The sequence below is a fragment of the Neobacillus niacini genome (assembly GCF_019749295.1).
In the GTDB taxonomy this organism is placed as follows: Bacteria; Bacillota; Bacilli; order Bacillales; family Cytobacillaceae; genus Neobacillus; species Neobacillus niacini_D.
Genome location: NZ_JACWFG010000029.1, coordinates 1 through 43977, shown reverse-complemented (window position 1 = coordinate 43977; position 43977 = coordinate 1). Strand labels below are relative to the sequence as shown.

The following is a 43977-nucleotide window of genomic DNA, read 5'->3' as shown; positions in this document are numbered from 1 at the left end:
GTCACACCCGTTCCCATACCGAACACGGAAGTTAAGCTTCTCAGCGCCGATGGTAGTTGGGACTTTGTCCCTGTGAGAGTAGGACGTTGCCAGGCTGTTGTATTATTCCGCAGTAGCTCAGTGGTAGAGCTATCGGCTGTTAACCGATCGGTCGTAGGTTCGAGTCCTACCTGCGGAGCCATTTCTATTTTAAAATTAGCTATGCTTCCATAGCTCAGTAGGTAGAGCACTTCCATGGTAAGGAAGAGGTCAGCGGTTCGAGCCCGCTTGGAAGCTTTCCTATATATAATTATGGCCCCTTGGTCAAGCGGTTAAGACACCGCCCTTTCACGGCGGTAACACGGGTTCGAATCCCGTAGGGGTCACCAAAGTTTTTTCGCCTTAGCGAAAAAAAATTTCCATCACGATGCGGAAAATAATCATCCATTCGCATTAGCGAAAATAACTTTCCATTAAACGGAGGATTAGCTCAGCTGGGAGAGCATCTGCCTTACAAGCAGAGGGTCGGCGGTTCGATCCCGTCATCCTCCACCATAGTTTTTTCACGATAGTGAAAATAACTTTCAATTTTTTACAAATTTAAAAAACAATTATTCCTGCCGGGGTAGCTCAATTGGTAGAGCAACTGACTTGTAATCAGTAGGTTGGGGGTTCAAGTCCTCTCGCCGGCACCATGCTTCTTATCTCCTGAATTAACATCAGCGGAAGCATACTTAAAATACCTGAAGGGATTTTAAGCGGATTTAATAACTGGAGGGGTAGCGAAGTGGCTAAACGCGGCGGACTGTAAATCCGCTCCCTCCGGGTTCGGCGGTTCGAATCCGTCCCCCTCCACCAGTTATATTTTATGAAATATTGGACAAACTAGTTAATGTCCTAAACATTGGGCTATAGCCAAGCGGTAAGGCATCGCACTTTGACTGCGACATGCGTTGGTTCAAATCCAGCTAGCCCAGCCAAGAGCCATTAGCTCAGTTGGTAGAGCATCTGACTTTTAATCAGAGGGTCGAAGGTTCGAGTCCTTCATGGCTCATCATTCAACAAACTGACCCTAAGGGAATTTTTCTCTTCGGGTCTTTATCTATACTAGTCTATAGGGGGCCTTAGCTCAGCTGGGAGAGCGCCTGCTTTGCACGCAGGAGGTCAGCGGTTCGATCCCGCTAGGCTCCACCAATTGAATTTCACAATAGTGAAATTAACTAAGATATTTTGTCTCACAAAATAACCATCACACTACATAGTAAACTTCGCCTTAAATCATTAAGATTTAAGGCTTTTTTATTATTCATTGTTGATTTTCGTACAGGGTTGAGAATCATAGGCGGATAATTTCCGGTTATTGTTTATAGAGGAACCATAAGAAGCAATATAAGCGGAGATATTCCGCTTAACAGCTTTAAATAAGACAAATTACAAGGATTTGAATACAATAAGCGGAAAAACTCCGTCTGTTTTCAAGGAAGTATAGGTATTTCCCAAATTAAACGGAAATTCTCCGCTTATTTTCCTAACACAGTGAAATCAACAATCAGTTTTAACAGAGCCTTTATTTTCGAAAAATTGCGTATATATATACATAACTTTGTCGAGTTGAGTCATTGGTTTGAAAACGGTTAAAATAGGAGGTAACGAAGGGGTAGGAGGTAGAATATGAGAAAACTATCTATTATTGGGATGCCAATGGATTTAGGTCAAATGCGGCGTGGAGTCGATATGGGGCCAAGTGCAATTCGGTATGCGGGGATAAATGAAAGACTTAAGCCACTTTTTGATGAAATCCACGACATGGGTGACATTCCAATTGGAAGACCTGAAGTGGTGATCGATAAAGAATCAAATTTACGAAATTTAGCTTTGGTTGCTGAAAAAAGTACACTGCTTGCTGAAAAAGTTGATGAAGTCATCCAATCAGGCTCATTTCCGTTAGTATTAGGCGGAGACCATAGTATTGCCATTGGAACACTTGCTGGTGTTTCTAAACATTATTCGAACTTAGGTGTTATTTGGTACGACGCGCATGGTGATTTAAATACGGCAGAAACGTCCCCTTCTGGAAATATACATGGTATGCCTTTGGCTGCAAGTTTAGGTATAGGTCATCATTCCCTAACTGATATCGGAGGATATGCCCCAAAAATCAAGCCGGAAAATGTTGTTATTATAGGCGCAAGGGCACTTGATGAAGGTGAAAAGATATTAATTAAGGAAAAAGGTATTAAAGTCTATACTATGCACGAGATAGATCGGCTGGGAATGGCAAAAGTAATGGAAGAGACAATCGCTTATTTAAAGGACAGAACGGACGGCGTGCACCTATCACTTGATTTAGATGGATTAGATCCAATTGATGCTCCAGGTGTTGGTACACCTGTTATGGGCGGAATTAGTTATCGTGAGAGTCATTTGGCAATGGAAATGCTTGAAGAAGCCAGGATTATTACTTCAGCAGAATTTGTTGAAGTCAATCCTATCTTAGATGAAAAAAACAAAACAGCACGAGCAGCGGTTGAACTAATGGGTTCCTTATTTGGTGAAAAATTATTATAATGGGTTGGCAGCAGCTTTCTTAGAAGGCTGCTGTTACTATTTCCACGAATTTTCCTGCTCCTTAAAGTGAATAAGCCTTCTTTTATCCAAAATAAGTTAATTTTTGTTAATATAAAAGATATGTATGAAGATTTTATTTATATTGAAACTTTTTTGCTATTGATTCGTAAGATTGTATAGTCGCATTGGAGCTGAGAAAAATAAATGGATGCCCTAATAAAAAAGAGAATTAAACAAGTTATAAAAGGCGATCAGGATGCATTTGCTGATATTGTTGAAATCTACAGCAATAGTATTTATCAGCTTGGGTACCGAATGCTAGGAAATCGTCATGAGGCAGAGGATATTGCACAGGAAGCCTTTATTCGTGCATATGTTAATATCAAATCATTTAATCAGGATTTAAAATTTTCAACTTGGTTATTTAGGATTGCAACAAATTTATGCATTGATAGAATTAGAAAAAAGAAGCCCGATTATTATCTTGATGCAGAGGTTTCTGGAACAGATGGACTTACTATGTATTCGCAGCTCTCTTCGAATGCCCCTTTGCCAGAGACGGAGTTGGAAAGTCTCGAACTTCAAGAATCTGTTCAAAAGGAAATTTTAAAGCTTCCTGAAAAATATAGGTCTGTTATTGTTCTAAAATATATTGAAGAGTTGTCACTAAATGAAATAAGTGAAATCCTTGATTTGCCGTTAGGAACAGTCAAAACTCGTATCCATCGCGGGCGCGAGGCATTGCGACAACAATTACGTTATGTGTGATAAGAGGTGAAACACGTTGAAGTGTAATGATGAAATCGTTGACTTAATGCATGAATATTTAGATGAAGAAATTGATCCCAAAAACGAGATGATTCTAAGAGAACACCTCAAAGGCTGCAAGGAATGTGAGACACTATTTAATGAATATAAGAAGACAATTGCTGTTGTAAAAGGAACATCTAGAATGCAAGCACCGCCGGATTTTACAGCTAAAGTGATGGCCAGTCTGCCCAAGGAAAAGAAGAAGGTGGGCATGCAAAGATGGCTGCGAAATCACCCGTTAATTGCTGCGGCATCCTTATTTCTGGTGTTAATGACGGGGAGTGTATTTTCAACCTGGAACCAAGAACGTGAATTTTCTGTTTCTAAACAGGATAATTTAGTCGTGCAAAACGATACTGTCATTGTCCCAGAAGGAGAAGTGGTTAAGGGAGATGTTATCGTTCGAAATGGAAAGTTAAAAATTGAAGGTGAAGTACAAGGGAATGTAACGGTTATAAACGGTGAACAGTATTTAGCTTCTGCTGGTCATGTAACAGGTCAAATCGAAGAGGTTAATGCAGTATTTGATTGGATTTGGTATCATATGAAAAAGACAGCTTTTGATGTAATTGATATCTTTAATGAAAGTGAGAAGTAATGGAAAGAAGTCACTCTTAGTGAGTGATTTTTCTTTTTTAATGATAAGTATTTAAATGACAAATAATAGGTACAAGTTATATTTATGTTATAATATATTGGTTATAAGTTAGACAAATTTACGGAGGAAAAACAATGCCGTTTTTTGAAGATTTTACAATATGGAAATACTTAGCTAGTATTGTTGATATTCTCCTTGTATCATGGGTCATTTATAAGCTATTAAACCTAATTAAAGGAACCAAGGCTGTACAATTACTAAAAGGAATTGTAGTGATTCTCCTAATAAGAGTTGTAAGTGAGTTTTTTGGTTTAAATACGCTTAGCTGGTTAACTCAGCAAGCCATTGATTGGGGATTTCTAGCTGTGATCATTATCTTTCAGCCCGAGCTTCGGAGAGCCCTGGAGCAGCTGGGGAGGGGACGCTTCTTTTCAAGAAGCAATGGACCGGATGATGAGGAACAAGAGAAAATGGTGGATGCCATTATAAAGGCTACGGACTATATGGCTAAACGTCGGATTGGTGCCTTGATTTCCATTGAAAGGGAAACTGGGATGAGTGATTACATTGAAACAGGTATTCCACTTGACGCAAAGATATCTTCCGAATTACTCATAAATATTTTTATTCCAAATACACCGCTCCATGATGGGGCTGTTATTATCCAAAAAAATAACATAGCAGCAGCAGCTTGTTATCTTCCCTTATCCGAAAGTCCATTTATCTCAAAGGAACTGGGTACAAGACACCGAGCCGCTTTAGGAATAAGTGAGGTAACCGACAGCATTACCGTTGTTGTTTCAGAAGAAACCGGAAATATCTCTCTAACAAAAAATGGAGAGCTGCATCGAAATTTAACATTAGATGGATTTAAAGAGTTAATCTCTCATGACTTAATCGTTACCAGCACGAAAGTAAAACCGGCTTCTTCAGCTCGTTGGAACTGGAGGGGAAAGAATAATGGATAAACTGATGGATAATCCCTGGTTTATTAAAATACTAGCCATACTACTGGCTATCCTTCTTTATTCTGTCGTCCCGAATTCCGGGGGCAAGACAAACGAAATTAATGTACCAGGGGAAAATACTACAGAAACGATAGCAGATATTCCAGTAAAGGCCTATTATGATACAGAAAACCTTGTAGTCTCAGGGATACCGGATATGGTTGAAGTAACCCTTGAAGGCCCAATGCCCCATGTTCAGTCGGCAAAGGCATTAAAAAACTTTGAGGTATTTGTAGATATAACCAATGCTGAAATTGGAAATCAAAAGGTTACGTTTGAAGTAAGTGGATTATCCGATAAGTTAAAAGCAACTATTAAACCAGGTTCTATTACCGTAGCTGTTCAAGAAAAAGTAACAACTGAGTTTACGGTGGAGGCTGAATTTGATAATGATCTAATTAAAGAGGGCTATTCAGCGGGACAACCTGCCGTTAAGCCAAATAAGGTGAAAATCACAGGGGCAAAAGATGTGGTCGATCGGATTACATATGTAAAAGCTGCGCTTGAAGGCGGAGATCTCCTTGATAGTACTGTAACCAAAGAGGCGCATGTACAGGTCCTTGATAAAGAATTAAATAAACTTGATGTAGTGGTAGAGCCTGAAACCGTTGAGGTTACTATTCCAATCAGAAGCAACACGAAAACAGTTCCAATTAATATCATTGAAAAAGGTGCCCCTCCAGAAGGACTGACGATTCAATCCATTGAATTAAATGTTGAGGAAGCTGTAATTTCCGGAGATGAGGATACTTTAAAAGAAACAGACAATGTTCGTGTTGAAGTTGACGTTAGTAAAATTACTGAAAATACAACCCTTTCATTACCGGTGATTATCTCTAACGGAATAACAAAAGTTACCCCTGAACTGGTAGAGGTTAAGGTGGTTGTAACAAAGACTGAGAAAACCGTATCTGGGATACCAATTACTATAAAGGGGCTGCCCGAGGAATTTGAGGCAGTTATCAATGATCCTGCTAATTCATTAGTAAACTTATTAGTTTTTGGGTCAGGATCTGCAATAACTGAGCTGGGTCCAGATGATTTCAATATATTCGTTGATCTAACTGGACTTCCAGAGGGTGACCATGATGTTACGATACAAGTGGATGGTCCTCCTAATGTTAATTGGAGACCTGATAAATCATCTGCAAAAATTACAATAACGGAAGAAAATGCATAATACACAGCAGTATACATGATAAGGAGCGATTTTGATAATGGGAAAATATTTTGGTACCGATGGCGTCCGCGGCGTTGCAAATAGTGAATTAACACCTGAATTAGCTTTTAAATTAGGACGTTTCGGGGGTTTTGTATTAACGAAGGATAAAGATAGACCCAAAGTGCTAATCGGTCGTGATACACGGGTTTCAGGCCATATGTTAGAAGGTGCACTTGTAGCTGGGTTACTTTCAATTGGTGCAGAGGTAATGCGTCTAGGCGTGATCTCAACTCCTGGAGTATCTTATTTAACAAAGGCATTAGGAGCGGAAGCAGGTGTAATGATTTCTGCTTCACACAATCCGGTTGCTGATAATGGAATTAAGTTCTTTGGTCCTGATGGATTTAAGTTATCTGATGAACAGGAACTTGAGATTGAAGAATTAATCGATATGGCAGAGGATCAATTACCACGACCGGTTGGAGCCAATTTAGGCCAAGTCATGGATTATTTTGAAGGCGGTCAAAAGTATCTTCAATACTTGAAAAATACTGTAGATGAGGAATTTTCAGGTATACATATTGCCTTAGATTGTGCTCATGGAGCTACATCTTCTCTTGCCACACACCTTTTTGCGGATTTAGATGCAGACATTTCTGTTATGGGTGCTTCACCTAATGGCATCAATATTAACGCTGGAGTGGGTTCTACACATCCGGAAGCCTTAGCAGCAATGGTTAAGGATAAGGGTGCAGACGTAGGACTATCTTTTGACGGTGATGGGGATCGATTAATTGCAATTGATGAAAAAGGTAATATCGTCGATGGTGACCAAATTATGTTTATTTGCGGAAAGTACATGAAGGAACAGGGTCGTCTAAAACACAGTACGATTGTATCAACCGTAATGAGTAATCTTGGTTTTTATAAAGGCCTAGAAGGCTATGGAATTCAAAGTGTACCAACAGCAGTGGGAGACCGTTATGTTGTGGAAGAAATGAAGAAAAACGGGTTCAATCTCGGCGGTGAGCAATCTGGACACATTATTTTCTTAGACTATAATACAACCGGAGACGGATTATTAACTGGATTACAATTAGTAAATATTATGAAAGCAACTCAGAAAAAATTATCTGAATTAGCAGCAGATATGAAAAAGTTTCCTCAGAAGCTCGTAAATGTTCGAGTAACAGACAAGCATCATGTGACAGATAATGAGAAGGTAAAAGCTATTATCGAGCAGGTAGAAGCAGAAATGAATGGAAATGGCCGTATTCTCGTTCGTCCATCTGGAACAGAACCACTTGTACGGGTAATGGCAGAAGCCCCTACAGAAGAATTATGCGAAACGTATGTAGAACGTATAGTAAGTGTAGTGAAGGCTGAAATGGAATTAAAAGAATAGGTTAAAGTGTATTCTATATGCATAGGGAACTCTAATGAGACCCTATGCATATTTTATTATATAAAAGGCAGGATTTACTAATTCTTCCTTTTATTATTTAGTTGACGAATATCAATTCATCAGATATGATTATTTTGCTTTGTTTCTTTTAAAGCAACGTAAATTTTGGAAGGAGGATAGTGAAAAGGAAGTTATTCTCAAAAGCGCCTGAACTAACCATGCTGGTTAGTTGACGAGGAGGAGGTTTATCGAATGTTCGGCGGATACCTCCCGGTTGAACGCACAACCGATTGTTTCTTCTTTAAAACATCGAGGCAACTTGGTGCACAAAGAGAAGGAAATGCGCATACTAAACATAGCAACAAAAAAGAAGAAGGTATATACAGATACCTTCGAAAAAACAGAGATAAGGGGGCAAGGTGAGCCTCCAAAGCATTCTTGCCCCCTATATCAGGGAGGAAAAGAAATATGTGTGGAATTGTTGGTTATATTGGAAGTAATGATACGAAAGAAATTTTATTAAAAGGCTTAGAAAAGCTTGAATATAGAGGTTATGATTCAGCAGGTATTGCTGTAATGAACGAAAATGGAGTCCATGTTTTTAAGGAAAAAGGACGTATTGCTGACTTACGCGGAATCGTAGATGTGGACGTAATGGCTAATATCGGAATTGGCCATACACGCTGGGCTACTCATGGAGTACCGAGCAGAACAAATTCCCATCCACACCAAAGTGCATCAGGACGTTTTACTATTGTTCATAATGGTGTTATTGAGAACTATGATCTTTTAAAGCGGGACTATTTATCAGATGTAACGTTTGTAAGTGAAACAGACACAGAAGTGATTGTTCAACTGATTGAGAAGTTTGTACAAGAAGGCTTAGAGGTTTTAGAAGCTTTCCGTAAGACACTTTCACTTTTACATGGTTCCTATGCTCTTGCTTTATTAGATGAACAAAACAGTGAGACTATTTTTGTTGCAAAAAACAAAAGTCCATTATTGGTAGGTCTAGGTGCTGATTTCAATGTTGTTGCGAGCGATGCGATGGCAATGCTTCAAGTAACAGATGAATACGTAGAGCTTATGGACAAAGAAATCGTCATTGTGGCAAAGAACGAAGTAAGTATTCAAAATCTTGATGGAGAAACGATTACTCGTACTTCCTACATTGCCGAATTGGATGCAAGCGACATTGAAAAAGGCACATATCCTCATTATATGTTAAAAGAGATTGATGAGCAGCCAGCTGTTATGCGTAAAATCATACAAGCATACCAAAATGAACAAGGTCAATTAACAATCGACTCTGAAATCATTTCTGCGATGAACAACGCTGATCGAATCTATATTATTGCTGCTGGAACTTCTTATCATGCAGGTCTTGTAGGAAAGCAGTTCATTGAAAAAATGGCAAAGATTCCAGTCGAAGTTCATATTTCTAGTGAGTTTGGTTATAATATGCCTCTTCTGTCTGAGAAACCATTGTTCGTCTTTATATCACAGAGTGGTGAGACAGCGGATAGTCGTGCGGTTCTTGTTAATATAAAGGAAATGGGTTATCAAGCATTAACGATTACAAATGTTCCTGGTTCAACTCTTTCCCGTGAAGCAGATCATACTTTATTGCTTCATGCTGGTCCTGAGATTGCTGTTGCATCTACAAAGGCATATACAGCACAATTAGCTGTTTTGGTGATCTTAGCGGAGGTAACTGCAAAGAGCCGAAATCTTGATCCAGGATTTGATCTTATCCATGAACTTGGTCTAGTTGCTAATGCGATGGAAGTTCTTTGTGACTCAAAAGAGCTAATTGAGCATATTTCAAGAGAGTTTTTATCTGTAACTCGTAATGCTTTCTTCATCGGCCGTGGAATTGATTACTATGTTGGGCTAGAAGGCGCATTAAAGTTAAAAGAAATTTCCTATATTCAAGCAGAAGGCTTTGCTGGTGGAGAGTTAAAGCACGGTACGATTGCTTTAATTGAAGAAGGTACACCGGTTATTGCGCTTGCAACTCAAGAAAATGTAAACTTAAGCATTCGCGGGAACGTAAAGGAAGTTGTTGCCCGCGGAGCAAACCCTTGTATTATTTCAATGAAGGGTCTAAACATGGACGAAGACAGCTTCGTTATCCCAGAAGTACATGATTTATTAACACCACTTATCTCTGTAGTACCTTTACAAATTCTTTCCTACTACGCTGCACTGCACCGTGACTGTGACGTCGACAAACCGCGTAACCTTGCAAAATCAGTTACAGTTGAGTAAGGCGAGAAGAATAAAAAGCATTCAGGCTCAATCCAAGTTTAGGATTGAGTCTTTTTTTGTTTGAACAAAAATGGAGAAATGAGGAAAAAAAGTATTACGCCTTCTAAAGAACTATGTGAAAAAACAAGAAAAAGGACTAAAGTTGGATACAAAAAAGTGCAATAGACAGAATCTTCTGTAAGGTGTTAGTCTATGCAGGACTGTTTGGATCCTATACAACATTTTTGATAGCTAACTATGTAATCGCTATCAATAGTCATGGTGAAAGGGGGATATGAACAAGGAGCTTAATTTCTAAAATTGAAAAAGGATTCATAAAGTCTTTTCCCAAGGGAGATCTTCACCATGAAAACCACCATTCCTAGGCCAATACAACTGAAGGAGTGTTAATAAAAGTTGAGAAAAAGCAAAAAAACTAGAAGGTATTTATCTGTCCTTACTGCATCCATCCTCTTATTTACTTGTCTGCCATCGGCATTTGGTGAAGAGGTAAGCAATCCAAGTTATGAATCTTTATATTTTAGTGATTTTGGTGATACAGAAGAGGTAGTCCCTGAAAATTGGGGATTCAATACTTCTGGTGGTGCAACGGTATCAATTAATAAAGCAGATATTGGCGGGAACATAACTCCTAAGCTGGACTTCAGTGTTATTGACAAATCAGGCGGCCGTGTTGCAGCAAAAGAGTTTGGCTCACCTGTAAAAGGGGCACAAGTGCTATTTGAATTTGATTGGTACCCTGGTGACGTGAATGATAAGGGAGAAAGACCTCAGGAAAACGCAGGAGATTTAAGGTTCTATGACAGCACAGGGAACACTGTCTTCACATTGAACAATACGAATAATGCTCCATTATCCTATTATGCAGGCAATCAGGCTCCACTTGCTACAAGCATTGAAAATCCTGAAGCTTGGTATCATGTAAAGGTCAATTTCGATCTTCTTAACAACGAAGTAAAGCTAAGTCTTACAAATCAAGAGAATACAACGACTGAATATACATCTTCCTTAGAAGGTGTAGCTTTCGACGGCTCTTTCGAGGCTGTTAAGCTAGTTGGTGTACGTACATCTGGAAATAACCTCACATGGAGTACATACCTTGATAACTTTGGTGTCTACAATGTACCGGTTTCTGATAACACTCTAATAAGGCTAGATAAACAGCCATACCATAGAGTGTATGTGGGTGAAACAAAAGAGAACGTGGATTCAATTGGTTTACCAGAAACAGTAAAAGCAACACTAGCAGATGGAAGTAAAGTAGATGTACCTGTCAGTAAGTGGACGGAAGCAGGGGAAAAGTGGAACCCTAATAAGGCAGGTGTATACGAATTTACGGGGACTCTTGCTGAAACTGAAGATGTGAACAACGAATTTAACAGAGATGTAACCATCTATGTCTACAATCGTCTCGCCCCTGTTGATAAGCCTCAGCAAGCAGAATGGCTTGACCGGGGAGTAGTCGCACTTAAATCAGAGGATGGCATATTCATCAGCTGGCGATTGCTTGCAGATGAATATGATAAAGATGTAACCTTCAATCTATATCGAAATGGTGAAAAATTAAATACGGAGCCATTAAATGTAACAAACTTTGTTGATACAGCGGGTGTTCCTGAAGATAAATACACTGTAGAAACACTTGTTAAAGGTGCTTCAACTGAAAAGAATGAAGAAAAGGCTGCAGCAGCAGATTATCTTTCCATTCCATTGCAAAAACCTGAGGGTGGAACAACTGCAACTGGAGATTACACATACAGTGCCAATGATGCAAGTGTAGGAGACTTAGACGGTGACGGTGAGTACGAAGTTATTATACTTTGGCGTCCCTCTAACGCAATGACGGCCTTAGAGGATGTTATAACAGGTCCAACCATATTCGACGCATATAAATTAGATGGGACACTATTATGGCGTATGAATATGGGGATGAACCTAACATCTGGTCCGCAATATCATCAATTTGTTGTCGGGGATATGGATGGAAACGGAAAATCTGATTTCCTTATTAAAACTGCAGATGCTACAACCGTATATGGAGCAACAAATGGCGTTTACGATAGCAGCAAGGTAATTAGTGTCATCGGTAACGAAGAAGATAATGGGAAATGGATCAATGAAGGAGGTCATGTTGTCGGCGGACCTGAATATATCTCTGTTTTCAATGGTGAAACAGGAGAAGTAATTGATACGATTGACTTTGCGTTTCCAGTTGAAAAGGTACCAGGAGATCAAGGTGCTTCATGGGGAGATAATTTTTATAACCGTTCTGATCGATTCCTATCCGGACTAGCTTATTTAGACGGCACTACCCCAAGTGCCATTTATGGCAGAGGATACTATGAAAGAACTGCTTTTGCAGCCTATAGTTTGGTAGATGGGAAGCTTCAAGAAGTATGGACGTTTGATTCAGATGAAGCAGGCAGAGGGAAGAGCTTAGGGAATCATAATCTTGCTGTTGGTGACCTCGACAATGATGGTTTCGACGAAATAGTGGCGGGTTCGTTGACTCTTGATCATGATGGTACAATTCTCTATGCAATGGATGGAAATATGGGACGGGTGAAAGGGTCACATGGAGATGCACTTCATGTAGGCGCATTTGATCCAAATCGAGAAGGCTTGCATATTTTTGGAGTACATGAAGAGCCAGAAGTTGCGTCATTAGAGTACCATGATGGGGCCACAGGAGAAACCATCCAAGCGTACTATGCCTACAAGGATACAGGGCGCGGTGTAGCTGCCAACATTACCTCAAGCCCAGGTTATGAGTTCTGGGGAACCGGCGGAAATACTGTGGAAACAGGCGGCGGCGTCTACAATGTCCAAGGCCATGTTGAAGCTGCTAGTTCTAGAGATTTAGGTCTGCCTGTTAACTTTGTTACCTATTGGGATGGAGACTTGCTTCACGAATTACTAGATGGTACATCGATTACAAAGTATGACGAAAGAACAAATGAGGCAAAGGTAATAAGGAATTTCGAAGGTGTTGTTAGTAATAATGGAACAAAAGCCAATCCAACCTTACAGGCAGATATTCTTGGTGACTGGCGTGAAGAAGTTATCTACCCTACACCTGACAGTTCAGAATTAAGAATCTTTAGCACAACCATTCCTACAGAGTATAGATTATATACGTTGATGCATGATCCGGTATATAGAACGGGTATTGCATGGCAAAATACCACCTACAATCAGCCGCCGCATGTCGGTTTCTACCTGGGTGAAGATATCAGAGAAACTGTGCTGGCGGGGAAATTAGATCCAGAAAATATCGCTTATCCAGTTAGTCTTGGTTCTATTAGACATTCTTTAAACCTTGGATGGAGCGGTCCAGTACCATCTGTGTTAACGAATAAACTAGATCAGGTACAGCATCATTTAAATCTTGATAGAACCAATCAGGCAGCAAAGCATTTAGAGGACTTTATAAAGCACCTGAATAAATATAAACAGGCGGAAGATTCATTGAAAAATAAATTAATTTCCGATGCACATAAGTTACTAGTGAATTTGAAAGAAAAAGCCTAATTAAAGTAAATAATTACGGAAAGGCAGAATGCTTTTTAGCATCTGCCTTTTTTTATATGAAGAAATTGGATAAAAATACTGTTGACGGAATATTTGAGTATGTTAAAATCAATTTTATATATTTAGAAAATAACAAATATTCTTATCGGAAAGGTGGGTTTTAGTTGGTTACAGCGTTAATGATTTGGTTAGGTACTATGATTTTTTCTTTTGTATTAGGTACATATCTTTGCTTTAAAATTGAAAAATCAGGTGTTAAGCGTTGGGGAGCAACGGGGCGAATTTTCAAATATAAATAAAGGGAAAAAGAGGGAAAAACAGCATGATGTACATAGTGGTACTAGGTTTTTATTTATTATTTATTGTTTGGTCAAGTGTAAAGAGTCTCAAGAATGCGGAATCCATCTCTGATTTTACTACGGGTGGACATAGAATGGGATTACTATTAGGAATTGGTACAACCACTGCTACTTGGGTAAGTGTAGCATCTGTTTTAGGTGTACCCGGCTATTTATATAGCTCGGGGGTAGCGGCAATCATTGGCTGGGTTGCAGGATGGTGTTTAGGTGGAGCGTTAATTCCGCTGGTTGCCTATAAAATAAGACGGCCGGAAACGCCTGTGAGAACATTCCCTGAGTTTATCCATCTTAGGTACGAGCCATTTAAGAAGAACAGCCCTTTACGGATGATCGTTGGAATATTGATGACAATCGGCTACTTTCTTTTAGTTCATATTCAGGTAGTAGGGTTCGGAATTGTCTTTGAAACAATTACAGGAATCGATTATAAAATTGCAATCTTTGCCTTTCTTGTATTTTTACTCTTTACTAGTATTGGCGGATTTTGGTCAGTTGCCGCAACAGATACACTAAATACGGTCCTTATTGTCATTGGGGTTGTGCTTGGAAGCGGAGCCGTTTTAGCAGCAACCGGCGGATTGCAGAATATCGTAGATACACTTTCTACCACCACTGCACCTACAATTGCTGGCGGGCCGCCGCTTGAAAAGGGAATCCTTCTTACTCCATTAGGAACCTTCAGTCTTAGTGCATTAATATCTATTTTTATATCTAATTCATTAGGGTCACCTGCTTCACCGCACTGGGTTACTAGAATGCTGGCACCCAAAAATATTAAGGTTGCTATCTTGCAGATAATGGGTACGATTGGTGTTTTATTATTCATCATGGGCCCACTAATTATCCTCGGGCTTGGTGCAAAAGCTTTATTACCGAGTTTACCAGCAGGAAAAACGACAGATTACATTGTTCCGTTGATTATTCAGGATTATGCACCGCCGCTAGTCGGGGCTATGACCTTAGTTGCCCTTTGTGCAGCCGCAGTTTCGACTGCAAACTCTATGCTGCTGACAGCAGGGACTACGCTGTATTATGATGTGTTTTTAGGAATTTTTCCAAAAAAAGTCAGTGATAAGGATTTTAATAAAACACTTAGATTAATTATTTTTGTGATGGGATTCTTAGCCGTTGTTAGTGCTATTAAGCCGCCATGGTTTCTAGCGATGGGCTTTGTCTACGTTTACGGAGGATTCGGGGCAGCCTTTTTCTTAGCCGTTTTCTTAGGGCTTTATTGGAAGAGAATGAACGCGGCAGGAGCCTATGCGGGAATACTTATTGGTTCTATCGGATATGTTGTTTCAAAAGCGTTAGGAGCCTCTAACCCATTTTTAATCGCAGCAGGCATTTCTTTAATAGGGGTTATTCTAGCTGTCTATATGTCGAAAAAGCCGCCAATTGAAGCATATGAACCATATTTTGAAGAGAAAGTCAGCAAATCTACTGATAGAGTATTAACAAATGTAATTAATCGCTCTGAAGGAGCATAGTCAATGAATAGGACTAATATCAGCCAAGCCGCTGGTATCAGTCCTTTTTTTATAGTTGAAGACCCAAATTGATGTGATATTATACCTGTAAAAACAATTCAAAAAATTCTTGACATTCCTCAGGCTCAGATGGTACTATTTTCCTCTGTGACGAAGAAGGAGGGAACATAGTTGATAAAAGTAGAAGGCATTACAAAATCCTTTAAAGTGGCGAAGCGATCTACTGGATTACTGCAGGCAGCCAAAGCACTTGTTCACCGAGAGCATACGATAGTCGAAGCTCTAAAAGAGATTTCATTCACGATTGAACCTGGTGAAATAGTTGGTTACATTGGCCCGAATGGTGCGGGAAAGTCGACGACGATTAAGATTATGAGCGGCATCTTAGTCCCTGATGGGGGAACGTGCAATATCTTGGGCTACACTCCTTGGAAAAACCGGGTCGAGTATGTAAAAAATATTGGCGTCGTTTTCGGCCAGCGCTCCCAGCTTTGGTGGGATGTTCCGGTTATCGATTCATTTGAGCTTTTAAAAGATATCTACAAGATTCCACAGCCGGAGTATAAATCTACCTTTGACCTATTGATCGAAACACTAGAATTAAAAGAAATCATTAACTCTCCAGTCAGGCAGCTAAGCCTAGGGCAGCGAATGCGCTGTGAAATAGCAGCTTCTCTTATACATAATCCCCAGATATTATTTCTAGATGAACCGACGATCGGACTTGATGCGGTTTCCAAAATAGCAGTCCGTCAGTTTATCAAAACCATCAATCAAGAAAAGGGCGTAACGGTAGTCCTGACAACTCATGATATGAATGATATTGAAGCGCTGGCCAATCGTGTGATCTTAATTGGTAAAGGGAGTTTGCTTTATGATGGAAACTTAGAGGAATTAAGAAAACGTTTTGGATCACAAAAGACGATTACAGCAGATTATCGCAAAAACCCAAATCCTATTGATATAGCCGGAACAAGTGTCATCTCATGGTCGCCAGAACATGTTGTTCTCAGCATTGATACGGAACAAACCCTCTCCTCTGAGGTGATTACTAAGCTATCCAGCCAGCTAGAACTTCTCGATGTCACGATTGAATCGCAGCCAATAGAAGATATTATTATACAGCTGTACAAGGAGTTTCAAATATGAAGGTATACGCTTCAATTCTGAAAATAAGGCTATTAATTGGGATGCAATATCGATCTGCTGCATGGGCTGGAGTCGCAACTCAATTTTTCTGGGGATTCATTTCGATTATGGTATTTGAAGCATTTTATGAATTTGCTGCTGTAACACCACCCATTTCTTTGAGGGAATTAATCACCTACATATGGCTGCAGCAGGCTTTCCTAGCTTTTATCATGCTTTGGTTTCGTGATAATGAATTATTTGACCTCATTACAAGCGGGAATATCGCGTATGAACTCTGCCGCCCAACAGATTTATATGGTTTCTGGTACGCAAAACTATTGGCACAGAGACTTTCAAGTGCTCTGCTGCGCTGTTATCCTATCTTAATCCTGGCTTTCTTTTTACCGAAGCCCTACAACTTGACACTGCCTCCAAATGTTTCAACTTTTATATTATTTGTGGTTACTCTTTTATTAGGCTTATTACTATTAGTAGCCATTTCCATGTTCTTATACATTTCCGTATTTATAACTTTATCGCCAATGGGTTCACTGTTGGTATTTGGAGTGCTGGGGGAATTCTTTGCAGGCTTGATTATACCCATTCCGCTAATGCCTTTGTGGCTTCAGAAAATTGCCTACGTCCTGCCTTTTCGCTGGACAGCCGATTTTCCTTTTCGTGTTTATTCAGGACATATAACACAAAATGATGCCGTAATCGGAGTTTTTATTCAATTAGGATATCTTTTAGGTCTCCTTTGGTTAGGAAAATTAGCGCTTAACAGTGTCCTAAAAAGAGTGGTTGTACAGGGGGGATAATGGGATATGAATCTTTATTTTAAATATTTATTAATTTTATTTAAATCACAAATGCAATACCGAACTTCGTTTTGGCTATTATCAATTGGACAATTCTTTATTCCTTTTTCAGTTTTTGCAGGGCTCTACTTTTTGTTTGAACGATTTGGGCAGATAAAAGGGTGGAATTTCTTTGAGGTTGCCCTCTGTTTTGCTATTATTCACATGGCGTTTTCGTTAAGTGAGTGTTTTGCACGGGGATTTGACACTTTTTCCAGTTTGATTATCAAGGGAGATTTTGATCGCGTTCTTGTGCGGCCGCGAAGTACTTTCCTTCAAGTATTGGGATCGAAATTTGAATTTACTCGAATTGGAAGGCTGGCTCAAAGTGCTATTGTTCTACTATGGGCTTTAAATAATCTTCCCATTGAATGGAGCTTACTTAAGATTGTGACTCTGTTTTTTATGATTACCAGCGGGGTGTTAATCTTCACAGGCATTTATATGCTTGCAGCGACAATGTGCTTTTGGACGGTCCAGGGTCTTGAGGTCGCAAATATCTTTACAGATGGCGGAAGAGAAATGGCTCAATATCCATTGAATATTTACCAAAAGTGGGTAGCCCGAATATTCACCTATGTTATACCGTTTGGAACGGTTAATTACCTGCCGCTGCTGTTTATTCTAGGTAAAACAAACGGGAATGACCTGCTTTATATGCTGACGCCCATTGCGGGGAGCCTCTTTATTCTTCCTTGTTTCCTTGTATGGCAATTTGGAGTAAGGCATTACCGTTCAACCGGTTCATAAGTAAGCAGTGGGCAATCCCACTGCTTATCTATTCTTAGCCATATTTTCCTGTGCCATTTTCACAAGCTCGCGGACCATACTGCCGCCAAGTCTGCCCCCGACCTTACCCGCTTCTTGGGAAGTAAGCTGGCCATTGTAGCCTTTATTCAAAGGAACACCAACCTCTTGGGCAGCCTCAAACTTTGCATTCTCTGGATTCTGCGCCTGTACAACCTTTGCCTTTAAAGCGTCTAATCCATTTCTAGCCTCTGGAACGAGAATTTTATTTCTTCTTGCCATGGTAAAATCCCTCCTTAGGTTTAGGATGACCCATTTGTAAAAATAAACATCAATGACTGGCTAAAACCTTATTTATCCAGTATAATAACTACAAATCAAGTGAGATAAAATCAATGAAAAAGAGAGTAGTTTTCTGCGGAGTGTAAAGCGATTCAGGGGTGGTGGGAGCCTGATACGAAACAGGGAATGAAGCGCACTTTTGAGATGTTTGCCTGAAGAAAATAGGGCAGACCGGAGAAATTCTCCGTTAACAAGATAAGCTGGTTCTTCTGTGAACAAGTAGAGTGGTACCGCGAGTTAACTCTCGTCTCTTCGTATAGAGACGGGAGTTTTTTGTTTTTTAAACGAAAAGCTGAAGCGCCTTGGGCAGGGGCGACAGGCATAAAACGAGCAGGCGAGAAGGTTGCTCTTTGACCTTCTTGACGGATTGGCTTATGACCTGAGAGCACCTAGGCGCTGAAGCTGGACATAGAGAGAAATAGGAGGTCTACGATAATGAAATATAAACAGGAGCTTGCAGAGGTTTTATATGAAGTACTAGGACATGAAATACAGGTGAAGGAACTTGAAATGCTCATTGAAAAGCCGAAGAATCCACTTCACGGTGATCTAGCCTTTCCATGTTTCGCTTTAGCTAAGGTAAAGCGAAAATCGCCGAATCTTATCGCTCAAGAGTTAAGCGGGAGTATTCAATCATCAACTTTCGAAAAGGTTGAAGTGGTGGGTGCCTATTTGAATATTTTCCTAAATAAAAAGTTAGTATCGGAGGATACTGTTGCTGCCATTATTGAGTTAAAGGAGAACTATGGTGCTCTAGACTTTGGAAATAATCGCAATGTCACCATTGACCTATCCTCGCCAAATATTGCAAAACCGTTCTCGATGGGTCATTTGCGTTCTACGGTCATTGGTAACTCTTTGGCATTCATTGTAGAAAAGTGCGGGTATAAGCCAATTAGAATCAACCATATAGGTGACTGGGGAACTCAGTTTGGAAAATTAATTACTGCCTATAAGCTTTGGGGAGAAGAAGAGAGAGTTAAACAAAACCCGATCAAGGAGTTATTAACCCTTTATGTTAAGTTCCACGATGAGGCGGAAAATGACCCTGAACTTGTTGAACAGGGGAGAAGCTGGTTTAAAAGGCTGGAAGATGGGAATGAGGAGGCATTAGCTCTATGGCAATGGTTCCGCGATGAATCCTTAAAAGAGTTTTCACGTATATATGAGTTGATGAATGTTCAATTTGATTCATTTGCAGGGGAAGCTTTTTATAATGATAAAATGGACCGGGTTGTAGAGCTTTTAGAAGAAAATCAATTGTTAGTAGAATCTGACCAGGCTCAAGTGGTAGAGCTGACAGATGAAGGATTGCCTCCGTGTCTAATAAAAAAATCTGATGGGGCTACTCTGTATGCAACACGAGATTTGGCAGCGGCGCTGTACCGGAAGGAAAACTATGACTTTGATTTGTCTCTGTATGTTGTCGGAAATGAACAAAGCCTCCATTTTAAACAGTTGATTTCTGTGCTGGGAAAGCTGGGCTATTCTTGGGCAAAGAATATGATTCACATCCCATTTGGAATGATGCTTAAAGAAGGAAAGAAAATGTCGACCAGAAAAGGGAAGGTTGTCTTATTAGAAGAAGTTCTTAGTGAATCGATCTCCATGGCTAGACTCAATATAGAAGAAAAAAATCCTAATCTTGCAAATAAAGATGCTGTAGCCAAACAGGTCGGGGTAGGGGCTGTCATGTTCCATGACTTAAAGAACTTTAGAATGAATGATATAGAATTTTCATTGGAAGAAATGCTGCGTTTTGAAGGAGAAACCGGCCCGTATGTCCAATATACTTATGCAAGGGCGTGTTCCATTTTACGAAAAGCAAACTGGAAAATAGAAGATACTGTGCAAACATCATCACTATCCTGGGAAAAAGAATGGAAGGTTGTTAGTTTGCTTGCGGAGTTTACAATTGCGATTAAGAGAGCATATGAACAGTTTGATCCATCCCAAATTGCTAAATATATTGTGGACCTTGCACAAGCCTTCAATAAATATTATGGCGAGGTGAAAATTCTAGAAGCTGGTGATGAGCAGCAAGCACGATTAGCTCTTGTGTATTCCGTGACAGTTGTTCTAAAAGAAGGTCTGAGATTATTAGGAATTGAAGCCCCAGAAGAAATGTAATAGGGAAAAAGGGAGGAAGGCAGAATGAGTCAACTCTTATTTAGTAATATAGAGCTAACCAGAAGTTTTTTTATTAAGCATGTGGATGGTATTCAGGAGGATCTTGCTAACATACAGCCTGGAGGTTTTAATAACAACATTCTTTGGCATATTGGCCACGTTCTAACCACGACCGAAAGCCTGGTATTTGGTTTTCCGAAAAAGTCGAGCCATTTACCAGCAAACTATATGGAATTATTCGCTAGAGGGACGAAGCCTGCAGACTGGCAGGGGGATGTTCCTGCTATTTCAGTCTTATCTAGTCAATTAAAAGAACAATTGACAAGATTGAAAGAAATTCCAGCTGATAAACTCAATGTGAAATTGAAGGAGCCGTTTCTTGGTCAAGGAACCTTTGGGGAACTTGTTAATTTTGCTCTTTTTCATGAGAATTTACATTTGGGCCACATTCAAGCAATGAAACGTGTAATTGAAGGCGCTAAGGTTAAATAGAATTTAAACTGCCACCTTTTAGGTGGTATTTTTTTTTGCAAAAGAGTAAGAAAGGCATTGAATGGAATAATAAAAAGTGAATAACCTGAATTTTACTACTATCTTATATTCGATTGACACTAGTAACCGTTACCATTATACTCATTTTTGTGATTGAATCAGTGTCGATATTTGTCGAAATAAATGGTGTTTTCTGATTTCTTAGTTAAGGACATCACGAATAGGAGAGAAAAATACTTTGAAATTTGTTCTATTTTTGGCTTCATTACTTGTCATCTTTTTGTTAGCCTATATCGTCAGTAACAATAAGAAGAGAATTAAGGTTAAACCGCTTGTCACTATGCTTGTATTACAGCTTATATTTGCTTTCTTGCTCCTGAATACGGAAGTTGGATTTGTGATTATTACAGCTGTCTCTAGTTTGTTCGACCATCTTTTAAGCTACGCTGCAGAGGGAATAAACTTTGTTTTCGGAGGGATGGCGAATGAAGGCGCAGGGCCATTCTTTATAAATGTCCTCCTGCCAATTGTCTTTATTTCTGTATTAATTGGTATTGCACAATATATTAAGGTTCTGCCTTTTATCATTCGATATCTTGGTATTGTGTTAAGTAAGATAAATGGTTTAGGAAAGCTGGAATCGTATAATGCCGTTGCATCAGCGGTTTTTGGTCAATCAGAGGTGTTTATTTCTGTAAAAAAACAGCTGCCGTATATACCTGAACACCGTCTTTATACATTATGTACGTCTGCAATGTCGACTGTATCCGCCTCCATTTTAGGTGCATATATGACGATGATTGATCCGAAATATGTTATAACCGCATTGGTTCTAAATTTATTTGGCGGATTCATGGTTGCTAATATCATTAATCCTTACGAGGTTTCAGCAGAGGAAGATATTATAGATGTTCAAGAGGGAGAAAAACAAACCTTCTTCGAAGTCCTAGGCGAATATATCATGGATGGATTTAAAGTTGCTATCATTGTTGGAGCCATGCTAATAGGCTTTGTTGCATTAATTAGTATGATAAATCATGTATTTGATGCTATCTTCGGAGTCAGCTTCCAAACCGTTCTAGGATATGTATTTTCACCGCTTGCCTTTATCGTGGGAATACCTGCTGCAGATATGGTTGAAGCCGGTACCATTATGGCTACTAAATTACTATCCAATGAGTTTGTCGCAATGATGGATTTAGGCGAAATATCAGATTCACTATCGAGCAGAACAGTTGGGATTATCTCCGTATTCTTAGTATCGTTTGCAAACTTCTCATCCATTGGAATTATTACAGGGGCCGTAAAAGGACTGAATGAAGCTAAAGGAAACCAAGTAGCTAAGTTTGGACTTAAATTACTTTACGGTGCAACGTTAGTAAGTTTGTTAACTGCTTCCATAACAAGTATTATGTTATAAATGGAAAACAACCACTGATAGGATTAATCAGTGGTTGTTTTTTTAGTTTTCTTTATTAGGTAGTAGATGACACCAAGTATAATGGCCCCAATTAAAATTGGTAATGTATATTGCGCTGCATATTCCTTTATATGTGACCAATTATCACCAAGTTGATGTCCTAAATAAAGGAATAGAATGGTCCATGGAATTACAGCTGCTACGGTATACAGCGTAAACTTTGCTGCTGACATTTTAGCGATTCCCGCTGGAATGGATATAGCATGCCTGACAACTGGAATAAATCGGGCAAAGAAAATGACTCCTACTCCATATTTTCTAAACCATAGTTCAGACAGGTCAATTTGTTTCTTTTTAATAAAGACATACTTACCGTACTTTTCTAAAAATGGACGGCCCCCGTAATAACCAGCCCAATACAGGAATAACTGTGCAAAGGTTCCGCCAATAGTACCAGCTATGATTGCACCAGGGTAGCCAAGGATTCCCTCTGAAATCATATAACCGCCATATCCTAAGACTATTTCACTTGGAATAACCTCTATCATTAAACCCAGTGCAATACCAAAGTAACCTAATTCGGATAAGAACTCTAATACAGAAAAAATAAATTCCTTCATAGTTCACCTTCACTTTTGTAAATGTTTTTCACTTTTATTAGTTTATAACAGTTTGGACAATAAAGAAATAAAAACAGCGGAAGATCCGCTGCTTCTCGATTAACTGCTGAGCGACTTTGAGGATGTGAACATGTAGTTGCGGTGATGAAATCGGATGCTGTAGACAATACCCATTGCAAACATATTCCCCATTAACGAACTGCCTCCATAGCTGATGAAGGGTAAGGGGATTCCCGTAATCGGAAGTACCTGGATGGTCATTCCAACATTTTGGAAGACATGAAAAGTAAGCATAGAAATAATTCCTGTACACACATATGTATTAAAGGGATCATTCGTATCTAAGGCAGTTTTTATTAAATGATATATTAATAGAAAGAAAAGGCCAATGACAATACTGCCGCCTACAAAACCATATTCTTCACCAATCACACTGAAGATAAAGTCCGTATGCCCTTCAGGAATATATACTTCCCGATTTCCAAAGCCTTTTCCGGTTATAAGCCCTGATCCAATGGCACTCAATGACTTTAACAGGTGATAGCCCGAACTGCTGGAATGATTAAATGGGTCGAGCCAGGCATAAATACGGTTAAATTTGTATTGCTGGACATGTAAATACTTTTCTAATATATCTGGTCTCTGCACAACCAAATAAATAATAAAAGCTCCTAGTGATGCTCCGGAAGTAAAGATAGGAAAAATGATCTTCCAAGTAATCCCCGAGACTAAAATAAATCCCACTAAAATCGATAATAAGACGAGGGAAGTACCCAAATCATTTTGTTTCATAATAAAGAAGATAGGAACAAAGGTGGTGATACCTAATTTAAGCAATAACCAAAAGTCTCTTTTAAATGTTTTTTTAAGGTACTTTTCCTGATGCTTGGCCGCGACAGAGCTAAGAGCTAAGATTAGAAAAGTCTTTACAAATTCTGAAGGCTGAATGGAACCAAGAGGAGTAATAAACCAGCTTTTCGCTCCGTTTCTAATTGGTGCAATACTTTCAGGAGCAACAAGAATGACGATAAGTAAAACAAGTCCAAATCCATACAAATACCAGGAAAGCCGCCTGTATTGATAGCCATCGAAAAGGATTGTAATGGAAATGATGGCCGCGCCTACTACATACCAAAATGTTTGTTTGACTAGGAAGTTTTCTTCATATTGTCCTGCACTTTGTGCACTATAAATTCCTACGCAGCTAACCAGGAAAAAAAGAAACAAAATTAATGTTAACGTCCAATCAAAGCGATCCACTTTTTTTGTGAAATTGTCCATATGCCCACCCAATTTTTATCTGTTTGTATAGTGATATGCTAACAAAGAAAAGATATGGTAACAATATATTTAGGAAATTTATTACAACAAGTTAACTATTATGACGAATTAGTTAAGGAATAGGTTTCAAAAAAAGCAAAACACGGTCTAAAACCGTGTTTACAGAAGATAATTCAGGAACATTGTCGCAATACCAAAGTATGTGAGAAGTGAAAATATATCATTAATGGTCGTGATGAGCGGTCCAGAAGCGACTGCAGGGTCAATATTTAAGCGGAATAAAATCAGTGGAATAATGGTTCCTGCCAGGGTGCCAATTATGAGTGTGAAAAATAGTGAAACACCCACTACTGCACCTAAGATAAAGCTTCCCTGCCAAATGTAAGCGATGATTGAAATAAGAATGGCACAAGTAATCCCAATGGTCACTCCAACACCCAGTTCACGGGCAATTAAGCGAAAGATGACACCTTTATCAATATCATGAGAAATTAGACCTCTTACAACAACAGCTAGTGATTGAGTTCCAGTGTTCCCGGTCATGCCAGCAATCATCGGCATGAAAAAGGCAACGGCGACTACCTGATTCAATGTATTTTCAAAACTGCTGATAATACTCCCGGATATGAGTCCGATAAATAAAAGTAAAATAAGCCATGGAAGCCTTCTTGCAGCGGCAACAAATGTTTTTGTATCAAAGTCGATAGATTTCCCGGAGGCTGATAACTTTTCAATATCCTCATTTGCCTCCCTAATGACAACATCTATGATGTCATCGACAGTTACAATACCGACGAGCATATTATTCTCATCCACCACAGGTATGGCGAGAAAATCGTATCGTTCCGTCATACGTGCTACAATTTCTTGGTCTGTGTTAACAGAAACGGAGATTACTCGTTCATACATTATACTATTGATTTTTTGATTGAGATCGGCTAACAACAGGTCTCGATAAGAAACAACGCCAACCAGCTTTCTTGCTTCATCAACGACGTAAAGGTAGTTAATGGATTCAGCAAATTCAGCAAACGTTTTTAATTTATCCACTGCTTCTCTTACACTATAATAACTTCGAATCCAAACAAAACGATTGGTCATTATTCTTCCTGCCGTTTCGGGTGGATAATTCATGATATCAGTAACCGCTTTTGACTCTTCTAGTTTCATCCCTGAGAGAAGCGATTCTTTTTTCTCTGGTGAGAGTTCATCCAATAGTAAAGCCAGGTCATCATTGTCCATTAAATCAAGGACTTTACTGGATTTCTCAATCCCAAGCTTATTTAATACTTCCAGCTGCTCGTCCTTTTCCAGCTCTTGCATCAAGTCAGCTAGAACGTCAAAATTTAAGAATAAAAGAAAACGAAGTTTATGCTTTTCAGGCAAATCCTCGTATATTTTTGCTGTGTCATATGGCTGTAACTCCTCGAGGATCGTGATAAATTCAGTCTTTTTGTTTTCTTTTAATAACTTAATAATATGGAGAGTAATTTCATCTTGAGTCATGTCTTTAATCATTTCACACGCTCCTTTCTAACGGTGCGTTTTATCTCCCTATACAAGTATGTCAAAAAATGATTCGTTGACAATACTGCAGTAAATACTAGGCAGGAGTTTAAAAATAGTATGTGTTATTTAGAAAATAATCAAGCTGACTGTTTCAAAAGTATCACAAATACCTTTGGAAATGTAAAAGAATTGAAATAAGCTATTTGGACTATTAATGATAAAATGATTAGAGATTGGTTAATATTGGTGAGTATTTATATGGAGTACCTTCTAACTCATATTATAGATTTTATTTTTTCCTGATCGGAGGAGTTTGGCTTTGAAAAAGCATCATCAAGACATACGGGATCTCGTCTATGTCCACTTAAATCAAAATGATCAGTATGTACTATCTTACGGTATTGAATTCAATGAATTTGCTGCTGCTTTTTCGGGATCATTGAATCATTTGCTATTATTAAAGCATCGTTTTGAAGACGGAGACATTAACATGCATACTCTTCTCGAATATTGTCCGGAAGAAAGAATTAATAAACTAGCGGATGATGATATATATGGATACGGTGATTTTTGCTGGATTGACTTTGTTGAAGAAGAAGGATTAAATGAACTGACAGGACAGGAAATAGCGGAATTATTATATTTGGGGCATCAAAAACAGCACCTGAAACTCCCCTTTTATAATAAGCTGGGGAATCGTTTTGTTTATTTAGCACATGATGATGGTTTCTTTAATAAAACATATTATCGAAGTTTTAAGGATTTTTTTCATCTATTAAGTCATGCACTTTCTATCAAATTAGGTGAGCTAAAGCTTGAAAAGTCTCTTCTTGGGATCAGGAAAAAACGTAACTATCCACCGATAAATAAGGAAATTCTCCTATCATTAACCCCTTTTATTAAGGAGGGTATCTGTATTTCTCTACGAGATATAGATCATCAGCGAAACAGGCTGGAAATCCCTATCTGGGTGATCGGTGATTTTGCTTCTATGGATGATATGTACGAGGAGTATGAACAAATTTTAGGTGAAAACTGCCATGCCAAAATCATCTTTGATAAAAAAACAAAAGAATGGAAGCTTACCGTAATCTAATCTCTCCATTTCACTGGAGAGATTTTGTTTGTGTTCGTAACAATAGGGAGTTTTTAACCAAGCTATAGGTTTCATAAAATAATAAAAGTGATAAAATAAAATCGTGAGATGCGAAAATGGAGGTTAAGTATGAAAACAAAAATTGGTTTATTGTACGGAGGTAAATCCGCTGAACATAAAGTATCATTACAAACGGCTCTTGCGGTAATAAAAGCGCTTGATCTTAAAAAGTACGAAATTCATCCGATTTACATAAATGTAGAAGGTCAATGGATAAAAGGACCACAGCTTAATGCACCTGTAGAGAACGTTAAGGCATTAGAATTTTCAAATGAAAATCAATTAACTCCTTTATCCTTGGCACCATCAATCTTTCAAAAAGGTGACCAGCAGAATAACGAACCTTTGGATGTCATTTTCCCGCTGCTTCATGGACCAAATGGTGAAGATGGGACGGTACAAGGGTTACTTGAGCTCTTAAATCTTCCATATGTAGGTAATGGGGTTTTAGCTTCTGCAGCTGGCATGGATAAGGTAATGATGAAAAATGTGTTTGCTCAAGCAGGACTAGCGCAGGTAGATTATGTTGCTTTTATAAAAACGGAGTGGGAAAAGGCGAAGGAGTCTGCTTATACAAAGGTAGAAGAGAAACTAGGTTACCCTTGTTTTGTAAAGCCTGCTAATCTCGGTTCAAGTGTAGGAATCAGTAAATGTACAAACCGTACAGAGCTGGAAGCGGCATTTGCAGAGGCATTTCAATTTGACCGTAAAGTGATTATTGAAGAAGGTGTTATAGCCCGTGAAATCGAAGTAGCAATCCTTGGGAACGATGAACCAAAATGTTCAGTAGCGGGTGAAATAGTTCCGAAGAAGGATTTTTATGATTATAAGGCGAAATATGAAGATGGTGATACTGCATTAATTATTCCGGCGGAGATTTCTGCAGAAGAGTATCAACAAATTAAAGAAATGGCCATTCAAGCCTTTAAAGCATTGGATTGCTCAGGACTAGTTCGTGCTGACTTCTTCCTAACGAAAGACGGCAAGGCGTTAATTAATGAGGTAAATACGATGCCTGGTTTCACACCTTTCAGCATGTTCCCGCTGTTATGGAAGCATACAGGTGTTGAATATCCACAATTAATAGAATCTCTAGTTAACCTTGCAAAAGAACGGCATGCCCAAAAACAAAAGATAAAATACACTTTCTAAAAATGACACGGCAGGGTGCCGTGTCTTTATTTAAAAACACACAATAGGAGGTTTGAGATGATAAAAAGAACCTTAAAGCAGGTATCAGAAATGATAACTATTAAAAATGACATAACCTCGTTCGCAGATGTGGAAATCAATGGCGTATCCATTGATTCTAGAAAAATTGAGAAGGGGAACTTGTTTATTCCTTTTAAAGGTGAGAACTCCGATGGTCATAAGTACGTAGAGGATTCTCTAAAAAAGGGTGCAGCTGCAGCACTGTGGCAAAGTGATGTGCCTAATCCGCCGACTCATTTGCCAATCGTAATCGTTGAAGATTGCTTAGCAGCACTGCAGGAGTTAGCGAGAGAATATCGTAAACAGTTAGCTGTAAAAGTGGTAGGAATTACCGGGAGTAACGGAAAAACGACAACAAAGGATATGACAGCCTCTATTCTAGCCACGACCTATAAGGTCCAAAAAACAGAGGGGAATTACAATAACCATATTGGTCTTCCTTTGACGGTGTTAGGTTTGGAGAAGGATACTGAAATAGCTGTTTTAGAAATGGGAATGAGTGGAAGAGGGGAAATTGAATTCCTTACAAAACTTGCTTCACCGGATGCAGTTGTGATTACCAATATCGGAGAATCCCATCTTCTTGATCTTGGGTCAAGAGAAGGAATCGCTGAAGCTAAGCTTGAGATATTACAAGGCCTAAAAGAAGGTGGGTTGGCCGTCCTGCATGGCGATGAGCCGCTATTAATGGAACGTATTAATAAATATAAAGGGAATGTTAATGTTCAAACATTTGGAAGAAATGACAGGAATGACTTTTTCCCTTCAGAAATCACACAGTTAGAACAAGGTAACAAGTTTAAAATCAATGTTTCTTCGGAAAGTTTCGAACTTCCTGTGTTAGGGAATCATAATATATTAAATGCGCTGGCGGCAATGATTATTGCTCATTACTTTGATGTGCCCTTCAATAAAATGAATGAGGGATTAACAAAGGTTAAACTTACCAATATGAGAATGGAGCTTGTTGAAGGTGTCCATGGTGAAAAAATTATCAATGACGCCTATAATGCAAGCCCTACCTCGATGATGGCAGCGATTGAATTAGTTTCTAACCTTAGGGGTTATAAAAAAATCATTCTAGTACTGGGAGATATGCTTGAATTAGGACCTCAGGAAGAACAATACCATCAGCAAATTGGTGAGGGATTGAACCCAGAGAAGATTGATTTGGTATTTACTTTTGGAAAGTTAGCAGAACGCATTGCTGAGGGTGCACGTTCCGTTTTAGGGACAGAGAAGGTTTTTTCCTTTATGGATAAGGATGAGCTAATTAAAAAGTTAGAACAGCAAGTAACGAATGATTCATTGGTCCTTGTTAAGGCCTCAAGGGGAATGAAATTAGAGGAAATTGTAACGGCATTACAAAAAAGTAACAATTAATAACCAAGAATAAAACCGTATGCTAAATGCTGTTATTGGAACAATAAAGAAAAATATTCTTTAAAAGTAAAGCAGGTGGAGAGAACATGATTGGCTGTTTATGTATTCATGGCTTTACCGGTGCACCATATGAAGTTGAGCCGCTTGCTGAGTATTTAACGAAGCATACAGATTGGATATTCAGTGTCCCGACTCTTCCTGGCCATGGTGAAAATCTTTCTTTAAAAGGTGTCCATTATCAACAGTGGATTGAACATGCAGAAGCAGAACTAAAGAAATTAATTGAGACATGTGATCATGTCTATGTGATAGGTTTTTCCATGGGCGGTATGATCGCAAGCCTTTTAGCTGCAAAGTATCCAGTGGACAAGCTTGTACTACTCAGTGCAGCAGCTTATTACCTAAACCCTAAACAAATGGCAAATGAAATTAAATCAATGATTATGGATTCATTAAAAGGAAACTTAGAAAGTAATGAATTTTTTCAGCGCTATAAAAGAAAAATAAAAGCAACTCCCATAAAAGCGACTTTACAATTTCGCAGGCTCGTATCTTATATCAAACCACTTCTCCCCCAGGTAGAAGTGCCAACGCTGATTGCACAGGGGGAATGTGATGGAATCGTCCCTCCTAAAAGTGCAGAATACTTATACCGTACCATTAGTGCAAAAACAAAGAGGCTTACGTATATAAAGGATTCCAGCCATCATATTTGTCACTGTGAGGAAAAAGAGGCCCTATTTTCCCAGGTGTATGACTTTTTGATGGAGCGGTAATGGCTGATATGGGAACCGTAAAAAAACCGCATTAATTGCAATAAGTTTGTAAAAGTGTTATGATTATCAGCAACGTGTCTAAAGAACGAGTAAAATAGGGCATACTCCTTTGGAGGGATGTCTTTTTTTTGGTAAAATAAAGATGTTACCTAATTACGGCATTTTGATGCGAATCAAAGCATTAACGCATATAGATTAAATTTTTATATAAATGAAGGAGAATGAAAACATTGACAAAGTTTGAAGATTTAGGCCTAAGTCAGGCAACTTTACAAGCTGTCCTTAAAATGGGTTTTGAGGAAGCTACACCAATTCAGTCAGAAACAATTCCAATGGGCTTAGCTGGTAAGGATTTAATTGGGCAGGCACAAACAGGAACTGGTAAAACAGCTGCATTTGGTATTCCTTTGGTTGAAAAAATTGATGTAAGCAAGGACGCGATTCAAGGAATCATTATTGCTCCTACACGTGAGCTTGCGATTCAAGTATCGGAAGAGCTATATAAAATCGGTTCTGGAAAGCGAGTTCGTGTTTTATCCATATACGGCGGACAGGATATCAGCCGTCAAATCCGTTCACTAAAAAAATTCCCACATATTATTGTTGGAACACCTGGACGTGTATTAGACCATATCAACAGAAAAACTATGCGTCTTGATACAGTAAATACTGTTATTCTTGACGAAGCGGATGAAATGCTTAATATGGGATTCATTGAGGATATTGAATCTATTCTTGCAGCAACACCGGCAGAACGCCAAACTTTGCTTTTCTCAGCTACAATGCCAGGACCAATTCAAAGAATGGCTGAGAAGTTTATGAAGGATCCTCAAATCGTTCGTGTTAAAACGAAGGAAATGACCGTTCCTGCGATTGAACAATATTACCTAGAGGTAATGGAAAAAAATAAATTTGACGTGTTAACAAGACTCCTTGATATTCAGTCTCCAGAATTGGCGATTATTTTTGGACGTACAAAACGCCGTGTGGATGAATTATCTGAGGCATTAACGCTAAGAGGCTATACTGCTGAAGGTATTCATGGTGACTTAACACAGGCAAAGCGTATTCAAGTCCTTCGTAAGTTTAAAGAAGGTACCATTGATGTTCTAGTAGCGACGGACGTAGCTGCAAGGGGTCTGGATATTTCAGGTGTAACACATGTTTACAACTTTGATATTCCACAGGATCCAGAAAGCTATGTACACCGTATCGGCCGTACAGGTCGTGCTGGTAAGTCAGGTATGGCATTAACCTTCATCACACCACGTGAGAAGTCTTACCTAACCATTTTGGAAAGAACAACTAGACATAAGATGGAGAGAATGACTGCTCCTACTCTAGATGAAGCATTAGAAGGTCAACAACGTGCAGTTGTGGACAAAATCGTGCAAACAATCGAAGGAAATAACCTTCAGTATTATAAGAGAGCTGCCAACGAATTACTTGAAGAGAATGATGCTTCAACTGTCATTGCAGCTGTGTTGAAAATGTTAACAAAGGAACCAGATACAACTCCTGTTAAGTTAACAGAAGAAGCACCGCTTCATTCTAAGAGAGACAGAAAGCCGCAAGATCGTGACCGCAGAAGAAGAGATGACAACAGAGGCGGATACAATTCTTCACGCGGCGGAGACCGCGACCGTAAAAAGTCACCTGCTAAACCAAGAACAGGTGAAAAGCGCGCATCTGGAAAACCAAAACCAAGAAGCTTCAACAGATAATACACTTTTGAGAGCATGGACACAGTCCAATGCTCTCTTTTTTATTTTTTCGAGTGGTTAATGGGAACATTAATGGTAACAGCTTGTTAGGAGTGATTGTGATGATTGTTAAACTTGGGTATGTTGCAATGAGTGTAGAGCTTCAAAATGCTTCGCCTTCACAAACCATGACGTTTGCACAATTTAGCAAGATAAAAGATCGAGAAGCGGCTATTCGAAAGCTTGAGCGGATAGCGGTATCAAATATAAATAATTGTTTAAGGTTATTAAAGCATAATGCGGGAAATCAGATTCATTTTTTTCGATTAAGCTCCCGTCTAATTCCACTAGCCAATCATGAGGAACTACCTGATTGGGATTATATAAAGCCGCTGAAAGAATCATTAAAAGAGATTGGTGATTATCTTAAAGAGCACCCAATGCGGGTTGATTTTCACCCGGATCATTTTGTTGTGCTCAATACACCGAACAAGGATATTCTTTCGAATGCATTAAAAACACTTGTTATGCATAAGAAATTACTTAATGGAATGGATATTGATAGTGAACATCGTTGTGTACTTCATACAGGAGGAGGCTACGATGATAAGGAAAAGGCACTTGAACAGTTTATTCACAATTGGGGTTATATCCCTCCTTCCATTCAAACCATGATTATGCTTGAAAATGATGATACAACGTTTACCGTGAAAGAAACACTTTATCTTTGTGAAAAGCTAGGAATTCCGATGGTGTTTGATTATCACCATCATTTGGCCAATCATGAAGAGGTGGAGTGGCAGGAGGATTGGGAACGGATCGTAAATACTTGGAAGACATCCCCCCTTCCTGTGAAAATGCATATATCGAGTCCTCGCTCGGAAAAGGAATATAGGGCACATGCAGATTATGTTGACCCAGAAATGTTTTTGGAATTCCTTCATAAAATTAAGGGAAGTGTTCCAGAGATACACTGTATGATAGAAGCTAAGCAAAAGGACGCTGCTCTTTTTAAATTGATGGAGGATTTGCAAGGCAGGCAAGAAATTAAGATTGTGGACCAATCAAGCTTTGTTGTGGAATAACTTGGATGTATCCTTCCTGATTACATTGTATACTTAAGAGAAGGCATAGGGATGGGGAGGAGAATTATGTTACTTGAGCCTAAAAGACGAATATCAAGAAGAGCATTAACAGTATGGAAAATCTCAGGTGCAATAACGATTGCGATAAGCTGGATCTTAGCAGGTGCGGCGATCTTCTTTTTACATATTTTTAATGGTCCATTTTGGATTTCAGTATTATTAATTGGAATGGAACTTATTTCTACTTACTTATTCATTTTTTTACTGCCATCACTAAAATGGAAGCGATGGCGTTATGATGTAAGAGATGAAGAAATTGAACTTCAGGAAGGGATTTTCATCGTAAAGCGGACATTAATCCCAATGGTTCGTGTTCAGCATGTTGATACGGTGCAGGGACCTATTTTACGAAGATATCAATTAGCTTCGGTCATTGTTAATACAGCTGCAACTTCACATGAAATTCCTGCATTAGAAGAGAGTGAGGCTGAAAGTTTAAGGCACTTCATTTCCAATTTAGCAAGGGTGGCGGATGAAGATGTTTGAACCGAAAAGACTTCATCCGATTGTGATCGTGTTGACAATTGGTAAAAGGTTTAAGGATTTGATTTTCAGCTTTATCGCATTATTCTTTATTTGGAATAAAGGAGACGGAGGCAGGTTGGTGCTTTTTGGAGTTATCGCTGTAGCTATCATTGCCATCGTTTTGACAAGTATTCTTTCCTGGCTTCGATATACATACAGGTTAGAGCAGAATGAGCTTCGAATAGAGTATGGGGTTTTTGTCCGCAAGAAACGTTACATTCCTTTGGAGCGTATTCAAAGTTTGGATATATCAGAAGGGATTCTTCAGCGGTTATGCGGGATGGTGAAGGTCAAGATTGAAACTGCGGGAGGAAGCGGGACGGATGAAGCAGAAGCAGTTCTTTCAGCTATCTCTAAAGACGAAGCACGCATTATACAAGAATATGTAAGGGCTGCTAAAAGCCCTACGCAAACTGTTGAATCCGTTGCGGAAAGTACTAATGAACCTATCTATACGATCACTCAGCCGCAGTTAATTGTACTGTCGCTAACCTCAGGCGGAGTAGGGGTAGTTATATCGGCTGTTTTGGCTTTTTTTTCTCAGCTGGATGATTTAATTCCTTATGAAAGATTATTTCGAGGAGTCGAACAATGGGACGTTAGTAATCTGATAATGATCATCCTGTTTGTTTTTGGAGGATTCGTTGTTGCTTGGATTATTGCTCTTATTGGAACTATGTTGAAATATGCAAATTTCAATGTCATTAAAACAGAACGTGATTTGATTATTTCTCAAGGACTATTAGAAAAAAGGCAGATTACTATTCCATTAACTCGCATTCAGGCGATTAGAATTAATGAGAATATCGTTCGTCAATGGCTTGGTTATGCAAGTGTTATGGTTGAAAGTGCTGGTGGTTCAGCTAGTAATCAGGAAGGTTCAAAGGTAATGCTCCTGCCTCTTATAAAGTTACAAGCAATTGAAGAAATCTTAGGGCCGCATCTTACGGAATATCAACTCAAAACCAATTTTAACCCTGTACCTAAAAGAGCGTTGATCCGCTATGTTTTTCGAAGCTGGATCATTATTGTTCCTATCGTTGCAGCATCTATTTTCTTCCTAAAGACATGGGGAATGCTTTCATTGCTCCTGCTGGCTTGGTGTACATTTTGGGGTGTTTTGAAATATAAGGATGCAGGATGGAAATTGGCGGAGCAGCAGTTAAATCTTCGTTTTCGAACCATCGTCAGGTCTACTGTATTTATTAAGAAAAATAAAATTCAAAGTCTAGAAGTAAAAGAGAGTTATTTTCAAAAAAGAAAGGGCTTGGGTTCCCTGGAAGCATTTGTGAAGGTTGGTTTCGGTGGAGCCGGCGGACGCGTAATAGATATGGACAAAAATGATGTGAAGGATGTTTACTCTTGGTTTTCGAGGGATGACAATAAAAGGGATTGAACCAGAAATATTGGCTCAATCCCTCTTTTTATTATAAGAAATGGCTCCTAGTAATAGACCGCCTAATAACCCGAAAATATGGGCAGTGATATTAATATTGGGCTGTATGAAGGTCATAATCAAGCTAAGTGCACAAATAATTAGGATAACTTGCGAATTTTGCTGTGAGAGCATATGCTTGCGGAAGAGAATAATACTTATATAATAACCAAATAAACCAAAGATAGCTCCACTTGATCCGACATGTACATAGGTTAATGGTTCAAGAAGTAAAGTTGCTACATTAGCAAGAATGCCAGAAACTAAGTAGACAAGAATGAATTTACCTTTACCTAGCATCCTCTCAAGTGCTGGTCCAAAAAGGACAAGGGAGAAGCTGTTAAATAAGACATGAGTAAACCCGCCGTGCATAAAAATAGCTGTAACAAGTCTCCAGTACTCACCCTCTTTAATATAGAGGTTAACCCCTGAAAAAGTGGCTTTAAACCAGAAGTTCGGGAAAATAGGCAAGGCAGTCAAAAGATATAATAGGAGATGAATGGCAATAATAATAGAAACAACTGGATAAAAGCGGATAAATTCGCGAAAACTCTCTGTTCTCGTAAACATAAAAACCCCCTGAATATTCTTTACTTATAATAATAGACCGAATTCTGGTCTTGTAGTACTATTATGCATTGCTATCTTTAAATAGAAGGGATTTAGAGCATGATTAAAGGGATTGGAATTGATATTATTGAACTTTCCAGAATTGAAGAGATTGTTACTAGGCAAAAGAAATTAGTGGATCGTATATTAACTGAAAATGAAAAACAAACGTTTGAACAACTCCCTGAACGAAGAAAGGTTGAATTTCTAGCAGGACGGTTTGCTGCGAAAGAAGCCTATTCTAAGGCTGTTGGAACGGGAATTGGCAAGGAATTATCCTTTCTAGATATAGAAATAGACACAGATCATTTAGGAAAGCCTTTTATAGCTAAGCCCGAAATTATAGGGTTTATTTCAATCTCACATAGTAGAGAGTATGCTGTCGCTCAGGTTATTATTGAAGAATTGTAAAAAACGAATTCAAGACATTCACATGGAATTCTTTCAATCCTTTTATCATATTCCAAAAGGTTGTCTCATATATTCATAGGGAAATGGGAGAGACAAGTCTTCTTTATATTCATATGAAAATGAGACAAGAAGGGGTTGAAGGATTTGAAGAAAAGGTTTTTGCTTGTTATTACGGGGTTAATGGTCATCTTTCTACTTGCTGCCTGTGGCTCTAAGTCAAAAGATGATGTGGTGGAAGAGTTAAATGGAAAACTTAATGATTTAACGGGCTATAAAGTAGACGCGAAAATGACGTTAAAAATGGGTACTGATTCACAAGTGTACAACGTTGAAATTTGGCATAAGGATCCAACATTCTACCGCGTCAATTTAAAAAATGCAGAAAAGGATCAAAGCCAGATGATTTTACGCAATAATGAAGGTGTTTTTGTCTTAACCCCTGCCCTTAAAAAGAGCTTCAAGTTCCAAAGTGATTGGCCGCAAAATAGCAGTCAGGCCTATTTATATGAATCGTTAATCAAAGACATTGTGGAAGACAAAGAATCTAAATTCACTGCTACGAAGGAACATTATGTTTTTGAAACAAAAACACGCTATCAAAACAATAGTATGCTGCCAATCCAAGAAATTAAACTAAATAAAGAGGATTTATCGCCGGCAACGGTGAAGGTGATGGATCCAGATCGAAATGCTCTTGTAACAGTAGAGTTTTCTAAGGTTAAATTTAATGCCAGCTTTGATGATAGTGATTTTGATATGAAAAAGAATATGACGCGTGCTGATCTTAACTTGCCAGTAATGGCCGATAGTAAGGATGAAGCATTTTCGGTTAAATATCCAACTGCTGATCTTGGTTCGAAGTTAGTGGATGAAAAAGAAGTGAAACTAGAGGATGGGAAACGTGTCGTCCTAACCTACGAGGGTGAAAAGTCCTTCACGATTGTACAGGAAAAGGTAACGGTAAAAGAAGCATCTTCGTCGCCGACCTATGTGGATGGGGATTTGGTTGATCTAGGCTTTACCATTGGTGCTGTTTCCGAAGGTTCTATTACTTGGACTGTCGATGGTGTAGACTACATGATCGCATCGAATGACTTAACAGAAAAAGAACTAGTTGAAATTGCAAGAACAGTCCAAGGAGATGTCGAAAAATAAATAGTAATCGAACAGGCTCTTAAATGGGGCCTGTTTTTTTAATTTGACATCAGCAACAACAAGTTTGATAATCAATAATGGAAAATATAATCGAATAAAATGTTATTTTAAGTAATTAGGAAGTGGAATAATGTCAGAGCAGGGCTATTTTTATAGAGATACATGGGCAGAGGTTGATTTGGATTACATTCTCTCAAATGTTGCTTCTGTCAAAAAACTTTTGCCTCCCAAAGTGGAGATTATTGCTGTCGTAAAGGCAAATGCTTACGGTCATGGAGACGTTAAGGTGGCAGAGAGTGCACTTAAAGCCGGAGCAACCTATTTAGCAGTAGCATTTATGGATGAAGCCATTGCCCTTCGGAATAAGGGGATAAAGGCACCTATTCTAGTCCTAGGGGCTACACGTCCAGAGGATGTGGAGCTGGCTCTCAAGTTTGACATCACTATAACAGTATTTCAGATTGAATGGATTAAAGCCGCCCAATCGTATCTTCCAAAGGATAAGGTTCTTCCGGTGCATATTAAGCTCGATACTGGAATGGGCAGGATTGGAATACGCACAAAGGAAGAGTTAGCGGCGGTTGAACATATGATTTCTAGTGATGAACGGCTTGAAATTGAAGGTATCTTTACGCACTTTGCAACAGCAGATGAAGTGGATCAGACCTACTTAAATCAACAAATAGACTTATTTCATGATTTACTTACGGTTTTAGTGGAGCAGCCAAAATATATCCATTGCAGCAATAGTGCTGCGGCTTTACGTTTCCCAAAAGCTAATTTTAATGCTGTTCGTCTTGGGATAGCGATGTACGGGTTAACACCCTCGCCAGAAATTGAACATGAGATTCCTTTTCCTCTAAAAGAGGCTTTTTCGCTCCGTTCGCGGCTTGTCCATGTGAAAAAGCTTAATAAAGGTGATAAAGTCAGCTATGGTGCTACTTACGAGGCTGAGGCCGAGGAGTGGATTGGAACCATTCCAATTGGATATGCGGATGGCTGGATTCGCAGGCTTCAAGGGCAGGAAGTATTGGTTGAGGGAAAAAGGGTGCCAATTGTTGGCAGGATTTGTATGGATCAATGTATGGTAAAATTACCACATGAAGTTGCAGTTGGAACAACCGTTACTTTAATTGGCAGTGAAAATGAGGAATTTATTTCTGTTAATGAAATTGCTCAAAAGCTAGAAACCATTAATTATGAAGTGCCTTGTATTATCTCAACAAGGGTGCCCCGTCTATATAAACAAGGCGGGAAAATTGTTGTATTAAAAAACTATCTTCTTCATGAATAATTGGGCTATTAATTAAATTGAGACATATTTATGATAATGCGGAAATTTGTGCATAAAAGGTAGTTTGTTTGGCCTATAATACAGAAGTATTATAATTAGTCTATGCATGATGGGCATTAAGTGGTATTATTAAATATGGTAGATAGAAAAAATGGTGTGTAGTGATGGTGGAGGTGTATGTTTGTGTCTGAATCCGGCGCAACTACGGAAATCTTAGTAAAATTACCGCAACATCTTTTAACCGAGTTAGATGGTTTTGTGAAATTAGAAAACGTTAACCGGAGCGAGTTTATTTATCAAGCAACTAAAATGTATTTACGCGAACGAAAAAAGAGACAAATTCGCGAATCCATGAGACGTGGATACATGGAAATGGCAATGATCAATTTATCGATTGCATCAGAAGCATTTCAAGCAGAATTTGAGGCAGAGCACACAGTTGAACGTCTTGTAAGCGGAGGGTAATCCCTTGATTGTCAAGCGTGGTGACGTATATTTCGCGGACCTATCCCCAGTTGTTGGTTCTGAACAAGGCGGCGTCCGTCCTGTACTTGTCATTCAAAACGACATCGGGAATCGGTTTAGTCCCACAGTTATTGTTGCAGCGATTACAGCTCAAATTCAAAAAGCGAAGCTTCCCACTCATGTAGAAATTGATGCGAAGCGCTACGGTTTTGAACGAGATTCAGTCATACTTTTAGAACAGATTCGTACAATTGATAAACAGCGGTTAACCGATAAAATAACCCATCTCGATGACGAAATGATGGAAAAAGTGGATGAAGCCTTGCGAGTAAGTATAGGTCTCATCGAATTTTAGTATTAAATGCACGCTCTTTTTAAGAAAGAGCGTTTTTTTATACGTATGCTTTAAACCTCATATTTGTTTCTGCCTTTTAGCAAGCTAATTAGCTTGCTATTTTTTTATTGAGAGAAAGAAATAGCTCTTGTAATGAATCGATTGTGGTAATTTGATACAATATGGTAATAGGAATGGAGGTTTGTGTTGTGAATGATACAGTTGTAAAAGATGAACAGCTTCTTGGAAAAGTAGCTGCAGAGTTGACCATATCTCATAAACAGGTAAAGAGTGTGATCTCGTTATTGAATGAGGGCAACACGGTGCCATTTATTGCCCGCTACCGTAAAGAAATGACGGGGGCGCTCGATGAAGTTCAAATAAAAAATATTCAGGATCGCTGGCAATACATACAAAACCTAGAGCAAAGGAAGGAAGAAGTACTTCGAACCATTGCAGAACAGGGTAAATTAACGGATGAGCTTACACATAAAATAACAAAAGCAGAAAAGCTTCAAGAGGTTGAAGATTTATATCGGCCATATAAACAAAAGCGACGTACAAAAGCTACAGTTGCGAAGGAGAAGGGGCTGGAGCCCTTAGCTGAATGGCTGTTAACTTTTCCGATGACACCCATTGAGGATAAGGCTAGGGAGTTTATATCAGATGAAAAAGAAGTCCTTACTGTTGAAGACGCTATTGCTGGCGCGAAGGATATTATTGCTGAAATGATCTCCGATGATGCTGAGGGGCGGAAATGGATTCGAAATGAAACCTTTAAGTCCGGTAAGGTAGAGTCCACAGTAAAAGATGCTGATAAGGACGAGAAAAAGGTATATGAAATGTACTATGAATATGAGGAACCAGTAAATAAAATCGTCCCTCATCGAATTCTTGCTCTAAACCGCGGCGAAAAAGAAGATATCTTAAGGGTATCCATTAAGATGAATAATGACATCATTCTTTCTTACTTATCGAGAAAATGGATACGTGCCCAGCACTCGCCTGCAGCACCCCTCGTTATCGAGGCAATAGAAGATAGCTATAAGCGTCTGATCCAACCCTCGATCGAAAGGGAAATTCGAAGTGAACTAAATGATAAAGGTGAAGAACAGGCGATTCATATCTTTTCAGAAAATCTGCGAAACTTACTTTTGCAGCCGCCATTAAAAGGAAAAGTGGTCATTGGTGTGGATCCAGCTTATCGGACAGGCTGTAAGCTTGCTGTAGTGGATGAAACAGGAAAGGTATTAAAGATAGATGTAATCTATCCGCATCCGCCCGTATCAAAGACAAAGGAAGCAAAAGAAAAGTTTATTCGAATTCTCCGTGACTATAAAGTAGAGATGGCTGCCATTGGGAACGGAACCGCTTCGAGGGAAACGGAACAATTCGTTGCAGATATCCTTAAAGAAATGGAAGAGGAAATCTTTTATTTGATTGTTAATGAGGCGGGTGCGAGTGTGTACTCGGCGTCTGATATAGCGAGAGAAGAATTCCCTGATTTTCAAGTTGAGGAAAGAAGTGCGGTTTCAATCGCTAGAAGATTACAAGATCCGCTGGCTGAGCTGGTTAAAATAGATCCAAAATCAGTCGGTGTTGGTCAATACCAACATGATGTTACCCAAAAACGTCTATCCGAATCGCTGCATTTTGTTGTTGAAACAGCGGTAAACCGAGTAGGTGTTAATGTAAATACAGCTTCAGCCTCTCTGCTGCAATATGTTGCAGGGCTAACGAAAACGGCCGCACACAACATTGTGAAGAAAAGGGAAGAAGAAGGTAAATTTACGAGCAGGGTGCAATTAAAGAAAGTCCCTCGTCTAGGAGCGAAAACCTATGAACAAGCAATTGGATTCTTGAGAGTATTGGATGGAAAGCAGCCGTTAGACCGGACTGGAATTCACCCAGAGAACTATGATGAAGTGAAGAAACTATTATCCAGCCTAGGCTTTTCGGCTAAGGATTTAGGAACCGCACAATTACGGGATGCGTTAAGTGGACTTGATCTAAGGACGGTGTCTGCTGAACTAGAGATTGGGGAGCTGACGTTAAAAGATATTATCGATGCGCTAGTAAGACCAGAGCGTGATCCTCGTGATGACTTGCCTCGTCCTCTATTGAAGAAGGATGTTCTCAAATTAGAAGATCTAAGTGCAGGAATGGAACTCCAAGGTACCGTTAGGAACGTAGTTGATTTTGGTGCATTTGTGGATATTGGAGTGAAGCAGGACGGCCTTGTTCATATATCTAAGCTAAGTAATCGTTTTGTAAAACATCCATTAGATATTGTATCTGTGGGTGATGTAGTAACCGTTTGGGTAGATTCAGTTGATATGAAAAAGGGCAGAGTAGCTTTAACTATGCTGGCTCCATCTAAGTAAGAGAATGCTTTTTGACCAACTTTTTAAAGTTGGTCTTTTTTGTGCTTGATAATAGAGAGGGAAGGTCTGAGATCCTAGAGAACGGTAAGGATGTAGAGAATGGTCACTCATAGTGAGTATGAGAGCTCGAAAACAGCAGAAAGCCGGGATAGCGGTCACTCATAGGTGTTATGAGTGACCAAAAACAGCAAAAAGAAGAGAAAATGGTCACTCATAGTGAGTATGAGTGACCGAAAACAGAAAAAAGAATAAAAAGCGATCACTCATAATTGAAAAGACCCTAATTCTCTTTATGAAATATGTTTCTTTCTGTAAAAAAACCAGCACTGATTTAACAATTTAATTTGATATCGGTCTTTCTCATAAAAAGCTCTTTTCATTTGGTTTTGAAACCAAGTAGGCATAGACTAACCTCCCGAAAAGTAGATCATTATAGGTATATACAATATATGCTATAATAGGTTGTCACGTTCGCTTTAAAAAGGAGGGAAGCTAAATGGAGGATAAAGAACTACAAAAATTAGTTGAAAAAGTCTCAATTGAATCTTTTGGAAAGCCTTTTAGGCATAAAGCCTCCTTTAATAGCAGACTGCGCTCAACGGGAGGAAGATATCTTCTCGGGACTCACAATATCGATATCAATAAAAAGTACTTAGATCAACTGGGATTAAACGAGTTAATAGGAATAATAAAACATGAACTCTGTCATTACCATCTTCATATAGAAGGAAAAGGATATCAGCACCGTGATCCAGATTTTAAAATGCTCTTAAAAAAAGTAGGAGCACCGAGATTTTGCAGTCCTCTTCTTGAAAAACCTAAGAAACGCACCTCTAATAAAATCCTCCTTTATGAATGCACAAAATGCCATCAGCGATATAAAAGAAAACGAAGCATTAATATAGATCGATACGTGTGTGGGAAGTGCAGGGGGAAACTAAAAAAGGTAATGGAACTGCAAGGTGAATGAGGAAATAATTTGCATATTATTTTATCGGAAAATCGTATTGACTTTATAATACATCGTCATTATAATGTAAAGAGTCGACAAGGTAATAGTGCTTGTCTGATTGAAATACATTATCTTATTCCGCAGTAGCTCAGTGGTAGAGCTATCGGCTGTTAACCGATCGGTCGTAGGTTCGAGTCCTACCTGCGGAGCCATTTTTTATGGGGAAGTACTCAAGAGGCTGAAGAGGCGCCCCTGCTAAGGGTGTAGGTCGGGTAACCGGCGCGAGGGTTCAAATCCCTCCTTCTCCGCCATAAAAAATCTGGCCCCTTGGTCAAGTGGTTAAGACACCTCCCTTTCACGGAGGTAACACGGGTTCGAATCCCGTAGGGGTCATCAGGGACGGGAGATGATTATAGCTCATTTCCTGTTTCTTATTTAAAACATCATTTGGTCCGGTAGTTCAGTTGGTTAGAATGCCTGCCTGTCACGCAGGAGGTCGCGGGTTCGAGTCCCGTCCGGACCGCCATTTTCTAAAAAATGGGATTTGTAATATTGGGCTATAGCCAAGCGGTAAGGCATCGCACTTTGACTGCGACATGCGTTGGTTCAAATCCAGCTAGCCCAGCCAAGAGCCATTAGCTCAGTTGGTAGAGCATCTGACTTTTAATCAGAGGGTCGAAGGTTCGAGTCCTTCATGGCTCATTAAGATTTTTTGCACAAGCAAATAATCTTTCTTATAATGCGGGTGTGGCGGAATTGGCAGACGCACCAGACTTAGGATCTGGCGCCGCAAGGCGTGGGGGTTCGACTCCCTTCACCCGCACCAATCAATTATTGACTCTTGAAAAATGGTTGATAATCTGATATGATAGTAAATGTCGCTAAAACATATGCGGTCGTGGCGGAATGGCAGACGCGCTAGGTTGAGGGCCTAGTGGGGGCAACCCCGTGGAGGTTCAAGTCCTCTCGGCCGCACCAAAAAAAGATGTTGACATTTCAAATCTAGTTTGGTACAATATAAAAGTTGACTTTGAAAGTTTGCGCCCGTAGCTCAATTGGATAGAGTGTCTGACTACGGATCAGAAGGTTATGGGTTCGACTCCTTTCGGGCGCGCCATATATACGGGAAGTAGCTCAGCTTGGCAGAGCACTTGGTTTGGGACCAAGGGGTCGCAGGTTCGAATCCTGTCTTCCCGACCATTCAAAATTTTATATGCGGGTGTAGTTTAGTGGTAAAACCTCAGCCTTCCAAGCTGATGTTGTGAGTTCGATTCTCATCACCCGCTCCAATTTTATTTATATAATTGCTCTTTGAAAACTAAACAAACAGTA

General features: G+C 39.2%; 37 protein-coding genes, 20 tRNA genes, 1 rRNA gene and 1 other annotated feature. Of the genes, 52 read left to right on the top strand and 6 right to left on the bottom strand.

The genetic code is table 11. The features are described from left to right. The 23 genes from rrf to H0184_RS26225 form a co-directional block, all read left to right on the top strand. A 5S ribosomal RNA gene (gene rrf / locus H0184_RS26330) occupies positions 1–95 on the top strand; the annotation flags it as partial. Positions 96–106: 11 nt separating this feature from the next. After that, a tRNA-Asn gene (locus tag H0184_RS26325) sits at positions 107–181 on the top strand. Between the two features lie 22 nt (positions 182–203). Then, positions 204–276 (top strand) — tRNA-Thr (locus H0184_RS26320). Between the two features lie 17 nt (positions 277–293). Further along, positions 294–368 (top strand) — tRNA-Glu (locus tag H0184_RS26315). Between the two features lie 90 nt (positions 369–458). After that, positions 459–534 (top strand) — tRNA-Val (locus H0184_RS26310). Between the two features lie 64 nt (positions 535–598). Further along, positions 599–674 (top strand) — tRNA-Thr (locus tag H0184_RS26305). 78 nt (positions 675–752) lie between these two features. Beyond that, positions 753–837: transfer RNA gene (locus tag H0184_RS26300), tRNA-Tyr, on the top strand. A gap of 47 nt (positions 838–884) precedes the next feature. Next, positions 885–959 (top strand) — tRNA-Gln (locus tag H0184_RS26295). Between the two features lies 1 nt (position 960). Further along, positions 961–1033, top strand: a tRNA-Lys gene (locus H0184_RS26290). A gap of 64 nt (positions 1034–1097) precedes the next feature. Beyond that, a tRNA-Ala gene (locus tag H0184_RS26285) sits at positions 1098–1173 on the top strand. 477 nt (positions 1174–1650) lie between these two features. Continuing rightward, positions 1651–2547: an arginase gene (rocF, locus tag H0184_RS26280; protein WP_221830675.1), complete on the top strand. Its 897-nt coding sequence runs from the start codon at positions 1651–1653 to the stop codon at positions 2545–2547. Positions 2548–2751: 204 nt separating this feature from the next. Beyond that, the gene (gene sigW / locus H0184_RS26275) at positions 2752–3315 is read left to right on the top strand and encodes an RNA polymerase sigma factor SigW (protein WP_221830657.1); all 564 of its coding nucleotides are present in this window, start codon (positions 2752–2754) and stop codon (positions 3313–3315) included. A gap of 16 nt (positions 3316–3331) precedes the next feature. Continuing rightward, positions 3332–3955 (top strand): anti-sigma factor family protein, encoded by a 624-nt coding sequence (locus H0184_RS26270; protein ID WP_221830655.1) that lies wholly within the window; start codon positions 3332–3334, stop codon positions 3953–3955. A 134-nt stretch (positions 3956–4089) separates the two neighbouring features. Further along, on the top strand, positions 4090–4923 hold the full coding sequence (gene cdaA / locus H0184_RS26265; protein ID WP_221830609.1) for a diadenylate cyclase CdaA: 834 nt from the start codon (positions 4090–4092) through the stop codon (positions 4921–4923). Beyond that, the gene (locus H0184_RS26260; protein WP_221830607.1) at positions 4916–6142 is read left to right on the top strand and encodes a CdaR family protein; all 1227 of its coding nucleotides are present in this window, start codon (positions 4916–4918) and stop codon (positions 6140–6142) included. The genes cdaA and H0184_RS26260 overlap by 8 nt, the downstream gene beginning before the upstream one ends. A gap of 37 nt (positions 6143–6179) precedes the next feature. Beyond that, positions 6180–7529: a phosphoglucosamine mutase gene (gene glmM, locus H0184_RS26255; protein WP_221830605.1), complete on the top strand. Its 1350-nt coding sequence runs from the start codon at positions 6180–6182 to the stop codon at positions 7527–7529. Between the two features lie 468 nt (positions 7530–7997). Then, positions 7998–9800 (top strand): glutamine--fructose-6-phosphate transaminase (isomerizing), encoded by a 1803-nt coding sequence (glmS, locus tag H0184_RS26250; RefSeq protein ID WP_221830596.1) that lies wholly within the window; start codon positions 7998–8000, stop codon positions 9798–9800. 396 nt (positions 9801–10196) lie between these two features. After that, positions 10197–13331, top strand: a complete 3135-nt coding sequence (locus H0184_RS26245; protein ID WP_260631813.1) for a rhamnogalacturonan lyase family protein — start codon at positions 10197–10199, stop codon at positions 13329–13331. 164 nt (positions 13332–13495) lie between these two features. Next, on the top strand, positions 13496–13630 hold the full coding sequence (locus H0184_RS27910) for a hypothetical protein (RefSeq protein ID WP_260631812.1): 135 nt from the start codon (positions 13496–13498) through the stop codon (positions 13628–13630). Positions 13631–13653: 23 nt separating this feature from the next. Beyond that, a complete protein-coding gene (locus tag H0184_RS26240; RefSeq protein WP_221830594.1) occupies positions 13654–15177 on the top strand; it encodes a sodium:solute symporter family protein in 1524 nt (507 codons plus the stop codon). 171 nt (positions 15178–15348) lie between these two features. After that, positions 15349–16326, top strand: coding sequence for an ABC transporter ATP-binding protein (locus tag H0184_RS26235; protein ID WP_221830592.1), 978 nt, complete (start codon positions 15349–15351; stop codon positions 16324–16326). After that, entirely contained in the window at positions 16323–17126 is an 804-nt protein-coding gene (locus H0184_RS26230) for an ABC transporter permease (RefSeq protein ID WP_221830577.1), read from the top strand. Before H0184_RS26235 ends, H0184_RS26230 begins: the two co-directional genes overlap by 4 nt. 6 nt (positions 17127–17132) lie before the next feature. Then, positions 17133–17915 carry an ABC transporter permease gene (locus tag H0184_RS26225; protein ID WP_221830575.1) on the top strand — a complete coding sequence of 261 codons (783 nt, stop codon included), beginning with the start codon at positions 17133–17135 and terminating at the stop codon, positions 17913–17915. Between the two features lie 24 nt (positions 17916–17939). Here the strand turns inward: H0184_RS26225 and H0184_RS26220 are convergent, their stop codons facing one another. Further along, a complete protein-coding gene (locus tag H0184_RS26220) occupies positions 17940–18194 on the bottom strand; it encodes an alpha/beta-type small acid-soluble spore protein (RefSeq protein ID WP_221830569.1) in 255 nt (84 codons plus the stop codon). A 104-nt stretch (positions 18195–18298) separates the two neighbouring features. After that, positions 18299–18509, top strand: a binding site (T-box leader). 180 nt (positions 18510–18689) lie between these two features. On the opposite strand from H0184_RS26220, the gene argS reads away from it, so the two are divergent. The 3 genes from argS to H0184_RS26205 all read left to right on the top strand — a co-directional run bounded on the left by argS (position 18690) and on the right by H0184_RS26205 (position 22296). Further along, positions 18690–20384, top strand: coding sequence for an arginine--tRNA ligase (gene argS, locus H0184_RS26215; protein ID WP_221830567.1), 1695 nt, complete (start codon positions 18690–18692; stop codon positions 20382–20384). 24 nt (positions 20385–20408) lie between these two features. Continuing rightward, positions 20409–20876, top strand: a complete 468-nt coding sequence (locus tag H0184_RS26210) for a DinB family protein (RefSeq protein ID WP_221830565.1) — start codon at positions 20409–20411, stop codon at positions 20874–20876. Between the two features lie 238 nt (positions 20877–21114). Next, positions 21115–22296, top strand: coding sequence for a NupC/NupG family nucleoside CNT transporter (locus H0184_RS26205; RefSeq protein ID WP_221830563.1), 1182 nt, complete (start codon positions 21115–21117; stop codon positions 22294–22296). A 23-nt stretch (positions 22297–22319) separates the two neighbouring features. On the opposite strand, the gene uptA is transcribed toward H0184_RS26205, so the two are convergent. The 3 genes from uptA to mgtE form a co-directional block, all read right to left on the bottom strand. Beyond that, entirely contained in the window at positions 22320–22916 is a 597-nt protein-coding gene (gene uptA / locus H0184_RS26200; RefSeq protein ID WP_221830561.1) for an undecaprenyl phosphate transporter UptA, read from the bottom strand. Positions 22917–23015: 99 nt separating this feature from the next. Further along, the gene (locus H0184_RS26195) at positions 23016–24197 is read right to left on the bottom strand and encodes an FtsW/RodA/SpoVE family cell cycle protein (protein ID WP_221830559.1); all 1182 of its coding nucleotides are present in this window, start codon (positions 24195–24197) and stop codon (positions 23016–23018) included. Between the two features lie 159 nt (positions 24198–24356). Beyond that, entirely contained in the window at positions 24357–25715 is a 1359-nt protein-coding gene (gene mgtE, locus H0184_RS26190; RefSeq protein WP_221830557.1) for a magnesium transporter, read from the bottom strand. Positions 25716–26025: 310 nt separating this feature from the next. On the opposite strand from mgtE, the gene H0184_RS26185 reads away from it, so the two are divergent. From H0184_RS26185 to H0184_RS26150, 8 genes are all read left to right on the top strand, one after another. Then, positions 26026–26802 carry a hypothetical protein gene (locus H0184_RS26185; protein ID WP_221830549.1) on the top strand — a complete coding sequence of 259 codons (777 nt, stop codon included), beginning with the start codon at positions 26026–26028 and terminating at the stop codon, positions 26800–26802. A 129-nt stretch (positions 26803–26931) separates the two neighbouring features. Then, positions 26932–28014, top strand: coding sequence for a D-alanine--D-alanine ligase (locus H0184_RS26180; RefSeq protein ID WP_221830547.1), 1083 nt, complete (start codon positions 26932–26934; stop codon positions 28012–28014). 57 nt (positions 28015–28071) lie between these two features. Next, positions 28072–29457: a UDP-N-acetylmuramoyl-tripeptide--D-alanyl-D-alanine ligase gene (locus H0184_RS26175; RefSeq protein WP_221830545.1), complete on the top strand. Its 1386-nt coding sequence runs from the start codon at positions 28072–28074 to the stop codon at positions 29455–29457. An 86-nt stretch (positions 29458–29543) separates the two neighbouring features. Continuing rightward, positions 29544–30233, top strand: a complete 690-nt coding sequence (locus H0184_RS26170) for an alpha/beta hydrolase (protein WP_221830541.1) — start codon at positions 29544–29546, stop codon at positions 30231–30233. Positions 30234–30463: 230 nt separating this feature from the next. Further along, the gene (locus H0184_RS26165) at positions 30464–31957 is read left to right on the top strand and encodes a DEAD/DEAH box helicase (RefSeq protein WP_313771834.1); all 1494 of its coding nucleotides are present in this window, start codon (positions 30464–30466) and stop codon (positions 31955–31957) included. Between the two features lie 101 nt (positions 31958–32058). Beyond that, a complete protein-coding gene (gene uvsE, locus H0184_RS26160; RefSeq protein WP_221830522.1) occupies positions 32059–33021 on the top strand; it encodes a UV DNA damage repair endonuclease UvsE in 963 nt (320 codons plus the stop codon). A gap of 66 nt (positions 33022–33087) precedes the next feature. Continuing rightward, positions 33088–33567, top strand: a complete 480-nt coding sequence (locus H0184_RS26155) for a PH domain-containing protein (protein WP_221830516.1) — start codon at positions 33088–33090, stop codon at positions 33565–33567. Beyond that, positions 33560–35002, top strand: coding sequence for a PH domain-containing protein (locus H0184_RS26150; RefSeq protein ID WP_221830506.1), 1443 nt, complete (start codon positions 33560–33562; stop codon positions 35000–35002). The genes H0184_RS26155 and H0184_RS26150 overlap by 8 nt, the downstream gene beginning before the upstream one ends. Before the next feature lie 15 nt (positions 35003–35017). Here H0184_RS26150 and H0184_RS26145 read toward each other — a convergent pair whose 3' ends face one another. Beyond that, positions 35018–35611, bottom strand: coding sequence for a rhomboid family intramembrane serine protease (locus H0184_RS26145; RefSeq protein WP_221830489.1), 594 nt, complete (start codon positions 35609–35611; stop codon positions 35018–35020). Positions 35612–35710: 99 nt separating this feature from the next. Between H0184_RS26145 and acpS the strand changes: the two genes are divergently transcribed. From acpS to H0184_RS26115, 6 genes are all read left to right on the top strand, one after another. Next, on the top strand, positions 35711–36061 hold the full coding sequence (gene acpS / locus H0184_RS26140) for a holo-ACP synthase (protein ID WP_221830487.1): 351 nt from the start codon (positions 35711–35713) through the stop codon (positions 36059–36061). Between the two features lie 144 nt (positions 36062–36205). Further along, on the top strand, positions 36206–37216 hold the full coding sequence (locus H0184_RS26135; RefSeq protein WP_221830483.1) for a LolA family protein: 1011 nt from the start codon (positions 36206–36208) through the stop codon (positions 37214–37216). A 130-nt stretch (positions 37217–37346) separates the two neighbouring features. Continuing rightward, the gene (gene alr / locus H0184_RS26130) at positions 37347–38510 is read left to right on the top strand and encodes an alanine racemase (RefSeq protein ID WP_221830481.1); all 1164 of its coding nucleotides are present in this window, start codon (positions 37347–37349) and stop codon (positions 38508–38510) included. Positions 38511–38693: 183 nt separating this feature from the next. Continuing rightward, positions 38694–38975 carry a CopG family ribbon-helix-helix protein gene (locus H0184_RS26125; RefSeq protein ID WP_095251323.1) on the top strand — a complete coding sequence of 94 codons (282 nt, stop codon included), beginning with the start codon at positions 38694–38696 and terminating at the stop codon, positions 38973–38975. A 4-nt stretch (positions 38976–38979) separates the two neighbouring features. Next, positions 38980–39330 carry a type II toxin-antitoxin system PemK/MazF family toxin gene (locus tag H0184_RS26120; protein WP_034673264.1) on the top strand — a complete coding sequence of 117 codons (351 nt, stop codon included), beginning with the start codon at positions 38980–38982 and terminating at the stop codon, positions 39328–39330. A gap of 188 nt (positions 39331–39518) precedes the next feature. Continuing rightward, on the top strand, positions 39519–41693 hold the full coding sequence (locus H0184_RS26115; protein WP_313771833.1) for a Tex family protein: 2175 nt from the start codon (positions 39519–39521) through the stop codon (positions 41691–41693). Positions 41694–41983: 290 nt separating this feature from the next. Here H0184_RS26115 and cmpA read toward each other — a convergent pair whose 3' ends face one another. Beyond that, positions 41984–42097, bottom strand: a complete 114-nt coding sequence (gene cmpA, locus H0184_RS26110; RefSeq protein WP_095251326.1) for a cortex morphogenetic protein CmpA — start codon at positions 42095–42097, stop codon at positions 41984–41986. Positions 42098–42189: 92 nt separating this feature from the next. On the opposite strand from cmpA, the gene H0184_RS26105 reads away from it, so the two are divergent. From H0184_RS26105 to H0184_RS26050, 12 genes are all read left to right on the top strand, one after another. Then, the gene (locus tag H0184_RS26105) at positions 42190–42663 is read left to right on the top strand and encodes a SprT family protein (RefSeq protein ID WP_221830480.1); all 474 of its coding nucleotides are present in this window, start codon (positions 42190–42192) and stop codon (positions 42661–42663) included. Positions 42664–42782: 119 nt separating this feature from the next. Beyond that, a tRNA-Asn gene (locus H0184_RS26100) sits at positions 42783–42857 on the top strand. Between the two features lie 8 nt (positions 42858–42865). Beyond that, positions 42866–42956: transfer RNA gene (locus tag H0184_RS26095), tRNA-Ser, on the top strand. Positions 42957–42966: 10 nt separating this feature from the next. Continuing rightward, positions 42967–43038, top strand: a tRNA-Glu gene (locus tag H0184_RS26090). A 56-nt stretch (positions 43039–43094) separates the two neighbouring features. Further along, a tRNA-Asp gene (locus tag H0184_RS26085) sits at positions 43095–43171 on the top strand. A 27-nt stretch (positions 43172–43198) separates the two neighbouring features. Further along, a tRNA-Gln gene (locus H0184_RS26080) sits at positions 43199–43273 on the top strand. Position 43274: 1 nt separating this feature from the next. Then, positions 43275–43347, top strand: a tRNA-Lys gene (locus tag H0184_RS26075). Positions 43348–43386: 39 nt separating this feature from the next. Continuing rightward, positions 43387–43471, top strand: a tRNA-Leu gene (locus tag H0184_RS26070). A gap of 66 nt (positions 43472–43537) precedes the next feature. Next, a tRNA-Leu gene (locus H0184_RS26065) sits at positions 43538–43623 on the top strand. 62 nt (positions 43624–43685) lie between these two features. Beyond that, positions 43686–43762, top strand: a tRNA-Arg gene (locus tag H0184_RS26060). Positions 43763–43768: 6 nt separating this feature from the next. Then, positions 43769–43845: transfer RNA gene (locus H0184_RS26055), tRNA-Pro, on the top strand. 15 nt (positions 43846–43860) lie between these two features. Next, positions 43861–43934 (top strand) — tRNA-Gly (locus H0184_RS26050). The last annotated feature ends 43 nt before the right edge of the window (positions 43935–43977 follow it).

Coding starts and splice junctions, on each gene's coding strand:
- acpS (WP_221830487.1), top strand. CDS start 35,711: ATGATTAAAGGGATTGGAATTGATATTATTGAACTTTCCAGAATTGAA.
- H0184_RS26210 (WP_221830565.1), top strand. CDS start 20,409: ATGAGTCAACTCTTATTTAGTAATATAGAGCTAACCAGAAGTTTTTTT.
- H0184_RS26220 (WP_221830569.1), bottom strand. CDS start 18,194: ATGGCAAGAAGAAATAAAATTCTCGTTCCAGAGGCTAGAAATGGATTA.
- glmM (WP_221830605.1), top strand. CDS start 6,180: ATGGGAAAATATTTTGGTACCGATGGCGTCCGCGGCGTTGCAAATAGT.
- H0184_RS26155 (WP_221830516.1), top strand. CDS start 33,088: ATGTTACTTGAGCCTAAAAGACGAATATCAAGAAGAGCATTAACAGTA.
- argS (WP_221830567.1), top strand. CDS start 18,690: ATGAAATATAAACAGGAGCTTGCAGAGGTTTTATATGAAGTACTAGGA.
- alr (WP_221830481.1), top strand. CDS start 37,347: ATGTCAGAGCAGGGCTATTTTTATAGAGATACATGGGCAGAGGTTGAT.
- H0184_RS26230 (WP_221830577.1), top strand. CDS start 16,323: ATGAAGGTATACGCTTCAATTCTGAAAATAAGGCTATTAATTGGGATG.
- rocF (WP_221830675.1), top strand. CDS start 1,651: ATGAGAAAACTATCTATTATTGGGATGCCAATGGATTTAGGTCAAATG.
- uvsE (WP_221830522.1), top strand. CDS start 32,059: ATGATTGTTAAACTTGGGTATGTTGCAATGAGTGTAGAGCTTCAAAAT.
- H0184_RS26105 (WP_221830480.1), top strand. CDS start 42,190: ATGGAGGATAAAGAACTACAAAAATTAGTTGAAAAAGTCTCAATTGAA.
- glmS (WP_221830596.1), top strand. CDS start 7,998: ATGTGTGGAATTGTTGGTTATATTGGAAGTAATGATACGAAAGAAATT.
- cdaA (WP_221830609.1), top strand. CDS start 4,090: ATGCCGTTTTTTGAAGATTTTACAATATGGAAATACTTAGCTAGTATT.
- H0184_RS26225 (WP_221830575.1), top strand. CDS start 17,133: ATGAATCTTTATTTTAAATATTTATTAATTTTATTTAAATCACAAATG.
- H0184_RS26260 (WP_221830607.1), top strand. CDS start 4,916: ATGGATAAACTGATGGATAATCCCTGGTTTATTAAAATACTAGCCATA.
- H0184_RS26170 (WP_221830541.1), top strand. CDS start 29,544: ATGATTGGCTGTTTATGTATTCATGGCTTTACCGGTGCACCATATGAA.
- uptA (WP_221830561.1), bottom strand. CDS start 22,916: ATGAAGGAATTTATTTTTTCTGTATTAGAGTTCTTATCCGAATTAGGT.
- H0184_RS26240 (WP_221830594.1), top strand. CDS start 13,654: ATGATGTACATAGTGGTACTAGGTTTTTATTTATTATTTATTGTTTGG.
- H0184_RS26180 (WP_221830547.1), top strand. CDS start 26,932: ATGAAAACAAAAATTGGTTTATTGTACGGAGGTAAATCCGCTGAACAT.
- sigW (WP_221830657.1), top strand. CDS start 2,752: ATGGATGCCCTAATAAAAAAGAGAATTAAACAAGTTATAAAAGGCGAT.
- H0184_RS26145 (WP_221830489.1), bottom strand. CDS start 35,611: ATGTTTACGAGAACAGAGAGTTTTCGCGAATTTATCCGCTTTTATCCA.
- cmpA (WP_095251326.1), bottom strand. CDS start 42,097: ATGCCTACTTGGTTTCAAAACCAAATGAAAAGAGCTTTTTATGAGAAA.
- mgtE (WP_221830557.1), bottom strand. CDS start 25,715: ATGATTAAAGACATGACTCAAGATGAAATTACTCTCCATATTATTAAG.
- H0184_RS26150 (WP_221830506.1), top strand. CDS start 33,560: ATGTTTGAACCGAAAAGACTTCATCCGATTGTGATCGTGTTGACAATT.
- H0184_RS26195 (WP_221830559.1), bottom strand. CDS start 24,197: ATGGACAATTTCACAAAAAAAGTGGATCGCTTTGATTGGACGTTAACA.
- H0184_RS26175 (WP_221830545.1), top strand. CDS start 28,072: ATGATAAAAAGAACCTTAAAGCAGGTATCAGAAATGATAACTATTAAA.